Consider the following 43,441-nt stretch of genomic DNA (forward strand, 5'->3'; position numbering starts at 1 on the left):
CTATACCCCGGGCGAAATCCTCTAGCCCGCATTTTCCGGCTCCCTTCGCAATTCGATCAAATAGTCCCCGGATCCCGCCCGGATTCCGGGGCTTATTTGATCGAAACCTACTCGCCACCCCTGGGCGCTAGAATGACGGTCATGCGACCTGAGCTTTCTTCATATACCCATCTTGCCTCCGGCAAGGTCCGCGATATCTACGATGTAGACGAAAACACCCTGCTGATGGTGGTTTCGGACCGCATCTCCGCCTACGACCACGCCTTAGAGCCGGCCATCCCGGATAAAGGTCGCGTGCTGACCGCGACCTCGAAGTTCTTCTTCGATTCCATCGATTTTCCCAACCACCTGGCCGGCCCGCTCGATGATGAGCGCATCCCTGCCGAGTGCCTCGGCCGCGCGATGGTAGTCAAGAAATTGGACATGCTGCCCTTCGAGTGTGTGGCCCGCGGCTTTCTCACCGGCTCCGGTTTGAAGGAGTACAAGGCCAATGGCACCGTGTGTGGCATCGAGCTGCCAGATGGCCTCGTGGAGGCTTCCCGCCTGCCCGAGCCCATCTTCACCCCGGCCACCAAGGCGGAGCAGGGCGAGCACGATGAGAACGTGTCCTTCGACTACGTGGTGGACAAGCTAGGCGCCGAGCGCGCCGAGGAGCTACGCGCGGCCACCCTGCGCATCTATTCCACGGCCGCCGCACTCGCGGAGGACAAGGGCATCATCCTCGCCGATACCAAGTTCGAGTTCGGCCTCGACCAGGACGGTACGCTCGTGCTGGCCGATGAGGTCCTCACCCCAGATTCCTCCCGCTACTGGCCGGCTGATTCTTATGTCGAGGGCGAGGTTCAGCCATCCTTCGACAAGCAGTATGTGCGCAATTGGCTGACTTCCGACGCCTCCGGATGGGACCAAGCCGCCGACGGCACCCCACCTCAGCTGCCTGCCGACGTCGTTTCCGCCACCCGCCTGCGCTACATCGAGGCCTACGAGCGGCTGTCCGGCAAGCATTTCGCTGATTTCCTCTCGCCCGAGGACTAACTCCCCGCCGAAGCTCCCGCACCACGGGGTGCCACGCGTACAGTGGGACGGCATGAGCAACGAGAATCTTTCCGCCCCCGTAGCCGCCGTCCACCCCGTGACCCGTTCCTTCCACGGCCGGGAGTTCGTGGATAACTACGAGTGGCTGCGCGATAAGGAATCCCAGGAAACCCTGGATTACCTCAACGCCGAAAATGATTACACCAAGGCGAAGACCGCGCACTTGGAGGAGATGACGGAGAATATCTTCCAGGAGATTAAGTCCCGCATCAAACAGACTGATATGTCCGTGCCCTCCCGCCGCGGCGATTACTGGTACTACGGTCGCACTGAGGAGGGTAAGAGCTACGGTTATTCCTGCCGCCTTCCGGTAGAGGAGGGTTCTGATCCCTGGACCGCCCCGATTATCCCGGAGGAAGGCACCCCGGACGGGGAAGAGATTATCCTCGACGCCAACGCGTTGGCCGAGGGGAAGGACTTCTTCGCGCTCGGTGCCGCCTCCATCTCTGATTCTGGCCGCTACCTAGCCTATTCGGTGGATTTTGCCGGAGATGAGCGCTTTGAACTCTACATCAAGGACCTAGAGACCGGCGAGCTTCTCGACGACCACCTAGAGGGCATTTTCTACGGCGCTACCTGGGCTGGAGACGGCTTTATTTTCTACACCACCGTCGACGATGCATGGCGTCCCGATACCATTTGGCGCCACAAGGTAGGCACCGCGCAGTCCGAGGACGTGCAGGTGTTTAAGGAAGATGACGAGCACTTCAACGTCGGCATCGGCAGCGCCCGCTCTGATAAGTACCTCTTCCTTGGCATAAGCTCCAAGGTGACCTCTGAGGTATGGGTGCTCGAAGAGGACAACCCCGAGGGCGACTTCCGCCTGCTGTGGGAGCGTGAATCCGGCGTGGACTACGACGTCGAACACGCCGTCGTCAAGGGCGAGAACTACTGGATTGTCACCCACAATGCCACCGGCCCCAACTTCGAGGTGGGCTATACCAAGGCCGACGGCGAGCTGCCCGCTCTCCGGGATCTGCCCGCGCTGCTGCCTCATAAGGAAACCACCCGCATCGAGGGCGTGGATACCTACCGCGACCAAATTGTGGTGGGTTACCGCCGCGGCGGCATCGGCCGTGCCGCCATCATGCGCATTAACGACGGCTTTGGCGAATTCGAAGAGCTCAACTTCAACGAAGAGCTTTTCACCGTTTCCGTATCTGGTAACCCGGAGTGGGACGCGCCGGTGCTTCGCGTAAGCTATGTGTCCTTTACCCAGCCCGCCCAGCTTTTCGATTACCGCGTGGACACCGGCGAGTACACCCTGCTCAAGGAGCAAGAGGTTCCCGGTGGTTATAATCCGGATGATTATGTGGCCTACCGCTTGTGGACCACGGCTGCCGACGGCACCGACATCCCCGTCTCCATTGTTCATCGCGCCGATCTTGACCGCACCCAGCCGAATCCGACTCTGCTCTACGGCTATGGCTCCTATGAGGTCAGCGTGGATCCGGCCTTCTCCGTGACCCGCCTGTCCCTGATGGACCGCGGCATGATTTTTGCGGTTGCCCATGTACGCGGCGGCGGCGAGATGGGGCGCACGTGGTACGACGATGGCAAAATGCTCAAAAAGAAAAACACCTTTACTGACTTCATCGCCGTTGCCGATGACCTCATCGCCCGAGGCGTGACCACCGCAGACCAAATGGTGGCCGAGGGCGGTTCGGCCGGCGGAATGCTTATGGGTGCAATCGCCAATATGGCCCCAGACCGCTTTACCGCCATCCAAGCCGTTGTTCCGTTCGTGGACCCGCTGACCTCTATCCTCATGCCGGAACTGCCGCTTACGGTGCCTGAGTGGGAAGAATGGGGCGATCCGTACCACGATCCTGAGGTCTATGACTATATGAAGTCTTACTCGCCGTACGAGAATATTGAGGCCAAAGACTACCCGGACATCCTGGCTATTACCTCGCTAAACGATACCCGCGTGCTCTACGTCGAACCGGCCAAGTGGATTGCCCAGCTGCGGGCGACGGCCACCGGCGGCGAATTCCTGCTCAAGACCGAAATGGCTGCAGGCCACGGCGGAGTGTCCGGCCGTTATGAAAAATGGCGCCAAAACGCCTTTGAGTATGCGTGGACCATCAATAAGGCCACCGGTCTGGAGAAGTAAAACCCGGATAGGGGGCCAGCGCGCGAATCCTGAATTCCTGTGCGATAATTTTTCTTATGAATGGCCACCTTCTGGTATCGATCTCCAGCATCTTTGATGACACACGGAAGCAGGCTAGCCGGCTCCTCTCGATCCTTGATCGAGAGGAGATTCCTGTTTCCCTGCTTATTGCCCCGCATATCGATGGCAATTGGCACCTTGCGAAAGATAAAGACACCAAAAGCTGGCTCCGAGACCAAGCCGATGCCGGCCGCATTCTCATCCTCAACGGTTTCGACCGCTCGGTACAGGGCCGTCGAGCGGAGTTCGCGAATCTCGACTCCCACGAGGCAAAGCTCCGACTCGCGGGTGCTACCCGCCAGATGGCCAAGATGGGCTTCGAGCCCACAATTTTCGCGCCACCGCGCTGGCGCATGTCTCCCGGGACTTTGCAGGTATTGCCTCAGTTCAAATTTGAGGTAGCCGCCTCCACCCGCGGCATTTTGCAGATTAGCTCCGGCAAGTTCCATCAAGCCCGCAACTTGTCCTTTGGCGAGGGATTCGGTTCTGCCAAATGGTGGCGCAAAAACATCATCCGTGCGGCAGAGCGTTCCGCGCAGCGTGGAAATACCGTCCGCCTGTCCGTGTCCGGACGAAACCTAGATGACCGCAAGGTGATCCATGACTTCGTCAAGGCCGCCGACCGCGCCATCAATGCAGGGGCGACCCCTGCCGATTATGGCGCCTTCCTGCCAAATTAGGGAGCGCATTCCCTCGTCAGAGGTTCTGCGAACAAAAGTGGCGGGGATGGTTGGTGGTGTCTATGTCCGGTAGCACGATTTCGTCCATCTAAAACCCTGTTTCCGTCAACGGTTGTAGTGTTTTAGATGGACGAAATCGTTGAAATCGCAAAAATTAAGACCCCGCACGCTTGGGATTTCTCCGAAGCGAGCGGGGTCTGCGTCTGTGGGCGGTTAGCGCTGCAGGCTGGTGATGAAGTTCTTCACTTCCAGCGGCAGCATGCCCCAGATGGGGGCCGGGATGGTCTTCTGGAGGTTGCCGGTCACGGCGAGGAAGCCGGGGATGGCGATAAGACCGGCGATGGCCGCGATGGCGGCGGCGATACCGGCGCCGACAGAGCTAGTGCTGGAGCTAGAACCAGGCTTTTCAGGCTTGTCCTCTGGCTTATCGGAAGGCCTGTCCGCAGGATCGTCTGGCTGGCCGGCGGAGTCGTCCGCGCCGAGGGTGAAGCCGACCTTGACCGGGTCGTGGTCGGAGGCGCGGAATGGGGAGTCATCGTAGAAGTCCACGATGTTGTAGTTGCGGCGGGAGTATTCGAAGGCGACGGGTTCGTCGGCGTTGATGTTCCACACTTGGGCGTCGTCAAGCGTGCCGGTGGCAACCTTATTGGCCAGCACGTGGTCGAGGGTGCCAAGCAGACCGGAGAACTGGTAGGAGGGATCGGCCTCATACTTTTCGGCGGGCACGGTAAAGCCATCGTTGCGGAAGACATCGAGCGCGGTCTCGTGGGTATAGGTATTGAAATCACCGAGGGCGAAAAGTGGCTTATCCTTCCAGTCTTCCTGCTTGTGGAGGGCATCGAGGACGGCCTGTGCCTGCGCGTTGCGCACGTTCGGGTTATTGCCCTGGCCATCGCCGGAATCGGCATCGCCCTTGGCCACCGAGCCCTTGGACTTGAAATGGTTGGCCAAGGCAACGAAGGACTCCTCGCCCTCCTTTAGCGGTTGGAATTCCTGGGCAAGAGGCTCGCGGGCGGTGCCGGTGGAGCGATCGTCCTGGAAGATGCGGGACTCGCCGACAGGCTTCACCACATCCTTGTGGTAGATAAACGCGGTGCGGATGACATCCGGGGAGTCTGGTACGGCGTCCTTGGACGGGGAAGGAACGAAGGCCCACTTATCGGAGCCGGCGGCCTCATTGAGCTTTTCCGTCAGGTGCTTGAGTGCCTTATCGCGCTGGGCAAAGTCACCGGTGACAGCGTAGCCATCTTCGATTTCGGAAAGGCCGATGACATCGGCATCGAGGCCGTTGATGGCCGCGACAATCTTGCGTTCCTGGTCCGCGAGTGCGGATTGGGTATAGGCGCCGCGGGTCTTACCGCGGTTGACCGTGACCTTATTGCCCTCGCGGTCGGTGTAGGCGCTGCCGCCGAGTTCCTCGCCCAGGGAGGTGAAGTAATTCAAAACGTTGAAGGCGCCGATGGTGTATTCGCCCTTGACGTCATCGATGGCGTGCAGCTCAGCCTCGCGGGAGTTCTCCCAAGAGATGGGCAGGTCTGCGCCCGCGGTGTTGCCGGTGACTGGGGTAGTGGGCTGGAAGCGCCACTGCTCGTGAGAAAAGCCTACGATGACCGGGTGCTGGAAAGAGACGGTATCGGTGGTACGCAGGGACTTGATGGTGTGGGCATCATCCTGGGCGATATACGGCAGCGGGGTATTCTGGTCGGTCTTTAAGTAGTCGCGGGTGCGGCCATCGTCCAAGGTGACCAGTTTATCGGCGTTGTCCTTGGTCAGCTTCTGGATATCGGAATTGGGATCCGTGGAAGGGGAGAAGATATCGGAAGGCTGGCGGAAGGCTTCCTTGCCAGGGGCAAGGCCAATCTCGCCGTACTGGTTGAGAGCGTAGTTATTGGTTACGGTGTGCTCGCCGGGCTGGATGAGCATGTGCTCGAAGGGCTCGCGGGCCTCGTTGCCATCGGGAAGCTGATCCACCTTGAGTGGGGTGACCTTCTCTAGCGGGGTATCGAGCTGCGTGACCGTGGAGGCGGTGAGCTGGGTGGAACCGTAGAACTCGGAGACCTTGCCGGTGACCGCAACGGAATCCTCGAGGTCAGGGTACTGGTCGGCCGGCTTATCACCCATGTAGACAAAGATGGCCTGGGAAGCATCGGTAGCTTCGGCACCGGTCCCGCCCGTCTGGATGGTGAAGCCATTGAGGCCACCCTGGCTCCACACGCCGGTGACGACGCCCTCGGTGGCAACGGTCTGGTCCTTGAGCGGGGACTCAGCGCCGGTGCCTTGGATATCCGCGATGGCGGTGACGCCCTCGGGAGCAGGTTGCTCGGGCTCGGCCGGATCCTCAGGCTGAGGGGAGGGAGCCTCATTACCGGTATTAGTCGGGGTGGGAGCGCCACTGGTGAAGTCGGCGGCATTGTCATCGGTATCGGTGCCCTCGGCGTCGCGAGAGGCGGATTTGGCATTGGACAGACCCGCAGCAGCGGTGCTCTCCTTGAGGGAAGCGGCGCCGTAGCCGATGACATCGATGGGGGTTCCGGTGGCGTCGGCAAGCTGCACCGAGCCCTTGGAGCCGGACATATTGAGGCTGCCCTCGGCATCTGGGGCAGGCAGGGCCTCGCCCGCGCCATTGCCGGCCGCGCCCTGCACCAGGAAGTAGCCGTGCGGGGCAATGGTGCCGGAAAGCCCCACCTTGCCGCCGGTGTTGCCGGAGGCGGAGAAGTACTCCACGGTGTATCCGGTCAGGTCAATTGGAGCATCGGTGGGGTTATAGAGCTCGATGAAGTCATGGGTGAAGGCAGCGCCCTTATTGCCGCCTCCCCCGTAGACCTCGGAGATGACGGCAGCGGAGCCATCGGTTGCGGCCGTGGCGGTAGGAACGGCAAGGGCGGCAGAAGACAAGGCGGTGGCAAGTGCCAGCGCGCCGAGGCGGCGAGAACACATAGATTCAACCTTAAAAAGAGAGCGACAGTGTGCGTCGTCTATTAGTAGAGCACCGCGCCAGGCCAGGCGGGAGCGCACGCCGAAGTTTGCTAGAGCGTCGTTTGGGGTTCACGTAGAGTTTGCCCAACCGGGGTGAAACCCACACAGCGGGGGTGAGTCTAGGTAAAAGGCGGGGGTGCCAACTAGACTAAGCCGCGCAGACCAAAGCCCCATACAGTAAGGCAAATATTTCATGGCTCGTGTAGTTGTCAATGTCATGCCCAAGGCGGAGATTCTGGATCCGCAGGGCCAAGCCGTCGTCCGCGCGCTGGGTCGCATCGGGGTATCCGGTGTCAGCGATGTGCGTCAGGGAAAGCGCTTCGAGCTCGAGGTCGATGACTCCGTCACCGCAGAGGACCTAGATAAGGTAGCCGCCACACTGCTGGCCAATACCGTCATCGAGGACTACGAGGTTGTTGGGCTGGAGGTCAAGTAAGTGGCCGCAACAATCGGAGTAATCACTTTCCCCGGAACCCTGGATGATGTGGATGCCGCTCGCGCAGCCCGCACCGCCGGCGCAGAGGTGAAAAGCCTCTGGCACGCAGATAGCGATCTGCACGGCGTGGATGCGGTCGTAGTGCCGGGCGGTTTTTCTTATGGTGACTACCTGCGTTCGGGCGCTATTTCCGCGCTTGCGCCGGTAATGCAGTCCGTTATTGACCGTGCGAAGCAGGGCATGCCGGTGCTCGGCATTTGCAATGGCTTCCAGATTTTGACGGAGGCGGGCCTGTTGCCGGGCGCGCTGACCCGCAATAAGGGCCTGCACTTCCACTGCACCGATACCTTCCTCGAGGTGGCCAATTCCACCACCGCGTGGACCAGCGAGTTTGAGCAGGGACAGAAGATTCTGGTGCCTGCCAAGCACGGTGAGGGCCGCTTCCAGGCCGGTGATGATGACATTGCCCGCATCGAGGGCGAGGGCCGCGTGGTCTTCCGCTATACCGATAATTACAACGGCTCTGTCAACGGCATTGCCGGTGTCAGCGATGAATCTGGCCGCATCGTGGGCCTCATGCCGCACCCAGAGCACGCCATTGACACGCTGACCGGCCCATCCACCGACGGACTGGGACTTTTCGTATCCGCCATCAAGGCCGTCGCCCAAGCGCCGGCGGTTTAAGGAGGCCACTTTAATGACCGTTCATAATGACACCGTAGAAAAGGCGCAGTCCACCCCGGACGAGCAGCAGCCCTACGCGGAGCTCGGCTTGAAGGATGACGAGTACCAGCGCATCCACGATATTTTGGGCCGCCGTCCTACCGACGCGGAGCTGACCATGTACTCCGTTATGTGGTCCGAGCACTGTTCCTATAAGTCCTCCAAGACGCACCTGCGTTATTTTGGCGAGACCATGACCGAGGAGATGGGGGAGAAGATCCTCGCTGGCATCGGTGAGAACGCCGGCGTGGTGGACATCGGAGACGGCAACGCGGTGACCTTCCGCGTGGAGTCCCACAATCACCCGTCCTACGTGGAGCCTTACCAGGGTGCGGCCACCGGCGTGGGCGGTATCGTCCGCGACATCATGGCCATGGGCGCCCGCCCGATTGCCGTGATGGACCAGCTGCGCTTTGGGCCTGCCGACGCCCCCGATACCAAGCGCGTCCTGCCCGGCGTGGTCTCCGGCATTGGCGGCTACGGCAACTCCCTGGGTCTGCCCAATATTGGTGGCGAGACCGTCTTTGATGAGACCTACGCGGGTAACCCGCTGGTCAATGCCCTGTGCGTGGGCACCCTCAAGGTTGATGACCTGAAGCTGGCCTTTGCGTCCGGCAAGGGCAATAAGGTCATGCTCTTCGGCTCCCGCACCGGCTTGGACGGCATCGGCGGCGTATCCGTGCTGGCCTCCGATACCTTCGAGGACGGCGCCGAGCGCAAGCTGCCGGCCGTGCAGGTAGGCGACCCCTTCGCAGAAAAGGTGCTCATCGAGTGCTGCCTGGATCTCTACCACGCCGGCGTGGTCGTGGGCATCCAGGATCTCGGCGGTGCGGGCTTGGCCTGTGCCACCTCGGAGCTGGCAGCGGCCGGCGATGGCGGCATGGAGGTCAACCTCGATAATGTGCCGCTGCGTGCGAAGGATATGACCGCAGCCGAGATCCTCGCCTCCGAGTCCCAGGAGCGCATGTGCGCCGTGGTGGCGCCGGAGAACGTGGAGAAGTTCCGCGAAATCTGCGCGCACTGGGATGTAACCTGCGCCGAGATTGGTGAGGTCACCGAGGGCAATCACCTGGTTATCCGCCACCAGGGTGAGGTCGTCGTGGATGCTCCCGCCGGCACCATCGCGGATGAGGCCCCAGTGTACGAGCGCCCCTATGCCCGCCCGGAGTGGCAGGACGAGCTGCAAAAGTACCAAGGCACCGACAAGCGTGGCCTGGTTGAGTCCTTGCAGAAGCTCGTCTCCTCCCCGTCGCTGTGCTCGCGCGATTTCATCATGAACCAATATGACCGCTACGTGCGCGGTAATACCGTCCAGTCCCATCACGCGGATGCCGGCGTGCTGCGCATCGATGAGGAGACCGGCCGCGGCGTGGCCGTTTCTGCCGATGCTTCCGGCCGCTACACCAAGCTGGATCCAAATATGGGTGCCCGCCTCGCGCTGGCTGAGGCTTATCGCAACGTCGCTGTCACCGGTGCAAAGCCCGTCGCGATTACCAACTGCTTGAACTACGGCTCCCCGGAAAACCCCGACGTGATGTGGCAATTCCGCGAGTCGGTGCATGGGCTTGCCGACGCCGCAGTGGAGCTTTCCATCCCCGTCTCCGGCGGCAATGTCTCCTTCTACAACCAGACCGGCGAGGAGCCGATCCTTCCTACCCCGGTGGTCGGCGTGCTGGGTGTTATCGATGACGTCCACAAAGTCATCGGTAATGAGCTCGGCACCGTGGACGAAAAGGAAGTACTTATCGCCCTAGGTGAGACCAAGGACGAGTTCGGCGGCTCCATCTGGCAACAGGTAAGCGCCGATACTTCCGATGCTTCCTCCCTCAATGGCCTGCCGCCACAGGTGGATATGGCCAACGAGAAGCGCCTGGCTGAGTTCTTCCACGGCAATGAGCTGCTTACCGCCGCGCATGACCTGTCCGAGGGCGGCCTAGCAGTGGCCGCTTTTGAGATGGCTAAGCGCGCTGGTGCGACTGCCGACGGCGCCGGCCTCGGCCTCAACCTGGACCTTTCCGCAGTCCACGAGGACGAATTCGTCGCCGCCTTCTCTGAGTCCGCCTCCCGCGTGCTCGTGGCCACCACCGCCGACCGCGCCGATCAAGTGCTTTCCCGCGCCGGCGAGCTGGGCATCCCAGCCGCCATCGTGGGTGAGACTACCGAAACCGGCGCCCTTACCCTCGGCGGCGAGTCCGTCGCCATCTCCCAGCTGGTCTCCGCCTGGTCCGCCACCCTGCCGGACCTCTTCGACCATGCGGTGGGTGCTAACTCCGTGGTGGAGTAAAATCTCCCGGCGTTGCACACGCAACGAAGCGAGAATGCGGAAAGCCCGGCTTCGGCCGGGCTTTAATGCTCGTTAGCGGCAGGGACAAAGGCTCGGTCTTATAAAGAAAAGCGTCGGGACGAGTTCTTTTCAATCATTTTCCTTTCAGGCAACCTTTCCGTAACGTCAGCGGCCTACCGTGGGTGTGTCCCTCTTCAAAATATCCACTACTCATGGAAGCTAACGTTCAATGCGCATTCGTACTCTCGCTCTTATTGTCGCCGTTGCGTGTGCCGGTGGAACAGTGCCAGCCACGGCCGCCGAGCATGGTTCCTATTACTCCACCAAGCAGCACTATGAACCGCAGGGGCGGGAGTATTCCGAAGCTCCCGCAGGATTCCGACAGATCTATACCTCCACGGTGGACCGGCATGGCTCGCGTGGGCTGTCTAGCTTTAAGTATGACGACCTCGCGCAGCAGATGCTGGAGTATGCTCAGGAGCGTGGTGAGCTCACGGATTTAGGAGAAAAGCTCATTCCGCAGGTAGAAGCGATGATTTCCGTGAATGAGGAATTGGCCGGTGGCGCCGGACAAGACGCCGGATACGGAAACCTCACCGCAGTTGGGCGGGAAGAACTGCGGGGGATTGGTCAGCGCAATGCGCAACGCAATGCTGAGCTTATGCACAGCATCGACAGGGACGACTCCAAGGTGAAATTCATCTCTTCGGGTGAAGACCGCGCTAATGACTCTGGTTGGAATTTCGGTGCGGCGTGGCTGAAGGAAGCTCCCACTCTTGCTGACAACCTCGTGGACGGAACCAACGATGGTCATGTCACCATCGAGCCACGCACCGACCTGATGTATGCGCATAAAGATAAGAAGTCACCGTCGTACGAAAAATATTCGGCGTGGAAAGACTCACCGCAGCTACAGGAAAAGATCCAGGAAGCTTATTCCAAGCCGGCCTCCCAAGAAGCATCGCAGGAGTTGCTGTCCAAGATTTTCACCTCGGATTTTGTCGATGAGTTAAAAGATGGGTCCATTTCATTTAGCGCCCGTGAAAAGGATGGCAAGACAGTAGAAGGAATAGTGGACGCCGCGCTGCAGTTCTACAATCTGTACATCATTGCTCCAGCACTTGCTCATGAGGAGAAAACCCCTGCTGAGGGGTGGATATTTGATCAGTACATGGACGATGCGAGCGGGCCTACCTTTGCATACCTATTGGATGTAGAAGACTTCTATGAGAAGGGGCCGGCTATCGAGGGTCGCACTGTTTCTTACGACAATTATGAGCCACTGCTTGAGGAAATGATTGAGGGCGTACAGGAACGCGCGGCCGGTGGTGATATAGCTGCGGAATATAGGTTTGGTCACGCGGAAACTATCATTCCGCTCGCCGCATTGCTGAAAACACCTGGCTCAGAGAATGGAGTTCCCGCAGGAGAGCTCTACACCTGGCAGAACTCGGATTGGCGTGGTGACGAGGTCTCCCCAATGGGAGCAAATATCCAGTGGGATGCCTTCCAGAATGACAATGGCGAGACCCTCGTGCGCATGCTGTACAACGAGAAGGAAATTCCCTTCAAGGAGGGGTGTGAGCCAATAAGTGAGGGCTCGACGTTTTATACCATCGATGAGCTGTCCGCTTGTCTGCCGCTTGGTTCTGTCTCTGACCACTCTCAAGCTCATATTGATTCCACCGCGGACAGCGGGTACAAGCCACAAACAGGAAGTAGCGTTGCCTCTTCACAGTCGAAGATGTGGGCGGTAGTTGGTGCTCTCGTCAGCATACTGACTATTGCAGTTGGAACTGTGTACATTAACCGGCAGCAGATAGAAAGTCTGCTACATAAGTTCGGCATCCAACTTCCCTTTTAGTATCGGCAAGGTTTACTGAGTGGCCACTGCCGAGTTGATGCTGGGCGCTCTTGGCCTCTGTTATAGGTGTGGGGAGACGGGAACAATACACATTCATTCCGACTTATGTTCGGGATAGCGTGCCAGTGGCGTTGTAGGCGAGCTACACAGCCAGCTAAGCCGTATTTCTAACCTGCTTTGTCTTTGTCAAAGGCCAGGTAGGCTCCGCCACAACGAACTCTAAGCACCAGGGTCTACCCTGGCGGGCATGAAGGTTATCGCCCGGCTGCTCTCGATTCCGTTGACACTTATAACAATGCTGGTGCTGTGGCTAGCGGTCTCGCCCTTTACCCCGCACATTTCATATTGGGGCGCTGGATCGCTCATCGGGCCGCAGTACATAGGGCCGCTGTTGCTGATCGCGCTGGTATTGGTGATCTTGGCGGCGCTGGGCGCGTTGGCCTCGCGCAGCTGCTACGTGCCAAGTGTGTTAGCTGGCATTGCCTTGGTAGCGAGCGTGGGTTTATTGGGAACACAGATTCATGCCGCAAAAGAGCAGGGAACCGACGTCGATATCCCGGCGGCCTTTACTTGGACCGGCGTTGAGAAGGCCGATGAAGGCCCGGATCATACGGTGACATATGACTCCTTCAACGGCGATGACCTCACCATGGATATCTACTCTCCGGAGACACACAGTATTCGCTCCGGCAGCAGCCATCCGCGCAAGCACCCGGTGATGATGTATGTCCACGGCGGCGGTTGGGACCAGATGACTAAGCGCTCCCAGGCTTTCAATATGCGGCAGATGGCCCAGCGTGGTTACCTCGTATTATCCATTGACTACACATTGTCTAGCTGGGAACAGCCCACGTGGAAGGTGGCGGCGGGGCAGGTGGGCTGCGCGATGAACTGGGTCAACGCCCATGCCGCAGATTATGGCGGCGACTCGGAGCGCTTCTTTACCTATGGTGAATCCGCCGGTGGGCAGTTGGTCCTGAACGCGACTGCCGATGTCGCCGCACACCCCAGCCAGCTGCCTTTCACCGACTGTTCCGGTACGCCGGCTGTTCCCAGCGCCGTCTATGCGGATTCACCGGCCTTGGATGTGCGCCACATTTATGATTCTGACGACCCCTATGCCGGGCAGGGCTCCCGCGATACCGTGGAGAAATACCTGGGTGGAACGCCTAAGGAATATCCAGACCGCGCGGACTTCGTGACTTCAGCTACGCATCTGACCTCGGATATGCCGCCTATCATGATCGTGCGCAGTGACCACGACCGGTTAGTTCCACCGGCTAGTTACGATGACTTTCGCCAGCGGGCGAAGGACAAAGGCGTAGAGCTTGAAGAGTACGTGCGCCCGCATGCCGATCATGCTTCCGCCTTGAGCGCACACGGCGTATGGAACCAGCACCTGTTGCAGGCTATGACTGAATTCTTTCAAGCCAATGACTTAGAAGATGACCTATAAGGGAAGGATCCTAAACGCTCGGTGCTAAATTGACCAGAGTTAGGCGGCGTAAGCCAGTGGATGGCTGGCAGGTCAGGCATAATGCTTTATGTCAAAATTCTCCGAGGTACTGGATCAGCTGCGCGAAAACCAACCAAAGGCGAAGTACGGCATCGCCTTTGAAAAGCTCATGGTGAATTTTTTCCGTACCGATCCGACTTTGAGAACGCAATTTGATGAGGTCAGCCGCTGGGTTGATTGGCGCTATAACGGCGGCAAGGCGGATACGGGGAATTGACTTGGTTGCCCGCCGCGTGGATGACGGCACGTGGATGGCCATCCAGTGCAAGTTCTACGCTTCCAATGCTCGCATCCAGAAATCTCATCTCGATTCCTTCTTTGAGGCCTCAGGGCATTCCTTTGAGACCGAAAACGGCAGCGAATATTTTGGCAGCCGCATGATTATCTCCACCACTGATTATTGGTCTTCACATGCGGAAGCGGCGTTGGCCAACCAGATGATTCCCACCAGCCGCATCGGCATTTCGACCATTGCCGAGTCCCCGATCAACTGGGACGTGGCGTTCCCGGGCTCTGAGGTCCGGGACAAAAATATCCAAATCAACCTTTCGCAGCGCGAAACCTTTGAACCACGCCCGCACCAGCAAACGGCCATTGATAAGGCCATTGAAGGATTTAAGACCCATGACCGCGGCAAGCTCATCATGGCCTGCGGTACCGGCAAGACCTTCACCGCGCTGCGCCTGGCGGAGCGCGTCGCAGAAGAGAATGGTGGCAAAGCCCGCATTCTGTTCCTCGTTCCTTCCATCTCCTTGTTATCGCAGACACTAAAGGAGTGGACCGCTCAAGGCCGCCTAGACATGCGTGCCTTCGCGGTGTGCTCGGATTCAAAGGTCTCAAAGAAGGCGGAGGACATTGCGGTCTATGACCTCGAGGTTCCAGTATCTACGGACGGTGAGGAGATTACTCAGCGCTTTGCTTCAGGCAAGCGCGCTAAGGGCCTCAATATCGTCTTTTCTACGTACCAGTCCCTGCCGGCGGTCCACGAGGCACAGCAGCAGGGTCTAGATGATTTTGATTTGGTCATCTGCGATGAGGCCCACCGCACCACCGGCATCACCTTGGCTGGTGAAGATGCCAGCAACTTTGTACGCATCCATGATGCTGGCTATATCAGGGCGGCAAAGCGTCTTTATATGACCGCCACGCCAAGGCTTTATGACGACGCGGTAAAGGGCAAGGCCGCTGAGCACTCCGCCGAGCTGACCTCCATGGATGATGAGGGCATCTACGGCCCCGAGTTCTACCGCCTTGGCTTTGGTGAGGCCGTGGACAAGGGCTTATTGACTGATTACAAGGTTCTTGTCATGACGGTTGATGAGTCAGTGGCTGCGGAAGCGATGGCCCGCAGCGACGACAACCAGATAAACCTCACCACGGCTTCGGCGATGATCGGTGCCTGGAATGGTTTGGCCAAGCGCTCTGGTGAATTGCAGGGCAAGAAAGGCGGCTTTGAGGAAAACGCCCAGCCTATGCAACGCGCTGTGGCCTTTGCCAAAGACATTAAGTCCTCACAGCTCATCGCTGATACCTATCCTTCGCTCATTGCCACCCACCAGGAGCTGCTCAAGGATAAGGCAGTGCTGAACGATGTCTCCTTGACCAACGTTGATCTGCGCGTTGCTGCACAGCACGTTGATGGCGGCATGAACGCCATGGAGCGTGGCACCAAGCTTTCTCGGATCGAATCGCCGGCGGATGAAAACGAAAGCCGCATGCTTACCAATGCACGCCGTCTGTCCGAGGGCGTGGATGTGCCGGCGTTGGATGCGGTCGTATTCTTTCGCCAAAAGAATGCGCCCATCAACGTAGTTATTGGCAACCCGCCATATTCTGCCGGCCAAAAGTCCGCCAACGATTTGAACGCCAACCAGAAATATCCGAGCCTGGACAAGCGCATTGCAGAAACCTACGCGGAGAAATCCACAGCCACTAATAAAAACTCCTTGTACGACTCGTACCTGCGCGCTTTTAGGTGGGCCACCGACCGCATCGGCGACCAAGGCATAGTAGCCTTCGCGTCCAATGGCGGATGGATAGACGGCAACACTGGCGACGGCGTGCGCTTATCGATGGCCGAGGACTTCACCGACCTTTATGTGTTTAACCTTCGAGGGAACCAACGTACAGCAGGTGAGCAATCACGAAAAGAAGGCGGCAAAGTCTTTGGATCTGGTTCCCGCAGTACTGTAGCTATAACAATCGGTGTTAAAGATCCAACAAAGTCAGGCTTCGAACTGCACTACCGTGACATCGGCGACTATCTCACCGCAGAGGAGAAGCTTGGCATCGTCGACTCTTCCTCAATTGAAACCATTGACTGGCAAGCCGTTACACCCAACAAGGAAGGTGACTGGCTGAATCAGCGATCGGAAGAATTCGAAACTTGGCCTGTTATCGGCGAGAAGAAGGGAACAAGTAGGACAATTTTCAATGTGTTTTCTGCGGGGCTTCAAACTAACCGTGATTCCTGGGTTTATTCTTCTTCTACCTCAGCTCTTGAGAAACAAGTTGCTACGTTGAGAGATACGTATTCTCAGGCGCTCGAAGCAATCAAGCCAGATCAGAAGGCGAAGGACTTCCTCAAGCAAGAGCCGTGGTTTATCGATTCTACGCGCAGTAAATGGTCCTCTAGTTTAGAGAAACAGTTGGATAGACGGTTAGAGCTGAGGCAGACTGGTTTTACCGTTTCAAGTCTCTATCGACCTTTTCACCGGCAGATTGTCTATTTTGATAGCCAATTGAATCATCGACGCTATCAACTCCCATCAATGTTTCCGACTCCACAGCAATCAAATATCGGATTTTATATTCCCGCAGTTAGTAGTGCCGCTAGACAATTCAATTCATTAGCTACAGATTTGCTTCCTGATTTGTGTTTAAGCGGATCTGGCTCAGGCCAATTCTTTCCCCGCTTCACCTGGTCCGCCGTCGAGGCCGACGACGGAGGACTGTTTAGTGAGGGGGCGTCGTCAAGCAGAGCGAATCCAGCATCTATGGCAAGGTCGGTGAGGTTGTTGATGGGTACGTGCGCGTGGACAACATCACTGATGAGATTAAGACCTCGTATCGGGAGGCGTTGGGCGCTGACGTTACGGGCGATGACATCTTCCACTTTGTCTACGGCAAGCTGCATGATCCTGGTTATCGCACGAAGTATGCGGCGGATTTGAAGAAGATGCTGCCACATATTGAGACGCCGTCGTCGCGTGTGGAGTTCGACAAGTTTGCTGCTGCGGGCCAGGAACTAATGGACTTGCACGTGAACTACGAATCCGTGGAGCCGTGGCCGCTGGACATTCAGGTCAAGGGTGATGAGTCCGACCGTGAGACGTGGCGCGTGCTCAAGATGAAGTGGGCCAAGCGCAAGGACCCGGAAACGGGCAAGAACGTCAATGATGTGACCAAGCTGATCTACAACAAACGCGTGACCATATCCGGTATTCCGGAAGAGGCGGATGAGTACATGCTGGGCTCGCGCTCAGCGGTGGCGTGGTTGATTGACCGCTACCAGGTCAAAAAAGATAAGGCCTCCGGCATTGTCAATGACCCGAATGATTGGGCCGATGAGGTGGACAATCCGCGCTACATCGTGGACCTAATTGGCAAGGTTACTCGCGTGGCGATGGAGACGGTGCGCATTGTTGATGGGCTGGTAGAGGAAGGCTCGGCTGCGGAAAGTTAGCAGCATTTCGAAGCGATTTTCCTTGAAGCCCTCCGGCCACGCCCGTAGACTTACGGTATCGTAAGTTTCTTGTTGGGGTTGGTTGCGGCTAGCAGAAGGGAAGTACCTCGTGGCACAGATGCATGCAGATAGCGCGCCGGGGCCGGGTCTTGTCCAGCGAACCTATTGGATGGCGGACCGCGGGCCTAGGCCGCTTAGCCGTGGCTGGGGGCATGCAATAGCGGCGCTATTGTCGGTGATTGCCTCCGCCGTGCTCATTACCTATGCATGGATGACGCTGCACTGGTGGCAAGGGCTTGGCGTGACTGTCTACGGCGTGGGGCTGGTGGGGCTTTTTGGTGTCTCAGCGCTCTATCACCGCTACCCGTGGGCGAGCGCGCGTGCGGTGCAGTGGTGGCGGCGAGCGGACCACGCGACCATCTCGGTATTTATTGCCGCGACATATACGCCGCTGTGCCTCATCGTGTTATCGCCGGTGCAAGCGGCATGGATGCTAGGCGTTGCCTGGGCAGGGGCGATTCTTGGCGTGATTTTGAACCTGGTGTGGATTAGCCATCCGCGCTGGCTCGACGTGGTGGTCTACCTAGCGCTGGGCTGGCTGGTGCTGCCGCTCTTGCCCACGCTGTGGACACAGGCAGGGGCCGCGGTGGTCTGGCTGCTCTTTGCCGGCGGCGTGGTGTACTCGCTAGGCGCGCTGGTCTATGGCTTTAAATGGCCCGGGCGCAATGCGCGCTACTACGGCTACCATGAGCACTTCCACACCGCGACCATCGCGGCCGCGGTGGTGCACCTCGTGGCGGTGTGGATGGTCGTAGTCCAAGGCGCTGCTTAGTCAGCGTCAGGGAAAAGCTCCGCGGGATCGGTATCGGTCGTAATCGCGGCGGCAAGCAGCATACGTGCTTGGGGAGCGCGCAGGGTGCCAGAGGAGATAACGCCGGCGTCGGCAAGCGTGGCACCGCCACCGGCCCCGCCGTAGATTCCCTCCACTGGGCCGTGATCCACGCGGGTGGTGAGCACCACCGGAACCTTCTTGGCCGCGGCCTGAGCAGCCTGGGCTAGCTCGTCGCCGATATTGCCGGCGCCCATGCCCTCAATGACGATGCCTTCGGCGCCGCTGTCCAAGGAACGCTGGATGAGATCAGCCGGCGCGCCGGGGTAGGCGGCGATAATATCGACGCGGGTATTGCCCAGTGGCTTAAACTTCAGAGCCTTCGGGCGCTGAGGCTGCTTCTCGCCATTGTTATTGGCAAAGCCATCGGCTTTGGACGTATCGGACTTGAAAGCGCCGCGGGCAGGAATGACCTGATCCGCAAAGGCGATAAACGTGCCGCGGCCCCTATTGGCGGGATCGGTGACGGTCTTCACCGCGAGCGCCAAGTTATCCGGGCCATCTGGATTCGGATCATCAAAGGGGCGCATTGCACCGGTTAAGGCCACCGGCTTCTCACTGGCTTGGAAGGTATCGACAGCGATGGCGGTCTCTTCCATGGAATCGGTGCCATGGGTTACCACAACACCATCGACGTCCTTGCGCTGCAGCTCCTTGTGTACGGCCGTGATAATGCTATCGGTATCGTCCAAGGTCATCGCGGAAGAATCCAGCTTAGCAATGTCTTTGACCTCTAACGTGAGTTTGTTGTTATCAAAGGTGCCAGAAAGCGGTTCCACCAACTTGGAGCCAGTAACGGTAGGCACCACCGCGCCAGTCTTATCGTGTGTGCTGGCGATAGTGCCGCCGGTAGAAAGGACCACCACGTGTCCCTCGGCGGTGGCGCGTGGGCCCTCGCTTTCCGTGGCGGAGGTTTCGGTTGCTTCTGTGGTCGCGGGCTCAGAACTGGTGGGGCTGTGCGAGGCGGAAGACTCGGGTGTGGTGGCCGAAGTTTCGTCCGCTGGGCGGTTATCCGGATTCTGGCAGGACGCCAAGAGGCAGGCCGAAGCTATCAGGGCAAGGCCGGTGCGTACCGACCGGCGCAAAGTTGGGGTGTGCATATTCCCTCGTTTCTGTGTGGATATAAGAGCAGACGGCAGGAAACGTCGTCTGCGTATAAGTCCATCTAAAGCAGAAAGAAGGCGTGTTCGCCGCCCACTATGGACTTATTAACACCGAAACGAGGGGAGAGCAGTTAATCGATGTGCTGATTTGTCGGCGCCACCACCAAAGGTTTTGGCGAGTACTTGGCGCGTAGCTCGCGCAGCACGGTGGCGTGCTCGGCCAAGCGCTTATCTTCCTCGGTACGCGGATGGAAGGGGCGGGCCACCTGTGGCTGACCATCATGATCGAGGGCGATATAGGCCACGGTGGCATGGATGGCGGTTTGCAAGTGCTCACGGCCGCCGCGGGGGTTGCCGGAGCGGACGTGGATGGACATCTGCATCGAGCGGGTATCGGTACGCATCATGCGGGCGTCGACCTCGATGAGGTCGCCGATGGAAATCGGGCGGTAGAAGCGGATGCCACCGGCATAGACAGCTACGGTGCGCTCGGCGGACCACTCCATGGTGCAGGCCGCACCGGCCTCATCGATCCATTGCATGGCGGTGCCGCCGTGGACCTTGCCGCCCCAGTTGACGTCGGTGGGCTTGGCTAGGAAGCGGTTGACCATGCGCGGGGCATCGGAAGGCCCGTCATAGGTTTGCTCTTCCATCTCCGCCTCGATGGCCTTGCGCAGCTCAATGCGGGACTTGGCTGCTTCTTCTACGCGGCACTGTTCATCGGTTTCCGGCACGAAGGGCGGCACCGGGGTGGACTTGCCAGTGGCAGGGTCCTTGGCTACGAAGATGACCAGGCAATCGCAGGCGCGAGTGAAGATGCCTTCGCGCGGGTCAGCCGAAAGCACCTCATTGACGATGTGCATGGAAGACCGGCCGGTCATGGCGATGCGCGAGCGTACCTCCACGATGTGCCCGGAGGGGATCGGCCGAGTGAAATGGATATGGCCCACGTATGCGGTCACGCAGTATTGGCCGGACCACTGCACGGCGCAGGCATAGGCGGCCTTATCAATCCATTCCAGGACGCGTCCGCCGCTGATGCCGGGGGCGCCGGCCATGGTGACGTCGGTTGGCGATGCCATAAAGCGCAGCGTCAGCGCCGGCGATTTCTGATTTTCCGCAACGGAAGGCGTAGGTGACATAAACAACAAGATAACAGTAGTTATGATGTAGCTATGAAAAAGCCCGTCGATCCCGCTGCCACCCGCGCGGCCGTCATGGCCATCAAAGACTGGATTGCCGCCCCGGCGGAGCATGATAAGCCAGGTAGGACCCTGCTTGCCGACGCCGTCCGGCGCACCGCTCGCACCCTCGAAGCCGACGCGCCGGGTCACTCCGTGGAGCTGCGCGTACCCCCATTTGTTGCGGTGCAATGCATTGAGGGACCCCGCCATACCCGCGGCACCCCACCCAATGTGGTGGAGACTGATCCGGAAACCTGGCTGCGCCTTGCCACCGGATTGGCGGACTGGGAGGAGGCCGTAAGTACTGGTCGCGTGGATGCTTCTGGCTCCCGCGCGGGCGAAATCGCGCAGTGGTTGCCGCTCATTCCGTTAGTTTCCGGCGGCGCGACAGGCTAAACTCAACGCCGTGGTAGAAGTACATACTCCTAGTATCACCAATCTTGACGATCACAATGAGCAGGAGCCCCGCGAAGAGTGCGGCGTCTACGGCGTTTGGGCTCCCGGGGAGGAAGTCTCCAAGCTAACCTACTTTGGGCTCTTCGCCCTGCAACACCGCGGCCAGGAGGCCGCCGGCATCGCGGTGGGCGATGATGACCGCATCGTCGTATTCAAAGACATGGGCCTGGTGGCCAATATCTTTGATGAATCCACCCTGTCTGCCCTGCAAGGAAACGTAGCGGTGGGGCACACGCGCTATTCCACCGCCGGCGGCAAGGAATGGTCCAACGTGCAGCCCATGTTTTCTACCTCCTCCACCGGGGTAGACATTGCCCTTGGGCACAACGGCAATCTGGTCAACTACCTGGAGCTGCGCGAGGAGGCCGTGCAACGCGGCCTCATCAAGCCGCACGAGGAATCCGTTTCTGACTCCATGTGCTTGTCCATGCTGCTTGCCGACGGCGTGGATGAAGACACCTCCGTCTTCGACTCCGCCCGCGATCTGCTCCCGCGCGTTAAGGGCGCTTTCTGCCTGACCTTTACCGATGGGCACACCATGTACGCCGCCCGCGACCCGCACGGCGTGCGCCCGCTTGTCCTTGGCCGCCTGGCCAAGGGCTGGGTCGTGGCCTCCGAAACCTGTGCGCTCGATATCTGCGGCGCCCAGTTCATCCGCGAGATTGAACCCGGTGAGCTCGTCGCCATCGATGAGGCTGGCATCCGATCCGTGAACTTCGCGCCGGCAAAGCGCCACGGTTGCGTCTTCGAATACGTCTACTTGGCCCGCCCGGATAGCGATATCAAGGGCCGTTCCGTCAACGCCTCCCGTGTGGATATTGGCCGCCGCTTGGCCCGCGAATACCCCGCGGAGGGCGCGGACCTCGTCATCCCAGTACCCGAATCCGGTAATCCAGCCGCCGTAGGCTATGCCCGCGAATCGGGAATCACCTTCGCCCACGGTTTGGTCAAAAACGCCTATGTAGGTCGCACCTTCATCCAGCCCACCCAGACCCTGCGCCAGCTGGGCATCCGCTTGAAGCTCAACCCGCTGCGCGAGGTCATCAACGGCAAGAAGCTCGTCGTGGTGGATGATTCCATCGTTCGCGGCAATACCCAGCGCGCTCTCATCCGCATGCTGCGCGAGGCCGGCGCCGCTGAGGTGCACGTGCGCATCGCCTCCCCGCCGGTGAAGTGGCCGTGCTTCTACGGCATTGACTTCGCCTCCCCAGGCGAGCTGATTGCCAATGCCAGCCCCTCCGACGATCCGGAAACCGTTTGCGCCACTATCTGCGACACCATCGGCGCCGATTCCCTGGGCTTTGTCTCCGTTGAGGAGATGGTGGCCGCCACCGAGCAGCCCCGGTCCGAGCTGTGCACCGCTTGCTTCACGGGCGAGTACCCGCTCGGCCTGCCCGCCGGAAACTCCAATGCAGACGCCGTGCGCACCTTGCTCGGCACCAAATAACAAAGGACTTTTGAAACCATGAGTGACAATACCTACGCCGCAGCCGGCGTCAGCATCGAAGAGGGCGACCGCGCCGTTGAGCTTTTCGCCCCGCACGCCAAGCGCGCCACCCGCCCCGAGGTCCTTGGCGGCCTCGGCGGCTTTGCCGGCCTGTTTAAGCTCGGCGATTATAAGGAGCCCATCTTGGCCGCGGGTTCCGATGGCGTTGGCACCAAGCTGGCCGTGGCCCAGGCCATGGACAAGCACGAGACCATCGGCATCGACTTGGTCGCCATGTGCGTCGATGATCTCGTCGTCTGCGGCGCGGAGCCGCTTTTCTTGCAGGACTATATTGCCGTGGGCAAGGTCGTGCCGGAAAAGGTGGCCGAGGTAGTCAAGGGCATCGCCGAGGGGTGTGTGCAGGCCGGTGCCGCGCTATTGGGCGGCGAGACCGCCGAACACCCCGGCATGATGGAAGAAAATGAATACGATGTCTCCGCCACCGCGGTGGGCGTCGTTGAGGCTGATGGCGTGCTCGGCCCCGATAAGGTCCGTGATGGCGACGTGCTCATCGCCATGGGGTCTTCCGGCTTGCACTCCAATGGCTACTCTTTGGCCCGCCACGTCCTTTTGGAGCAGGCTGGCATGCCTCTCGACGGCCACGTGGAGGAACTCGGCCGTCCCCTCGGAGAGGAACTGCTGGAGCCTACCCGCATCTACGCCAAGGACTGCCTGGCTTTGGCCAGTGAGTGCTCTGTATCCACCTTCTGCCACGTCACCGGCGGTGGGCTGGCCGGCAACCTCGAGCGCGTCATCCCGGAAGGCCTAGCCGCCGATATTAACCGCGCTTCGTGGACCCCGGGTCAGATTTTCAAGCTCATTTCCTCAGTGGGCAAGGTGGAGCTGGCTGAGATGGAGAAGACCTTCAATATGGGCGTGGGTATGATTGCCGTGGTCAACCCTGAAGACCGCGACCGCGCCCTAGCGATGCTTACTGCGCGCCACATCGATGCGTGGGAGCTGGGCACCGTTCGCTCCGCGTCTGGCGAAGAGCCGCGCGTGCTCATGCACGGCGAGCACCCAAATTTCTAAAAGTGTCTTGTCCCGCTAGGGGAGGGCATGAGGAAGGGCCCTAGGAAATCCTAGGGCCCTTGAACTATCCGGCGGCGAGCGGAAGATTAGCGTTCGTCGCGGTCGTCATCCCATTCATCGACGTAGTCGGCGTATGGGTCATCCTCTTCATAATCGCGGGAGTCACCCTCTTGCTGTGCGGCGAGTTCCCGTTGTAGGGACTCGATATCCATCTCGGGTGAGTTGTACTTGAGCTGGCGTGCAACTTTGGTCTGCTTTGCCTTTGCGCGTCCGCGTCCCATGTGCATGACCCCCTTGGGTTAGTAGGGCGCGCCAGGGATTCTTGGGCGCCCCATCGACTTGTCTATTGAGTATCTTCCTGTAAGACACAATAGCCTGTGTGACGAAAAAATTCCGCACCGCCCCCTAGCTAGTGGGAGATCTAACGTCCGCGCAGCCGGTTTACCGCCTCACGTCCGGCCTTGGGGCCCTCATCTTCGGGGATGGAAGAAGGATCGATAGAAGCCGCCGTATCGCCCACCTCTAGGGTGCCGGCGTCCAGCGCAGAGCGCTTCACGAGGCCTAGGGCAATGGGGCCAAAATCGCAGTCATCCACGATCGTGCCGATGCGGCCTACCTTACGTCCATTGAAAGTAATGTCATCGCCCACATTCGGCCGTTGCGGGGCTGAGCCGTCGAGGTGTAGCTGCACCAATAGGCGAGGAGAGCGGCCGAGGTTTTCCACGCGCGCTACCGTTTCCTGACCGCGGTAACAGCCCTTATTGAGGTGGACGTGGGCCGGATTATCTGCGCTACGGCTAATCCACTGCGGTACCTCGTGGGGGATGGATTTATTATCTAGATCCGCTGCCAGCTCCGGCTCACGGGCCCGCACACGCTCGGCGGTAAACGCCATAAGCCCGGCCAGTCGCGCGCCGGATTCCTCCAAGAGCTTCGTTGCCTCAACCAAGGATTCGCGCGGAACTCCCAGGTCAACGCGATTGATTCCGGTCCACTGAACCTGGCGGGAAAACTCCACCATGGGTGGTAGGGGAATATCGGTTTCACCCAGGAGGGTGAGGATGGCGATATCAGCCTCCTCTACGGTGACCTCGGACCAAAAGATCATCATGGTGAGGAACTTGAAAAGGGAGTCGAATTGGGCCGCGGGGACGTCGATAAGAAAGGCGTCTTCGGTGCGGACGATATCCATGTGGTGGAGGATATGTCCTTGGATGTCTAGGTCAAGGGCGCCGGCGCTAAAGCCCACGGGGGCGGTATCCAGCTTTTGCGAAAGCAAATTATTAAGAAACTCGGCGGCGTCCTTGCCGCTGACACGGATGACGCGGCGTTGGGAACGGTCGATGACTATGGTGCCGCCATCGGCAGCTCGTTGCTCACCCAGCGGATTGCCATAGTGCCAGGCCACGCCTTGGGCATCGAGTACGGTTGCGTCCTGGTGCTCCGCGGCACCGGTGCGTTGCAGAAGAGGCGAAGAATAACTCACAACTACCGATGGTAGGGCATAATCAAAGGTATGAAGTTCTCGCCGCGAAAAGAGCCGGTCATCTACGTTGTGGAGCCCTTTGGAGGGTCGGTACGCAGGCACATGCCCACGCTGCCTCTCGTCTATGCGGATGATGCCGCGGTCACCCGCGGCGATGGCATTTTTGAATCCCTGCTCGTACGCGGAGGAAAAGCCGCCAACCTGCAGCGGCACGCGCAACGCTTCTGCGATTCAGCGCGCACCATGAATCTGCCAGAACCGCCTATGGAGAAGTGGGAAGAAGCCACGCGTCTCGCGATTGCGGACTTCTGCGGGGATGAGACAGGGGATGCCAAATGCACCTGGACTTATACCCGCGGGCGCGCCTCTACGGGAAGGCCGAGCGCCTGGGTCGTGGTTCAACCCATCGAGGAAAGGGTCCTAGAACAGCGCGCGCACGGCGTAGCCGTCATGACCAGCCCGCGCCTGTGGCACGTAGCGGAGGAATTACCCGCCAAGACGCTCAACTATGCGGCCACGATGGCGATGTTGCGTATGGCGCGCGAGAAGGGATTTGAGGATCTCATCCTCACCGACCCAGACACCGGAGAAATCCTCGAGGGCGCAACCTCGACCGTGGTGGCCGTCAAGGGAGAGAAACTGCGCACCGCCGCCGGCCGCGGCATCCTTCCCGGAACCACGCAGGCGGCCTTTTTCGCCCACGCCACTAAGGAGGGCTATCGCTGCAAAGCCAAGCCGCTCACCGTGGAGTATCTGGAAAAGGCGGACTCAGTGTGGCTGGTGTCCTCGGTGCGCGTTGCCGCCCGGGTCACCCGGCTTAATGGCAAAAAATTAAAGGCCCCGGATAACGTGGACGTCATTCGAGACCTTATTGATAAAGCGCTGGGGGACTAGCCAGCGATACGGGTGAGCTCCGCGGACATGTAGGGGCGCATTTCCCCATCAACCATGCGCTCGTCTACCCAGCCCAGGTTGTTATTGGGCATCAGGCCGTACATGCGCTTGCCCGGCCCCAGGTTTTTCGGTCCGGTTTCGGTGACCATGGTGGAGGCGGACTCCAGCTGCCATGCGCGGTCATTGAACGGCTCGCCGTAGAAGATTTCCACAATGCCGTTGGAAGAGGTGTAAGTGACCTCGATTTCATCCTTTTCAGAAATGCGCCAGAAGCCGGTCTCGCGCACGGAGGGGCCTTCCGGCTTGCCCTCGGTATCAATCTTCCAGGTACGGGAGCTAAACGTGAGGTAATTCTCGCCATCGTGGGCGATGACCAGCTGCTGGCCAAAGGTATATTCCTGGCCCTGCGTATCGTGTGCCTGGCCCTCGCCTTGCCAGACGCCCACGAGGGGGAGCAGTCCTAGCAGGCCGTCGTGCAGCGATGGGCCCTGGCGCAGGTTAGCGGTATCGTCCGGTACCGGGGTATCGCCCAGCTCGAGAGCGGGGATATTGCGGCTAGCGGCGTCTTTCCACTGCTCGGCGGCCTGGTTCACGGCATCGTTGCCGTTGAGCTTTCCCGGATCATTTTCCGGGTGGGAAGCCGCGGTGGTTTCGATGTTTTCGGGAGTGGTTTCATTTTTATTTTCGCTCATGGGCGTCCAGCCTAGTCGTGAACCCGCCTATTTAACTACTAGACTTGGGCCTCGTGCATGCATTGATGATCTCGAATCCCAACTCGACCTCACAAACCAACGCCCTTTTCCGCCAAATCGTTCCTTGCCTACAAGCGGTGGAGGGGCTGCGCCTGAAGGTGCAATTTACGCACCACCCCGGCCACGCCGAAGAGATGGTCAAGGGAATGACCAGGGATGACTATGACGTCATTATCGCTGTAGGCGGAGATGGGACCGTCAACGAGGTAGTCAACGGGCTCCTCGGCCCGGCCGATGGGCAGCGCCCCGACCCCCACTCCATCCCCGCGTTGGCCGTAATTCCTACCGGGTCTGCCAATGTTTTCGTGCGCGCTCTAGGTTTTCCCAACACTCCGGTGGAAGCCACTCACGTATTGGCGCGCATGCTGGAGCGCAACCTCCGTCGCACCATTTACCTGGGCACGTGGAACGATCGCTGGTTTGCCGTCAATGCCGGCTTCGGCTTGGATGCGGATGTTTTGGCGCGCGTGGACCGGGCGCGCGAGCAAGGATTTTCTGCCACTCCACTGCGCTATCTCAATGTTGCCATTCGGGCGTGGAGCCGCGCGCGGAAGAATCCACCGCATATTGCGGTTAAGGCCGAATCCAGCATCGGCGAGCAGCTGCGCAAAGACGATGTGCCGCTCATGTTTACCTCCAATACCAACCCGTGGACCTTCCTAGGCCCTCTGCCGGTTGTGACCAATCCGCGCAATTCTTTTGATGAGGGCCTTGCTCTTTTTGGCCTGGAGGAGTTTAGCGGACTTGGCGGCGTCGTCGGCCTGCTGCACCTCTTTGGTGCCGATAAACGTGGATGGCTCAATAAGCTCACCAAAGAAAAGACCGTGGCCTTCGACGATGCCATGCGCGTCGAACTGGTCTGCCGCGAACCGCAGCGCTTCCAGGCCGACGGGGAATCTGAGGGGCGCTTCGATGCCGTTACCTTAGCCTCCGTAAAGGAAGCCATCGAGGTATTCGCCCCGCAGGATAGGAGAGAAGTCCATAAGCGCACGATGAAGGAAGTGCTCCGGGACTTTATCCGCCTGCGCTAGCCTGCGGCGCAGGTCCCACCCGGTGCTTGGTGTCGGCGGCTTTCTTTTCTGCCTCTTCCACGGCCTTTTGCTCCGAGCCTTCAATCTCCAGAGGAGAGAGTTGGGCCAGCTGCACCTTGATATTGCGGCGCTGTATTTCGAAGGAGATGGTGCCGCCCTGCATTTTTACCGCGGTAGCCTGGGCCGGAAGCGGAAGCTGGCGAGTATCAAAGTTGAGGGAAAAGGCCTTTTGCAGGCGCTCGTCATCGGTGTCATAGACCTGCATGCGAAACTCCGGCCCGACTAAGCGGAGGGTGACTTTGGCGGTGGACTTGTGAGTATCGCCAGGCAGGGTGCCTGTCAGCTCAGCTTCCGCGGAGGTGCCACCGGAAGGGGAGATATCGTCTGGGTTGGCAATGGATAGATCGGTAATTCCCAGCAGGCGGCCCAACGCCACCCCGTCTAAGGAAATGCCGCGCGAGTAGGTAGAAACAGGCGCGCCCTCAATATCGCCGTTCATTACTTGTTCTGGGGTCACCGTAATATCGCGCAGTACGGTCGAAGCATTGACCATTCCCAGCTTGGGCACCTCCACGTCGAGCGCCTTGACCTCCAAATAGGGAATTTCCTTCGAGGCCGCAGCCCACACGTAGGGGGTGCCACCGATAAAGACATCTGGCGTATTTTCCAGCCGTGAATTGGCTTTTACGGCCTGTGCCACCTTGTGTTCCGTGTGCATAGCCACGCAGGCATCCGCCACCCAGGCCGCAATGAATACGCACACCACGAGGAGGATGTGTACGATGCGCCGGTCAATTCTTAGAACACTCACCCCTTCATTCTTACCCTACGTATTCTGGGGTCTATGACTAGCAATGCCTTTAGTATCACGGAAGAAAACCTGCCGGACTCCCCGGAGCTGGCGAGCCGCCTAGAAGAGCTTGCTGAGCAGGCCGAACGTGTGGATGGAATGGCGCCCCTTTCAGAGCAGTTCCTTAATGGCCTCACTGATTCCCGCCTGCAGCATCGCCACTTGGTGGCGTGGGTAGATAAGAAGCCGTGCGGCGTGGCTGGGCTGGATGGTTCCACCGCCGAGCTATTTATCGCCCCAGATTTCCGCGGACAGGGCTATGGGGCCTTGCTTTACGACGCCGCCGCGGAAACCCCCAATCTCCAGGCCTGGGCCCACGGGAACCTGCCGGCCGCACAGGCCCTGGCACACTCCCGAGGTCTGCAGGTCACCCGTAAGCTAGTGGTTATGGGTATTGGGGGAGAAGAGCTCGCTGCTGTCGCCCGTCCCGAGGACGTGCCTTTGACGGCGCTCAATTACTCCGAGTCGGTAGCAAAATGGGGGCAGGAGTTTGTGGAGGAGCAGTGGCTCAAGGCAAATAATGAGGCTTTTTCCTGGCACCCTGAGCAAGGTGGCTGGGATATAGATCGCCTGCACCGCGGCATGGAGGCGGATTGGTTTGATCCCGCTGACCTGCTCTTCTTGTGGGATACGGCAGGAGATCCGATCCTAGCCGGCTTCCACTGGACCAAATGGCATGCGGAGGAAGCCCCGGGATTCGGTGAGGTCTACGTGGTGGGCTTGGCTGCGGACTATCGCGGCAAGAAATTGGGTGGACCGCTGCTGCAGATTGGTCTGCGTCGCATGGTGGAAAAGGGTGCTCAGCGGGTAATTCTTTATGTGGAAGCGGACAATGATCCGGCGCTGAAAGCATATGAGCGCCTGGGCTTTAAAGTTGATGAAGAACACGTCGTATGGGGTGTATGTGATTAAAGTCATGGGGTGAGCCGTGTTTGTTCACTCAGTGTTCACCTATTGGCACCCTTTTGGTCAGATCCTGCGGATAGCTTTACACCTTGTGAGTTAACCGCACCTGCGCACCTGCATCTCGCCCCAGAAGGCGAAGCGGGATGCGGGAAATATCTCTCTAGGAGATGCGGTTTCCTCGGACAATCAATCTCTGATCTGCACCGGAAAGGGTTTTCCCGTGATTCGCAACTTCAAGCGCACTGCCGCAATTTTCGGCATCGTAGCCGCAACCTCTACCGCTCTCGTAGCTTGCTCTGAGGAGTCTGGCTCCTCCTCCGATTCCGCTGGCGGCGAGGACGTCTCCGGCGAGCTCGTCGGAGACGGTGCCTCCTCCCAGCAGAACGCAATGTCTTACTTCCAGACCGCGTTCTCCGAGGATCACCCAGACGCTTCCCTGTCCTACAACGCTTCCGGTTCCGGCGCCGGCGTTGAGGCCTTCACCAACGGCCAGGCTGACTTCGCTGGTTCTGACTCCGCCCTGAAGGAAGACGAGGGCGAGGTTGAGGCTGCCGCTAAGCGTTGCGACGGCAACGAGGCATGGCACCTGCCAACCACCATCGGCCCGGTTGCAATCGCCTACAACCTGGGTGACACCGAGATTAACCTTTCCACCAAGACCCTGGGCAAGATCTTCAAGGGCGAAATCAAGAAGTGGAACGACAAGGCTATCGCCGCTGACAACGAGGGCACCGACCTGCCGGACAAGGACATCACCGTCATCTTCCGTTCCGACGAGTCCGGTACCTCCGCAAACTTCCAGAAGTTCCTGAAGGCCGCTACGGGCGACTGGGACTCCGAGGGCAAGCAGTTCCCGGATTCTGTTGGTGAGGGCGCTAACGGTTCCTCCGGCGTTGCTGACCAGGTTGCAAGCATCGACGGTGCTATCACCTACGTCGAGGCTGGCTTTGCAGACCAGAAGGAAGGCGAGGGCGTTAAGAAGGCCAAGATTGACTTCGGCCACGGCCCAGTTGAGCTCTCCACCGAGTCCGTCAACAAGGCTCTGGAAAACCTGGAGTTCAAGAAGACCGACTCCGAGCACAACATGGTTGTTGACTCTGAGGCACTGTTCTCCTCCGATAACGAGGGTGCATACCCGCTCATCCTGACCACCTACAACATCGTCTGCTCCAAGGGCTACGATGAGGAGACCTCCAAGCTGGTCAAGTCCTTCTTCACCACCGTCCTGGATCACCAGGACGACCAGCTGGCTGAGCAAGGCTTCATCCCGGTTGAGGGTGCTCACCTGGACAAGCTGAAGGCTGCTGTTGACGCTTTGCAGTAAGCGCTAAAGCTGTAAAAGCTTAATACCTCCCGCCCCCACTGCCGCACACGATTCGCGCTTTGGGGGCGCAGGTATGTAACGATATTTTCCATTTTCAACGCTGAAAAGGATTAACAGTCTCATGGCAGACAATAATCTCACCACGGCTCCAGAGCAGGCGGACGCGAATATCACCGCTGCCGAGCGAGTCTCCACCAGCGGACACGAAGAGGTAGCTACCACCAGCTCCAATAGCGGCGTAAAGCGCCCAGGCGATCGTGTCTTTGAGTTCCTGTCCACTGCTTCGGCAACACTTATTACCGTCATGATTGCGGCTATTGCCGCCTTCCTGCTGTGGCGTGCAGTTCCCGCCCTGGGAGTCAACGACGGCGGCATCTTGGGCTTCTTTACCTATGGTGGGCGTTGGGAGACCACCGATACTTCTGCGATGAAGTTCGGTATCCCGACGATGTTCGGTACCACCGTCCTTATCTCCGTCTTCGCCCTCCTGCTGGCTATGCCGGTGGCCCTGGCCATTGCCATCTTCCTGTCCAACTACGCGCCTGCCCGATTGGTCAAGCCCCTCGGCTTCCTGGTGGACATGCTCGCTGCGGTTCCTTCCATTGTTTATGGTCTGTGGGGCTGGCAGGTTCTCGGCCCGGCGCTATCCGGCTTCTACTCCTGGATGGAGTCTTGGGCCGGTGGCTTCTTCCTCTTCCATGTCTTCGATAACTCACCCTCTTTTGCTACCGGCCGCAACTTGTTTACCGGTGGCATCGTGCTCGCCGTGATGATTCTGCCGATCATCGCGGCCACCGCCCGCGAGGTCTTCGTGCAGACCCCTCCAGGCCAGGTGGAATCCGCCCTGGCGCTGGGCGCTACCCGTTGGGAAGTTATCCGCATGACCGTGCTGCCATTCGGCATGTCCGGCTATATCGCAGGCTCCATGCTCGGTCTGGGCCGTGCGCTGGGTGAGACCATGGCGCTGTACATGGTCGTCTCCCCGCTGATTGACTTCCGCTTCTCGCTTTTCGATGGCGGCACGACCTTCGCCACGGCCATCGCCCTGGCATCTGCCGAGTTCGGTAACGAGATGCGCGCTGGTGCCTACATCGCCGCCGGCCTCATGCTGTTCTTGCTGACCTTCGTGGTCAACGCAATTGCCCGCGCCATCGTGAAGAAGAAGTAAGGAGGGGAGGATCAATGACTACGACAACTAATGCCAAGCCTGCCTCCCAAGGCGGCGCGACATTCCTGGACATCTCCGGCTCCCGCAAGATGACCAATAACATCGCCACTGCAGTGGTCTGGGGCGCAATGATTTTGGCTATGGTCCCGCTGGTGTGGGTTCTGTGGGAACTCATCGCCCGCGGTAGTGGCGTAATCCTCAACCCTGAGTGGTGGACCGCCTCCCAGCGCGGCATCATGAATAGCTCGGCTGGCGGCGGTGCTGCCCACGCAATCGTGGGTACTTTCGTGCAAACCATTTTGGCTTCCGTCATCTCCATTCCCATCGGCATCTTCACCGCTATTTACCTGGTGGAGTACTCCAAGGGTGGATGGCTTGGCCGCATCACTACCTTCATGGTGGACATCCTGTCCGGTGTGCCTTCCATCGTCGCAGCCCTGTTCATCTTCGCCATGTGGATTACCCTCTTCGGCTTCGGCCGCTCTGGCTTCGCCGTGGCGCTGTCCCTGGTACTGCTGATGATTCCGATTGTGGTGCGCAATACCGAAGAGATGCTGCGCGTGGTCCCAATGGACTTGCGTGAGGCGTCCTACGCGCTCGGTGTACCAAAGTGGAAGACCATCGCCCGTATCGTTCTGCCTACCGCCCTGTCCGGCATTGTCACCGGCATCATGCTGGCGATTGCCCGCGTGATGGGTGAGTCCTCGCCGGTGCTGGTCTTGGTTGGTTCCTCCTCCGTCATCAATTGGGACGCTTTCAAGGGATCTCAGTCCTCGCTCCCGTTGATGATGCTGGATATGTACAAGGCCGGCGCTCAGCCAGCCGTGCTGGACAAGCTTTGGGGTGCAGCTTTGACGCTGGTTATCCTCATCGCCGTCCTCAATATTGCGGCCCGCATCGTGTCCGCAAAGTTCTCGGTTAAGAAGTAAAACGCCGTAACACTCGATTCCGCCATACACTTGCTAGAGGAGAAACTCCCAAATGTCTAAGCTCGCGCTCAATGACGTGAACATTTTCTACGGCGACTTCCACGCCGTGCAGAACGTGAATATGCAGATCCCGGCCCAGGCCGTGACCGCATTCATCGGCCCTTCCGGCTGCGGTAAGTCCACCGTGCTGCGCACCATCAACCGTATGCACGAGGTCATTCCCGGCGCCTCGGTAAAGGGTGAAATCCTGCTCGATGACACCAATATCTACGGACCAAAGGTTGACCCAGTATCCGTACGCAACACCATCGGCATGGTCTTCCAGAAGGCTAACCCGTTCCCCACGATGTCCATTGAGGACAATGTCGTGGCTGGCCTCAAGCTTTCCGGTGAGAAGAACAAGAAGAAGCTCAAGGAAGTCGCGGAGAAGTCCCTGCGCGGCGCCAACCTGTGGGACGAGGTCAAGGACCGCCTGGACAAGCCGGGCGGCGGCCTTTCCGGTGGTCAGCAGCAGCGTCTGTGCATCGCCCGCGCCATCGCCGTGGAGCCAGAGGTGCTGCTCATGGACGAGCCTTGTTCCGCCCTAGACCCGATTTCCACCCTCGCCGTGGAGGACCTTATCCACGAGCTGAAGGAGAACTTCACCATCGTCATCGTGACCCACAATATGCAGCAGGCAGCCCGTGTGTCCGATAAGACCGGCTTCTTCTCCCTGGAAGCAACCGGCAAGCCGGGTCACCTGGTGGAGTTCGATGACACCACCAAGATCTTCGAGAATCCTTCCCAGAAGGAGACCGAGGATTATATCTCTGGCCGCTTTGGCTAAAGAGTAGAGAGATTGTCCGAGAAAACGGGCCGGTTCATTCGAACCGGCCCGTTTCTTAGTTTTTATTCCTTAGCGGCGGAACTGACGCTCCAGCTCGGCCATACGGGCCTCGAACTCCGCGTCCTTCTTGCTCTCTTCTAGCTTCTTGGCATAGTCGTGGGGCAGCAGCCCAGTGATCAAATAGATAATGTGGCCGGCAACCGAAACGCAGTGGTCGGCATAGCGCTCGTAATAGCGCGTAATCTGCGAGGTCTCCACTGCCTCTCGGACGGATCCTTCCCACTCGCGCTGGGTCAGGAGGCGCAAAAGATGAGAGTTGATATCGTCCACGGCGTCGTCATCGGCGCGAAGGTTCACGGATAGATCCGCGTCGGGAGTAACGAGAATATTGTGCAGCACAGAACCCATCTCTTCAGTGAGACGGTACAGCTCCTCAAAGTAGCCCATGTAGTTCGCAGGCACCACGGGATCGGGGTGGCGGCGGCGTGCGGAATCCGCGATGTGTTGGGCAAGCTTTCCCATTCGGTAGAGGTCTTCCACGATATAGATGGAAGAGACAACTTGGCGGAGATCCTGCGCCATGGGGTTTTCTAGTGCTAAAAGTTTTACGGCGCGCTCCGAGCATCGAGTGCGGATCTCATCGAGCTCCTCAGTCATAGTGAGAGCTTCTTCGGCAGACTCCAAAACGCCCTGGATTAGCGCCTGTGAGGCCTTATCCATGATGGTGCGCACGGTATCGCACATGACGATGAGGTCATGGGAGAAGTTGTCTAAGTGTTCCCTGTAGGCAGCACGCATGCCAGAAATAATAGCGAAAACTTTCCATTCCCGCGCAACTTAAGTGGAAGATAAATGCACGATACCTATATACCCCAGGGTGCTCTGATGCCCTAATAAGGTTAACCGCCGGAATTCATAATATCTGCGGCGACGGGAACGCATTCATCCTCCGGATCGTCGAGCCAGCCATCTGGCAATGCCACCTTGGAAGGCGAACCTTGGCGGCCTCGGGCACCGTCGGCGTCGGCAGCCAAGGCGTCGGAATCTGCCCATGGGGCTAGGAGCTCTCGCAGTGCGTCGAGGGAATCCACCTTGGCCAAGCCCGCGCGTACTTGGCCGCCGACTGGGAAGCCGCGCAGGTACCAGCCAATGTGTTTGCGAATGTCGCGGGAAGCATTATCCTCGCCATCGTGCTCTGCGAGTAGCTCTGCGTGGCGGAGAATAACCTGGGTAACCTCACCCAGGGTGGGCTCAGCTGGGATGGACTCGCCGCGAAGGGCAGCGCCGAGCTCCGCAAAGAGCCACGGGCGGCCGAGGCAGCCGCGCCCGACCTGCACGCCGTCACAACCGGTCTGTTCCATCATGCGGCGCGCATCCTCGGCGCGGAAGATATCGCCATTGCCCAAAACCGGGACTCCAGTGTCTGCTAGGTGCTCTTTTAGTCGGGCGATCTCGTCCCACCGTGCTTCACCGGAATAGCGCTGGGCGGCGGTACGGCCATGCAAGGTAACGGCGGCGGCGCCGGATTCGACGGCGATGCGCCCCGCATCAAGATGCGTATGGTGTTCATCGTCAATGCCTACGCGCATCTTTACCGTTACTGGGATGTCGGTGCCCTCAGTAGCTTTGACGGCGGCGGAGACAATATTGCCAAAGAGGCGTCGCTTATAAGGCAAAGCGGATCCACCGCCGCGACGGGTCACCTTGGGAACCGGGCAGCCAAAGTTCATATCAATGTGGTCCGCCAAGTTCTCGTCCACGATCATCTTTGCTGCCTTGTAAGTATATTCCGGATCCACCGCATAAATCTGCAGTGATCGGGGATCCTCCTGCGGAGCAAAGGTTGTCATGTGCAGCGTCTTTTCATTGCGCTCTACTAGCGCGCGGGCGGTGACCATCTCACAGACGTAGAGGCCGGAAACCGTGCCAGTGCGCGCCAATTCCTGCTCGCGGCACAACGTGCGGAAAGCAACGTTGGTTACCCCCGCCATCGGGGCGAGGATGACGGGGGAGGAGAGATCGTAGTGTCCAATGCGCAAATTCACGCCCCAATTGTGCTAGTTGACGGGCCAAAATAGCAACTAGGGCCACAGTGGTGGCGTTCCTTATTTCCGTTTTATGGGGTGGGGGTCACACAAATGTGGTGGAAATCTTGCAAAGATTCGCTAATGTGGTCTGTGTAACTAATTAGGACGGCCGTTATTTTGGCTAGTCTCTCGATGAAGGAGGATTACCCTTGTCCGAAAGAATCGCGTATGCCCCGTTTCAAAAGCTCGTAGTTTCGGCAGAAGAGGCTGCTCAGCACGTAAACCACGGTGATCGCGTAGGCATTTCCGGCTTTACCGGCGCTGGCTACCCTAAGGGCCTGCCTACCGCCATTGCAGAAAAGGCCAAGGCCCTGCACGAAAAGGGCGAGGAATTTAAGATCGATGTCTTCTCTGGTGCCTCTACTGCTCCGGATTGCGATGGCGTCCTCGCGGAAGCTGAGGCGATTCGCTTCCGCTCTCCTTATAACTCCGATCCCACCTTGCGTAAGCAGTTCAATGACGGAACCGCGCTCTACCAGGACATTCACCTGTCTCACTCTGGCCAGCAAGTAGAGGAGGGCTTCTACGGTGATTTCCAGGTAGCCATCATCGAGGCTGTGCGCATCACCGAGGAAGGCCACGTCGTCCCGTCCTCCGCCGTGGGCAATAACCTCGAATACATTGAGGCTGCGGATAAGATCATCATCGAGATTAATGAGTGGCAGTCCATCAACCTCGAGGGCATGCACGATATCTACCGCATTGAAAAGCTGCCGAACCGTCAGCCTATCCCTATCACCAAGCCGGGCGACCGCATTGGTACCACCTACATGGAGGTACCGGAGGACAAAGTTGTCGCAGTGGTCAAGACCGATGCCCCCGATCGCAACGCGCCATTTAAGGAGCCGGACGAGATCTCGGAAAAGATCGCCGCGAACTTCATCGAGTTCCTTGAAGGCGAGGTAGCCGCCGGCCGTCTTGAGTATGACAAGTTCATCATGCAGTCCGGCGTGGGCAACGTGCCAAATGCCGTGATGGCTGGCCTCTTGGATTCCAAGTTTGAAAATATCCAGGCCTACACCGAGGTTATCCAGGATGGCATGCTTGATCTTATTGACGCCGGCAAGATGACCATGGCCTCTGCTACCTCCTTTGCCCTTTCCCCGGAGTATGCCGAGAAGATGAACGCGGAGGCAGAGCGCTACCGCAAGCACATCATTCTTCGCCCACAGCAGGTCTCCAACCACCCAGAGGTCATTCGCCGCGTCGGCTTGATTTCTTCCAATGGCATGATTGAGGCCGATATTTACGGCAATATCAACTCCACCAACGTCTCCGGCTCCCGAATCATGAACGGCACCGGTGGCTCGGGTGACTTCACCCGCAACGCCTATATCTCCACCTTCGTCTCGCCGTCCGTGGCCAAGGATGGCGCCATTTCCGCGCTGGTTCCTTTCGTGTCCCACACGGACCACACCGAACATGACACCATGGTCATCATTACCGAGTATGGAGTAGCTGACCTGCGCGGACTGGCTCCGAAGGAGCGCGTGGAGAAGGTCATCTCTGTGGCTCACCCGGACTACCGTCCGCTGCTGGAGGACTACTTCAAGCGTGCCAAGGGAAACAAGTTCCAGCACACCCCGCACGATTTGAAGACCGCCTTCGACTTCCAAGTGAACTTCATGGAAAAGGGCGATATGCGCGGCTAATCTAGCTGCGTCCTGGCAGGCGCTCAGTGCTAAGCTGGGCGCCTTTCGCTTGCCGACGCCCCCCTAATTAGGACTTTGCAAATGCCGCAAGCTAAGATGTAGCGACGTTGGGCCTTTAGCTCAGTTGGTAGAGCTACGGACTTTTAATCCGCAGGTCGTGGGTTCGATCCCCACAGGGCCCACAACTGGAGCCACCTTATCGGGTGGCTCCTTTTAGTTTTTCACCATCTTCTTGATGGCGCGCATAGCCTCTTCTAGCTTCTCCGTGGCCACTTCGCCGTCCTCGGCGGCAGCACCGGCCACGCAGTGCTCGATATGGTCTTCTAGGAGCGCGAGTGAGACATTTTCTAGCGCTGACTTCACGGCCGAAATCTGGGTAATAATATCAATGCAATATTGGTCTTCCTCGATCATGCGATGGATGCCGCGTGTTTGGCCCTCAATACGTTTGAGCCGTGCGAGGTAGCGATCTTTACTTTGTGAATCTGCGTTATATCCGTGCACGTGTGGCTCGTGACAGGAGCACGTTTGATGCTGGTCAGACATGGTTCCTAATCTTTCTGGGGGAGCGATTTTGTAACTAGGTGAGGTCTCCAGTATATTTCTAGAGGTCGCCATAGCGCGACGGGCCCCCATCGTCTAGCGGCCTAGGACACTGCCCTTTCACGGCAGCGGCACGGGTTCGAATCCCGTTGGGGGTACCAACATGAAAGTGTTGGTACGAATTAAATATTCGATTGGCCTTGTGGCGCAGTTGGTTAGCGCGCCGCCCTGTCACGGCGGAGGTCGCGGGTTCAAGTCCCGTCAAGGTCGCAGAAAAGCAGCAATCGTTTCTACGATTGCTGCTTTTTGTTTTGGTACGCTGGCGCCAACTAAGGAATTAGGAGAGTCAGCACTGTGGAACCATACGTAGGGATTGTCGTCTTTGAGCTCGTGTCGCAGGATTCGGAGCTTAGGAATTTCTACCGGGAAGACTTCTTCCTCGTCTACGCAGATTCTGAGGAGGAGGCGCACCACAAAGTTGCTAACCGAGCTCACGAGCAAGAGTATGAAGAGCTGAAGTTGCGCCACATTGTAGATGTTGCTCCGGCCCTGTATGGCTATGTGGACCGAGATTGCGACCTTTACTCGCGACACTTTGCCGCACTGGAAGACTATGAGCGCTTTGAGATGAAATTAGGAGGAAGCGATCCTCTTCAGGCTCCCGAATAGTGTTATGACGTGCTGATTTGGTGAGTGTTGGGAGTCTTCTGTAAAGTAACTATCCGTGCCAGAGAGCACACATAATTTAAAATGGCCTTGTGGCGCAGTTGGTTAGCGCGCCGCCCTGTCACGGCGGAGGTCGCGGGTTCAAGTCCCGTCAAGGTCGCGGAAACCTTCGGGTTTCTGGCCAGATAGCTCAGTCGGTAGAGCACACGCCTGAAAAGTGTGGGGTCGCCAGTTCGATCCTGGCTCTGGCCACAATAATGGCTCCTCTTAAGAGGGGCCATTTTTGCTTTAGTATAGGTGCATGGAACACGCTATTGCACACCAGACCGATAAATCCCGTTACGTCCTCACCGTGGACGGTACTGAGGCGGGTGCTTGCTACTACGTAGACGCGGGCGATACCCGCGAGTTCAACCACACGGTCATCAAGGATGCTTTTCGCGGCCAAGGACTGTCTGCGCCGTTGATTAAGGCTGCGCTTGATGATGCCCGGGGCGTCGGCAAGCAAGTCATCGCTTCCTGCTCCGCCGTGGCGCACTTTATAGAAAAGAATCCCGAATACCGCGACCTGCTACGCCCAGAAGGCATATAAAAAGCGGCCCACAGTTGCCTGTGGGCCGCTGGGAGAGAACTTAGATGTAGTAATCGGGGTCGACCAGTTTAATGCGCTCATTTGGATTGCGTGGGCGGTTCTTGGCTGGGATGCCCACCGCGATATGTTCGGCGGGCACGTCCTTCGTCACTACGGCATTGGCGCCAATGGCCGATCCCTCACCGATCGTAATGGGGCCGAGTACCTTAGCGCCTGCGCCGATGACTACATTGTCCTCGATGGTGGGGTGGCGCTTAGTCTGAGTGAGTACCTGGCCACCGAGGGTGACACCGTGGTAAAGCATGACGCCATCGCCAATCTCGGCGGTTTCACCGATGACGATGCCCATGCCGTGGTCAATAAAGAAGCGGCGACCGATAGTGGCGCCCGGGTGGATTTCCACGCCGGTAAAGAAGCGGTTAATTTGCGCTAATATGCGCGCGGGCCCGCGTAGGCCGCGCTTCCACATCCAGTGCGAAATGCGATGAGACCACACCGCGTGGAGGCCGGAGTACACTATTGCATTTTCGACGTCGCCGCGAGCGGCTGGATCGTGATCTCTTGCATTCGCTAAGTCTTCACGGATGTAGCTCATAATGTTCATGCTCACATAGTACTGGCATAAAAAAGGCACCCGCCAAGGTTGGCGGGTGCTTTTATTCATCCGAAGTGATTTAAGCCTCGCGGATGTCCTCGAAGAGGATGGTGGAGACGTAGCGCTCACCGAAGTCCGGCAGGACAACCACGATGGTCTTGCCCTCGAACTCTGGGCGCTCTGCCAGCTTCAAAGCTGCAGAGACGTTAGCGCCGGCGGAAATGCCCACCAGCAGGCCTTCCTGGGTGGCCAGGTCGCGGGAGGCCTTAATGGACTCCTCGGTGGTGGCGGTAAAGACTTCGTCGAGAAGCTCGCGGTCAAGTACCTCAGGAACGAAGTTGGCGCCGATGCCCTGGATCTTGTGCGGGCCAGCGTGGCCTTCAGACAGGACAGGGGAGTCGGACGGCTCGACGGCGGCCAAGTGCAGGTCCGGGTTCTTGGACTTCAGGAAGCGACCTACACCGGTAACGGTGCCGCCGGTGCCTACACCAGCAACGAAGGCATCAACCTTGCCCTCGGCGTCTTCCCAGATCTCCGGGCCGGTGGTCTCCTCGTGCATCTTCGGGTTTGCTTCGTTGGCGAACTGTGCAGCCAGGATTGCGTTGTCGTTCTCGGCGACGATTTCATTCGCCTTGTCGACGGCGCCCTGCATGCCCGCCGCACCTGGGGTCAGCACAATCTCTGCGCCGTAGGCGCGCAGCAGTACCTTGCGCTCGTTGGACATGGTCTCCGGCATGGTCAAGATGACCTTGTAGCCCAAAGTGGCGCCGGCCAGAGCCAAGGCAATGCCGGTATTGCCGGACGTGGCTTCCACGATGGTGCCGCCCGGCTTGAGCTGACCAGACTTCTCAGCGGCCTCAACGATGGCCTTGCCGATGCGGTCTTTCACGGAGTTAGCGGGGTTAAACGATTCAACCTTGGCAAGCACGGTTGCACCCTTGCCCTCGGTAAGACGGTTTAGGCGGACCAACGGGGTACCGCCGATGGTTTCCATAATGTTGTTGTAGACAGCCATTGTATTGACTCCTTTGGGAATCGGATTTGGATTCAAATCGTGTACAACGCAAGGGTACACTACACAAGTAGACCAGTCAGTATATAAATTCTAGACCGGGCATTCGGGCATTCCATGTGGGATTACAACACCGGATAAGCCAGGGGCGATTTCGAATTACCCCCACATGCTGTCTATACTTCCACTCAGTTGCCCGCTGGCCCCCAAATTCCCGGGGGGAAGACGGGTACACCTGCTTGGTTACCCCCGACGAGGAAAGAGTCTCATGGAGTCGCATCGCCTCAAAGATGATGAAGAATCCGTACGCGCGGCGTTATCGTCCCTGAAAACCGCTACAGGTATTCCGGTGACGATGTATGCCACGCTGCTGCCAGACAATCGCTTGCAGATTACGCAGTGGGTGGGCCTACGTACCCCAGCGCTGCAGAATCTGATCATTGACTCAGGCGTTGGTGTGGGTGGGCGAGTGGTGAGCACTCGCCGCGCGGTAGGCGTCTCCGATTACACCCGTGCTACTACCATTTCGCACGAGAATGATCGCGTAATCCAAGACGAGGGCCTGCACTCCATCGTGGCTGTGCCCGTTACGGTCCAGCGCGAAATCCGCGGCGTCCTCTACGTGGGAGTGCATTCCCCAGTTCGCCTGGGCGACAAGGTCATCGAAGAAGTGACGATGACCGCGCGCACTCTTGAGCAGGACCTAGCTGTAAATTCCGCGATGCGCCGCGCCGATGGGGCTAAAGGCGGAGCCGCCCGCGGCCACGTTATGAACGGTGCTGAGTGGGAACAGGTACGCTCCACCCACTCCAAGCTGCGCATGCTGGCTAACCGCGTGGAAGACGAGGAGCTGCGCAAGGAACTGGAGACGCTATGTGACCAGATGGTTTCTCCGGTGCGCGTGAAGCAATCCACCAAGCTCTCCGCCCGCGAGCTCGACGTTCTCTCTTGTGTGGCCCTGGGCCACACCAACGTGGAAGCGGCTGAGGAAATGGGAATCGGCGCAGAAACTGTGAAGTCTTATCTGCGCTCGGTAATGCGTAAACTCGGTGCGCACACCCGCTACGAGGCGGTCAATGCCGCCCGTCGCATCGGCGCGTTGCCTTAAGAACCGGTAGCGTAGGCAGTTGTGAAAGATCAGTTTATTGTTTCCGGCGGTGCCCGCTTAGAGGGCACCGTCAAAGTAGATGGCGCAAAAAATAGCGTCTTAAAGCTCATGGCCGCATCCTTGCTGGCGGAGGGCACTACGACGCTGACCAACTGCCCAGAAATTCTGGACGTCCCCCTGATGAAGAAGGTCCTCGAGGGGCTCGGTTGCGAGGTAGTTATCGAGGGCTCTGAAGTCCGGATTACTACTCCTGCGCAGCCACAATCTAATGCGGACTTTGATGCAGTCCGCCAGTTCCGCGCCTCCGTTTGTGTGCTCGGACCCCTGACCTCCCGCTGTGGTCATGCCAAGGTAGCGCTGCCCGGCGGCGACGCGATTGGTTCCCGCCCGCTAGACATGCACCAGACGGGCCTGGAAAAGCTGGGCGCTACCACTCGTATTGAGCACGGTGCCGTCGTGGCAGAAGCCACCCACCTACGTGGCGCGAATATTCGCCTTGATTTCCCGTCAGTGGGTGCAACCGAAAACATCCTCACCGCCGCGGTTCTCGCTGAGGGGGAAACCGTTCTGCATAATGCGGCTCGTGAGCCCGAAATCGTCGATCTGTGCACCATGCTCAAGTCCATGGGTGCCGATATCGAAGGTGAAGGAAGCTCGGTGGTGACTATCCGGGGCGTCGATAAGCTGCAGCCCACCCAGCACGAGGTTATCGGTGACCGCATCGTGGCAGGTACATGGGCATATGCCGCCGCCATGACTCAGGGGGACATCACGGTGGGCGGTATCTCGCCGCGCCACCTGCACCTGCCACTGGAAAAGCTGAAGTCCGCCGGTGCCGAACTGGAAACCTATGAGAACGGCTTCCGCGTACGCATGGATCAGCGCCCGCAGTCGATGGACTATCAGACCCTGCCATTTCCGGGGTTCCCTACTGATTTGCAGCCTATGGCCATTGGCATCTCCGCCATTGCGGACGGAACGACGGTCATTACAGAGAATGTCTTTGAATCCCGCTTCCGCTTTGTAGATGAAATGCTGCGCCTGGGTGCCGATGCCCAGGTTGATGGACACCATGTAGTAGTCCGCGGCAAAGAGCGGCTGTCTTCTACTCACGTATGGAGCTCCGATATCCGCGCAGGTGCGGGCTTGGTGCTTTCTGCGTTGTGTGCGGATGAGACCACTACGGTTCACGATGTTTTCCACATCGACCGCGGTTATCCGAATTTTGTAGAAAACCTGCAGCGTCTCGGCGCCACGATCGAAAGAACTCAGGAAGAAGAGCTCTTTTAACGACGTCCCCAGTACACAGTTTTCCGTTGTGTGCTGGGGATTTGTGTTGTTTGGTTGTGGTGGACTACATTAAACCAAGTCGCCGGGAGGTAGCCGGGAGGTTACTTGATGGTGACATTTTGTACGGACTTGGTTTGATGATTTG

The 43,441-nt window shown here is 58.8% G+C and carries 37 protein-coding genes, 5 tRNA genes and 1 pseudogene (1 of these 43 only partly in view); 31 read left to right on the forward strand and 12 right to left on the reverse strand.

Annotation, left to right across the window (positions count from 1 at the left end; all coding sequences use genetic code 11):
• The 4 genes from purB to WMP97_RS08785 form a co-directional block, all read left to right on the forward strand.
• Nucleotides 1–25: the 3' end of an adenylosuccinate lyase gene (gene purB, locus WMP97_RS08770; RefSeq protein ID WP_023019883.1), read on the forward strand. It extends 1,406 nt beyond the left edge of the window; the window shows 25 of its 1,431 coding nt (coding positions 1,407–1,431); its start codon lies off the left edge, out of view; it ends in the stop codon at nt 23–25.
• A 116-nt stretch (nt 26–141) separates the two neighbouring features.
• The gene (locus WMP97_RS08775) at nt 142–1,035 is read left to right on the forward strand and encodes a phosphoribosylaminoimidazolesuccinocarboxamide synthase (protein ID WP_239205525.1); all 894 of its coding nucleotides are present in this window, start codon (nt 142–144) and stop codon (nt 1,033–1,035) included.
• Between the two features lie 52 nt (nt 1,036–1,087).
• Complete coding sequence (locus tag WMP97_RS08780) at nt 1,088–3,211, forward strand: S9 family peptidase (protein ID WP_340440319.1); 2,124 nt, start codon at nt 1,088–1,090, stop codon at nt 3,209–3,211.
• A 56-nt stretch (nt 3,212–3,267) separates the two neighbouring features.
• Nucleotides 3,268–3,951, forward strand: a complete 684-nt coding sequence (locus WMP97_RS08785) for a DUF2334 domain-containing protein (protein WP_340440321.1) — start codon at nt 3,268–3,270, stop codon at nt 3,949–3,951.
• 213 nt (nt 3,952–4,164) lie between these two features.
• On the opposite strand, the gene WMP97_RS08790 is transcribed toward WMP97_RS08785, so the two are convergent.
• Nucleotides 4,165–6,888, reverse strand: coding sequence for an ExeM/NucH family extracellular endonuclease (locus WMP97_RS08790; protein ID WP_340440323.1), 2,724 nt, complete (start codon nt 6,886–6,888; stop codon nt 4,165–4,167).
• Between the two features lie 232 nt (nt 6,889–7,120).
• Here WMP97_RS08790 and purS point away from each other — a divergent pair, with 232 nt between their 5' ends.
• The 7 genes and pseudogenes from purS to trhA all read left to right on the forward strand — a co-directional run bounded on the left by purS (nt 7,121) and on the right by trhA (nt 18,267).
• Nucleotides 7,121–7,363, forward strand: coding sequence for a phosphoribosylformylglycinamidine synthase subunit PurS (purS, locus tag WMP97_RS08795; protein ID WP_023019878.1), 243 nt, complete (start codon nt 7,121–7,123; stop codon nt 7,361–7,363).
• Nucleotides 7,364–8,047 (forward strand): phosphoribosylformylglycinamidine synthase subunit PurQ, encoded by a 684-nt coding sequence (gene purQ / locus WMP97_RS08800; RefSeq protein ID WP_023019877.1) that lies wholly within the window; start codon nt 7,364–7,366, stop codon nt 8,045–8,047.
• A gap of 13 nt (nt 8,048–8,060) precedes the next feature.
• A complete protein-coding gene (gene purL, locus WMP97_RS08805) occupies nt 8,061–10,370 on the forward strand; it encodes a phosphoribosylformylglycinamidine synthase subunit PurL (RefSeq protein ID WP_340440324.1) in 2,310 nt (769 codons plus the stop codon).
• A gap of 229 nt (nt 10,371–10,599) precedes the next feature.
• The gene (locus WMP97_RS08810; RefSeq protein WP_340440326.1) at nt 10,600–12,234 is read left to right on the forward strand and encodes a histidine-type phosphatase; all 1,635 of its coding nucleotides are present in this window, start codon (nt 10,600–10,602) and stop codon (nt 12,232–12,234) included.
• Nucleotides 12,235–12,481: 247 nt separating this feature from the next.
• Nucleotides 12,482–13,690 carry an alpha/beta hydrolase gene (locus WMP97_RS08815; RefSeq protein ID WP_340440328.1) on the forward strand — a complete coding sequence of 403 codons (1,209 nt, stop codon included), beginning with the start codon at nt 12,482–12,484 and terminating at the stop codon, nt 13,688–13,690.
• Between the two features lie 88 nt (nt 13,691–13,778).
• Nucleotides 13,779–17,435: pseudogene (locus WMP97_RS08820) on the forward strand (type ISP restriction/modification enzyme).
• 118 nt (nt 17,436–17,553) lie between these two features.
• The gene (gene trhA / locus WMP97_RS08825; RefSeq protein ID WP_340440342.1) at nt 17,554–18,267 is read left to right on the forward strand and encodes a PAQR family membrane homeostasis protein TrhA; all 714 of its coding nucleotides are present in this window, start codon (nt 17,554–17,556) and stop codon (nt 18,265–18,267) included.
• On the opposite strand, the gene WMP97_RS08830 is transcribed toward trhA, so the two are convergent.
• Complete coding sequence (locus WMP97_RS08830) at nt 18,264–19,424, reverse strand: asparaginase (RefSeq protein WP_340440330.1); 1,161 nt, start codon at nt 19,422–19,424, stop codon at nt 18,264–18,266. The genes trhA and WMP97_RS08830 overlap by 4 nt on opposite strands.
• A gap of 134 nt (nt 19,425–19,558) precedes the next feature.
• Nucleotides 19,559–20,569, reverse strand: coding sequence for an acyl-CoA thioesterase (locus WMP97_RS08835; protein WP_248100187.1), 1,011 nt, complete (start codon nt 20,567–20,569; stop codon nt 19,559–19,561).
• A gap of 33 nt (nt 20,570–20,602) precedes the next feature.
• Here WMP97_RS08835 and WMP97_RS08840 point away from each other — a divergent pair, with 33 nt between their 5' ends.
• From WMP97_RS08840 to purM, 3 genes are read left to right on the forward strand one after another with little or no spacing between them, the layout of a single operon-like run.
• A complete protein-coding gene (locus WMP97_RS08840; RefSeq protein WP_248100189.1) occupies nt 20,603–21,007 on the forward strand; it encodes a sterol carrier family protein in 405 nt (134 codons plus the stop codon).
• 10 nt (nt 21,008–21,017) lie between these two features.
• Nucleotides 21,018–22,514 carry an amidophosphoribosyltransferase gene (gene purF, locus WMP97_RS08845; protein ID WP_248100191.1) on the forward strand — a complete coding sequence of 499 codons (1,497 nt, stop codon included), beginning with the start codon at nt 21,018–21,020 and terminating at the stop codon, nt 22,512–22,514.
• 18 nt (nt 22,515–22,532) lie between these two features.
• Nucleotides 22,533–23,585: a phosphoribosylformylglycinamidine cyclo-ligase gene (gene purM, locus WMP97_RS08850; RefSeq protein ID WP_248100193.1), complete on the forward strand. Its 1,053-nt coding sequence runs from the start codon at nt 22,533–22,535 to the stop codon at nt 23,583–23,585.
• An 86-nt stretch (nt 23,586–23,671) separates the two neighbouring features.
• Here the strand turns inward: purM and WMP97_RS08855 are convergent, their stop codons facing one another.
• Both WMP97_RS08855 and ygfZ read right to left on the reverse strand, forming a co-directional pair.
• Nucleotides 23,672–23,866 carry a DUF3073 domain-containing protein gene (locus WMP97_RS08855; protein WP_023019866.1) on the reverse strand — a complete coding sequence of 65 codons (195 nt, stop codon included), beginning with the start codon at nt 23,864–23,866 and terminating at the stop codon, nt 23,672–23,674.
• 140 nt (nt 23,867–24,006) lie between these two features.
• A complete protein-coding gene (gene ygfZ / locus WMP97_RS08860; protein ID WP_284835435.1) occupies nt 24,007–25,071 on the reverse strand; it encodes a CAF17-like 4Fe-4S cluster assembly/insertion protein YgfZ in 1,065 nt (354 codons plus the stop codon).
• 30 nt (nt 25,072–25,101) lie between these two features.
• On the opposite strand from ygfZ, the gene WMP97_RS08865 reads away from it, so the two are divergent.
• Nucleotides 25,102–25,965, forward strand: a complete 864-nt coding sequence (locus WMP97_RS08865) for an aminodeoxychorismate lyase (protein ID WP_284835434.1) — start codon at nt 25,102–25,104, stop codon at nt 25,963–25,965.
• Here the strand turns inward: WMP97_RS08865 and WMP97_RS08870 are convergent.
• Nucleotides 25,962–26,657, reverse strand: coding sequence for an FABP family protein (locus WMP97_RS08870; protein ID WP_023019863.1), 696 nt, complete (start codon nt 26,655–26,657; stop codon nt 25,962–25,964). The genes WMP97_RS08865 and WMP97_RS08870 overlap by 4 nt on opposite strands.
• Before the next feature lie 53 nt (nt 26,658–26,710).
• Between WMP97_RS08870 and WMP97_RS08875 the strand changes: the two genes are divergently transcribed.
• Nucleotides 26,711–27,748: a diacylglycerol/lipid kinase family protein gene (locus WMP97_RS08875; RefSeq protein ID WP_284798069.1), complete on the forward strand. Its 1,038-nt coding sequence runs from the start codon at nt 26,711–26,713 to the stop codon at nt 27,746–27,748.
• On the opposite strand, the gene WMP97_RS08880 is transcribed toward WMP97_RS08875, so the two are convergent.
• A complete protein-coding gene (locus WMP97_RS08880; RefSeq protein WP_200288673.1) occupies nt 27,732–28,559 on the reverse strand; it encodes an LmeA family phospholipid-binding protein in 828 nt (275 codons plus the stop codon). The genes WMP97_RS08875 and WMP97_RS08880 overlap by 17 nt on opposite strands.
• Before the next feature lie 33 nt (nt 28,560–28,592).
• Here WMP97_RS08880 and mshD point away from each other — a divergent pair, with 33 nt between their 5' ends.
• The 5 genes from mshD to pstB all read left to right on the forward strand — a co-directional run bounded on the left by mshD (nt 28,593) and on the right by pstB (nt 33,751).
• Nucleotides 28,593–29,510, forward strand: coding sequence for a mycothiol synthase (gene mshD, locus WMP97_RS08885; protein ID WP_340440335.1), 918 nt, complete (start codon nt 28,593–28,595; stop codon nt 29,508–29,510).
• 214 nt (nt 29,511–29,724) lie between these two features.
• Complete coding sequence (gene pstS, locus WMP97_RS08890) at nt 29,725–30,828, forward strand: phosphate ABC transporter substrate-binding protein PstS (protein ID WP_179386949.1); 1,104 nt, start codon at nt 29,725–29,727, stop codon at nt 30,826–30,828.
• A gap of 121 nt (nt 30,829–30,949) precedes the next feature.
• Nucleotides 30,950–31,996, forward strand: coding sequence for a phosphate ABC transporter permease subunit PstC (gene pstC / locus WMP97_RS08895; protein ID WP_023019858.1), 1,047 nt, complete (start codon nt 30,950–30,952; stop codon nt 31,994–31,996).
• A 14-nt stretch (nt 31,997–32,010) separates the two neighbouring features.
• Nucleotides 32,011–32,925 (forward strand): phosphate ABC transporter permease PstA, encoded by a 915-nt coding sequence (pstA, locus tag WMP97_RS08900; RefSeq protein WP_005325819.1) that lies wholly within the window; start codon nt 32,011–32,013, stop codon nt 32,923–32,925.
• 52 nt (nt 32,926–32,977) lie between these two features.
• On the forward strand, nt 32,978–33,751 hold the full coding sequence (gene pstB, locus WMP97_RS08905) for a phosphate ABC transporter ATP-binding protein PstB (protein WP_340440337.1): 774 nt from the start codon (nt 32,978–32,980) through the stop codon (nt 33,749–33,751).
• Nucleotides 33,752–33,820: 69 nt separating this feature from the next.
• On the opposite strand, the gene phoU is transcribed toward pstB, so the two are convergent.
• Together phoU and dusB are read right to left on the reverse strand one after the other, a co-directional pair.
• Nucleotides 33,821–34,549 (reverse strand): phosphate signaling complex protein PhoU, encoded by a 729-nt coding sequence (gene phoU / locus WMP97_RS08910; protein WP_023019856.1) that lies wholly within the window; start codon nt 34,547–34,549, stop codon nt 33,821–33,823.
• Nucleotides 34,550–34,650: 101 nt separating this feature from the next.
• Complete coding sequence (dusB, locus tag WMP97_RS08915; protein WP_200288675.1) at nt 34,651–35,796, reverse strand: tRNA dihydrouridine synthase DusB; 1,146 nt, start codon at nt 35,794–35,796, stop codon at nt 34,651–34,653.
• Nucleotides 35,797–35,987: 191 nt separating this feature from the next.
• Here dusB and WMP97_RS08920 point away from each other — a divergent pair, with 191 nt between their 5' ends.
• Nucleotides 35,988–37,490: an acetyl-CoA hydrolase/transferase family protein gene (locus WMP97_RS08920; protein ID WP_340440339.1), complete on the forward strand. Its 1,503-nt coding sequence runs from the start codon at nt 35,988–35,990 to the stop codon at nt 37,488–37,490.
• Between the two features lie 109 nt (nt 37,491–37,599).
• A tRNA-Lys gene (locus WMP97_RS08925) sits at nt 37,600–37,672 on the forward strand.
• A 31-nt stretch (nt 37,673–37,703) separates the two neighbouring features.
• Here WMP97_RS08925 and WMP97_RS08930 read toward each other — a convergent pair.
• On the reverse strand, nt 37,704–38,036 hold the full coding sequence (locus WMP97_RS08930; protein WP_023019853.1) for a metal-sensitive transcriptional regulator: 333 nt from the start codon (nt 38,034–38,036) through the stop codon (nt 37,704–37,706).
• A gap of 82 nt (nt 38,037–38,118) precedes the next feature.
• Here WMP97_RS08930 and WMP97_RS08935 point away from each other — a divergent pair.
• The 6 genes from WMP97_RS08935 to WMP97_RS08960 all read left to right on the forward strand — a co-directional run bounded on the left by WMP97_RS08935 (nt 38,119) and on the right by WMP97_RS08960 (nt 39,291).
• Nucleotides 38,119–38,194: transfer RNA gene (locus WMP97_RS08935), tRNA-Glu, on the forward strand.
• Nucleotides 38,195–38,229: 35 nt separating this feature from the next.
• Nucleotides 38,230–38,303 (forward strand) — tRNA-Asp (locus WMP97_RS08940).
• Between the two features lie 84 nt (nt 38,304–38,387).
• Complete coding sequence (locus WMP97_RS08945; protein ID WP_023019852.1) at nt 38,388–38,702, forward strand: DUF4288 domain-containing protein; 315 nt, start codon at nt 38,388–38,390, stop codon at nt 38,700–38,702.
• 83 nt (nt 38,703–38,785) lie between these two features.
• Nucleotides 38,786–38,859, forward strand: a tRNA-Asp gene (locus tag WMP97_RS08950).
• 19 nt (nt 38,860–38,878) lie between these two features.
• Nucleotides 38,879–38,951 (forward strand) — tRNA-Phe (locus WMP97_RS08955).
• Between the two features lie 49 nt (nt 38,952–39,000).
• On the forward strand, nt 39,001–39,291 hold the full coding sequence (locus WMP97_RS08960) for a GNAT family N-acetyltransferase (RefSeq protein ID WP_023019851.1): 291 nt from the start codon (nt 39,001–39,003) through the stop codon (nt 39,289–39,291).
• Between the two features lie 40 nt (nt 39,292–39,331).
• On the opposite strand, the gene epsC is transcribed toward WMP97_RS08960, so the two are convergent.
• Together epsC and cysK are read right to left on the reverse strand one after the other, a co-directional pair.
• Complete coding sequence (gene epsC / locus WMP97_RS08965) at nt 39,332–39,895, reverse strand: serine O-acetyltransferase EpsC (protein ID WP_034655513.1); 564 nt, start codon at nt 39,893–39,895, stop codon at nt 39,332–39,334.
• A gap of 70 nt (nt 39,896–39,965) precedes the next feature.
• A complete protein-coding gene (gene cysK, locus WMP97_RS08970) occupies nt 39,966–40,901 on the reverse strand; it encodes a cysteine synthase A (protein ID WP_023019849.1) in 936 nt (311 codons plus the stop codon).
• A gap of 265 nt (nt 40,902–41,166) precedes the next feature.
• Between cysK and ramA the strand changes: the two genes are divergently transcribed.
• Both ramA and murA read left to right on the forward strand, forming a co-directional pair.
• A complete protein-coding gene (ramA, locus tag WMP97_RS08975) occupies nt 41,167–42,006 on the forward strand; it encodes an acetate metabolism transcriptional regulator RamA (protein ID WP_238802151.1) in 840 nt (279 codons plus the stop codon).
• 21 nt (nt 42,007–42,027) lie between these two features.
• Complete coding sequence (gene murA, locus WMP97_RS08980) at nt 42,028–43,296, forward strand: UDP-N-acetylglucosamine 1-carboxyvinyltransferase (protein WP_340440341.1); 1,269 nt, start codon at nt 42,028–42,030, stop codon at nt 43,294–43,296.
• The last annotated feature ends 145 nt before the right edge of the window (nt 43,297–43,441 follow it).

It is taken from the genome of Corynebacterium sp. KPL4072 (genome assembly GCF_037908395.1).
Taxonomy (GTDB): Bacteria; Actinomycetota; Actinomycetes; order Mycobacteriales; family Mycobacteriaceae; genus Corynebacterium; species Corynebacterium kefirresidentii.

What these genes read in the sequence shown, in the direction of transcription:
- pstA (WP_005325819.1), top strand. Translation starts at nt 32,011, where the DNA reads ATGACTACGACAACTAATGCCAAGCCTGCCTCCCAAGGCGGCGCGACA.
- WMP97_RS08830 (WP_340440330.1), bottom strand. Translation starts at nt 19,424, where the DNA reads ATGCACACCCCAACTTTGCGCCGGTCGGTACGCACCGGCCTTGCCCTG.
- WMP97_RS08870 (WP_023019863.1), bottom strand. Translation starts at nt 26,657, where the DNA reads ATGAGCGAAAATAAAAATGAAACCACTCCCGAAAACATCGAAACCACC.
- trhA (WP_340440342.1), top strand. Translation starts at nt 17,554, where the DNA reads ATGCATGCAGATAGCGCGCCGGGGCCGGGTCTTGTCCAGCGAACCTAT.
- WMP97_RS08855 (WP_023019866.1), bottom strand. Translation starts at nt 23,866, where the DNA reads ATGGGACGCGGACGCGCAAAGGCAAAGCAGACCAAAGTTGCACGCCAG.
- purL (WP_340440324.1), top strand. Translation starts at nt 8,061, where the DNA reads ATGACCGTTCATAATGACACCGTAGAAAAGGCGCAGTCCACCCCGGAC.
- WMP97_RS08840 (WP_248100189.1), top strand. Translation starts at nt 20,603, where the DNA reads ATGAAAAAGCCCGTCGATCCCGCTGCCACCCGCGCGGCCGTCATGGCC.
- WMP97_RS08930 (WP_023019853.1), bottom strand. Translation starts at nt 38,036, where the DNA reads ATGTCTGACCAGCATCAAACGTGCTCCTGTCACGAGCCACACGTGCAC.
- cysK (WP_023019849.1), bottom strand. Translation starts at nt 40,901, where the DNA reads ATGGCTGTCTACAACAACATTATGGAAACCATCGGCGGTACCCCGTTG.
- WMP97_RS08785 (WP_340440321.1), top strand. Translation starts at nt 3,268, where the DNA reads ATGAATGGCCACCTTCTGGTATCGATCTCCAGCATCTTTGATGACACA.
- pstC (WP_023019858.1), top strand. Translation starts at nt 30,950, where the DNA reads ATGGCAGACAATAATCTCACCACGGCTCCAGAGCAGGCGGACGCGAAT.
- purS (WP_023019878.1), top strand. Translation starts at nt 7,121, where the DNA reads ATGGCTCGTGTAGTTGTCAATGTCATGCCCAAGGCGGAGATTCTGGAT.
- WMP97_RS08810 (WP_340440326.1), top strand. Translation starts at nt 10,600, where the DNA reads ATGCGCATTCGTACTCTCGCTCTTATTGTCGCCGTTGCGTGTGCCGGT.
- purM (WP_248100193.1), top strand. Translation starts at nt 22,533, where the DNA reads ATGAGTGACAATACCTACGCCGCAGCCGGCGTCAGCATCGAAGAGGGC.
- WMP97_RS08775 (WP_239205525.1), top strand. Translation starts at nt 142, where the DNA reads ATGCGACCTGAGCTTTCTTCATATACCCATCTTGCCTCCGGCAAGGTC.
- mshD (WP_340440335.1), top strand. Translation starts at nt 28,593, where the DNA reads ATGACTAGCAATGCCTTTAGTATCACGGAAGAAAACCTGCCGGACTCC.
- epsC (WP_034655513.1), bottom strand. Translation starts at nt 39,895, where the DNA reads ATGAACATTATGAGCTACATCCGTGAAGACTTAGCGAATGCAAGAGAT.
- WMP97_RS08790 (WP_340440323.1), bottom strand. Translation starts at nt 6,888, where the DNA reads ATGTGTTCTCGCCGCCTCGGCGCGCTGGCACTTGCCACCGCCTTGTCT.
- WMP97_RS08865 (WP_284835434.1), top strand. Translation starts at nt 25,102, where the DNA reads ATGAAGTTCTCGCCGCGAAAAGAGCCGGTCATCTACGTTGTGGAGCCC.
- ramA (WP_238802151.1), top strand. Translation starts at nt 41,167, where the DNA reads ATGGAGTCGCATCGCCTCAAAGATGATGAAGAATCCGTACGCGCGGCG.
- WMP97_RS08960 (WP_023019851.1), top strand. Translation starts at nt 39,001, where the DNA reads ATGGAACACGCTATTGCACACCAGACCGATAAATCCCGTTACGTCCTC.
- WMP97_RS08815 (WP_340440328.1), top strand. Translation starts at nt 12,482, where the DNA reads ATGAAGGTTATCGCCCGGCTGCTCTCGATTCCGTTGACACTTATAACA.
- WMP97_RS08780 (WP_340440319.1), top strand. Translation starts at nt 1,088, where the DNA reads ATGAGCAACGAGAATCTTTCCGCCCCCGTAGCCGCCGTCCACCCCGTG.
- phoU (WP_023019856.1), bottom strand. Translation starts at nt 34,549, where the DNA reads ATGCGTGCTGCCTACAGGGAACACTTAGACAACTTCTCCCATGACCTC.
- pstB (WP_340440337.1), top strand. Translation starts at nt 32,978, where the DNA reads ATGTCTAAGCTCGCGCTCAATGACGTGAACATTTTCTACGGCGACTTC.
- WMP97_RS08835 (WP_248100187.1), bottom strand. Translation starts at nt 20,569, where the DNA reads ATGTCACCTACGCCTTCCGTTGCGGAAAATCAGAAATCGCCGGCGCTG.